The sequence below is a fragment of the Paracoccus sp. 22332 genome (assembly GCF_052045125.1).
Lineage (GTDB): Bacteria > Pseudomonadota > Alphaproteobacteria > Rhodobacterales > Rhodobacteraceae > Paracoccus > Paracoccus haematequi_A.
On the sequence record NZ_JBQEOI010000014.1, the window covers coordinates 1 to 56,666 of the forward strand.

General features: G+C 66.5%; 48 protein-coding genes and 1 pseudogene (1 of these 49 running past the window's edge). 24 read left to right on the forward strand and 25 right to left on the reverse strand.

Going from position 1 to position 56,666, the window contains the following annotated elements; all coding sequences use genetic code 11:
• Positions 1 to 1,599: pseudogene (locus ACTJI6_RS14245) on the forward strand (hypothetical protein); the annotation flags it as partial.
• A gap of 490 nt (positions 1,600 to 2,089) precedes the next feature.
• On the opposite strand, the gene ACTJI6_RS14250 reads toward ACTJI6_RS14245, so the two are convergent.
• On the reverse strand, positions 2,090 to 2,257 hold the full coding sequence (locus ACTJI6_RS14250) for a hypothetical protein (protein WP_440801591.1): 168 nt from the start codon (positions 2,255 to 2,257) through the stop codon (positions 2,090 to 2,092).
• A 233-nt stretch (positions 2,258 to 2,490) separates the two neighbouring features.
• On the opposite strand from ACTJI6_RS14250, the gene ACTJI6_RS14255 reads away from it, so the two are divergent.
• Both ACTJI6_RS14255 and ACTJI6_RS14260 read left to right on the forward strand, forming a co-directional pair.
• Positions 2,491 to 3,963, forward strand: a complete 1,473-nt coding sequence (locus tag ACTJI6_RS14255) for a hypothetical protein (RefSeq protein WP_440801593.1) — start codon at positions 2,491 to 2,493, stop codon at positions 3,961 to 3,963.
• Positions 3,954 to 4,925 carry a glycosyltransferase family 2 protein gene (locus ACTJI6_RS14260; protein ID WP_440801595.1) on the forward strand — a complete coding sequence of 324 codons (972 nt, stop codon included), beginning with the start codon at positions 3,954 to 3,956 and terminating at the stop codon, positions 4,923 to 4,925. Before ACTJI6_RS14255 ends, ACTJI6_RS14260 begins: the two co-directional genes overlap by 10 nt.
• Before the next feature lie 19 nt (positions 4,926 to 4,944).
• On the opposite strand, the gene ACTJI6_RS14265 is transcribed toward ACTJI6_RS14260, so the two are convergent.
• The 3 genes from ACTJI6_RS14265 to ACTJI6_RS14275 are packed head-to-tail and all read right to left on the reverse strand — an operon-like array spanning position 4,945 to position 8,254.
• Positions 4,945 to 5,802 carry a CpsD/CapB family tyrosine-protein kinase gene (locus ACTJI6_RS14265; RefSeq protein WP_440801596.1) on the reverse strand — a complete coding sequence of 286 codons (858 nt, stop codon included), beginning with the start codon at positions 5,800 to 5,802 and terminating at the stop codon, positions 4,945 to 4,947.
• Between the two features lie 20 nt (positions 5,803 to 5,822).
• Positions 5,823 to 7,343, reverse strand: a complete 1,521-nt coding sequence (locus ACTJI6_RS14270; RefSeq protein WP_440801598.1) for a GumC family protein — start codon at positions 7,341 to 7,343, stop codon at positions 5,823 to 5,825.
• On the reverse strand, positions 7,340 to 8,254 hold the full coding sequence (locus ACTJI6_RS14275; protein ID WP_440801599.1) for an ExeA family protein: 915 nt from the start codon (positions 8,252 to 8,254) through the stop codon (positions 7,340 to 7,342). Before ACTJI6_RS14275 ends, ACTJI6_RS14270 begins: the two co-directional genes overlap by 4 nt.
• A 409-nt stretch (positions 8,255 to 8,663) precedes the next feature.
• Here ACTJI6_RS14275 and ACTJI6_RS14280 point away from each other — a divergent pair, with 409 nt between their 5' ends.
• The 4 genes from ACTJI6_RS14280 to ACTJI6_RS14295 all read left to right on the forward strand — a co-directional run bounded on the left by ACTJI6_RS14280 (position 8,664) and on the right by ACTJI6_RS14295 (position 14,107).
• Complete coding sequence (locus tag ACTJI6_RS14280; RefSeq protein ID WP_440801601.1) at positions 8,664 to 9,359, forward strand: sugar transferase; 696 nt, start codon at positions 8,664 to 8,666, stop codon at positions 9,357 to 9,359.
• A 71-nt stretch (positions 9,360 to 9,430) separates the two neighbouring features.
• Complete coding sequence (locus tag ACTJI6_RS14285) at positions 9,431 to 12,016, forward strand: tetratricopeptide repeat protein (RefSeq protein ID WP_440801604.1); 2,586 nt, start codon at positions 9,431 to 9,433, stop codon at positions 12,014 to 12,016.
• A 148-nt stretch (positions 12,017 to 12,164) separates the two neighbouring features.
• Positions 12,165 to 12,767, forward strand: coding sequence for a polysaccharide biosynthesis/export family protein (locus ACTJI6_RS14290; RefSeq protein ID WP_440801605.1), 603 nt, complete (start codon positions 12,165 to 12,167; stop codon positions 12,765 to 12,767).
• A complete protein-coding gene (locus tag ACTJI6_RS14295; protein ID WP_440801608.1) occupies positions 12,764 to 14,107 on the forward strand; it encodes a hypothetical protein in 1,344 nt (447 codons plus the stop codon). Before ACTJI6_RS14290 ends, ACTJI6_RS14295 begins: the two co-directional genes overlap by 4 nt.
• A 23-nt stretch (positions 14,108 to 14,130) precedes the next feature.
• Here the strand turns inward: ACTJI6_RS14295 and ACTJI6_RS14300 are convergent, their stop codons facing one another.
• The 5 genes from ACTJI6_RS14300 to ACTJI6_RS14320 all read right to left on the reverse strand — a co-directional run bounded on the left by ACTJI6_RS14300 (position 14,131) and on the right by ACTJI6_RS14320 (position 20,051).
• On the reverse strand, positions 14,131 to 14,535 hold the full coding sequence (locus tag ACTJI6_RS14300; protein ID WP_440801610.1) for a type II toxin-antitoxin system VapC family toxin: 405 nt from the start codon (positions 14,533 to 14,535) through the stop codon (positions 14,131 to 14,133).
• Positions 14,536 to 14,781: a type II toxin-antitoxin system Phd/YefM family antitoxin gene (locus ACTJI6_RS14305; RefSeq protein ID WP_440801612.1), complete on the reverse strand. Its 246-nt coding sequence runs from the start codon at positions 14,779 to 14,781 to the stop codon at positions 14,536 to 14,538. It abuts the gene before it with no gap.
• Between the two features lie 58 nt (positions 14,782 to 14,839).
• Positions 14,840 to 16,459: an exosortase E/protease, VPEID-CTERM system gene (xrtE, locus tag ACTJI6_RS14310; protein WP_440801614.1), complete on the reverse strand. Its 1,620-nt coding sequence runs from the start codon at positions 16,457 to 16,459 to the stop codon at positions 14,840 to 14,842.
• An 89-nt stretch (positions 16,460 to 16,548) separates the two neighbouring features.
• Positions 16,549 to 16,734 (reverse strand): VPEID-CTERM sorting domain-containing protein, encoded by a 186-nt coding sequence (locus ACTJI6_RS14315; protein ID WP_440801615.1) that lies wholly within the window; start codon positions 16,732 to 16,734, stop codon positions 16,549 to 16,551.
• A 143-nt stretch (positions 16,735 to 16,877) separates the two neighbouring features.
• Positions 16,878 to 20,051 (reverse strand): SdrD B-like domain-containing protein, encoded by a 3,174-nt coding sequence (locus ACTJI6_RS14320; RefSeq protein WP_440801616.1) that lies wholly within the window; start codon positions 20,049 to 20,051, stop codon positions 16,878 to 16,880.
• A 485-nt stretch (positions 20,052 to 20,536) separates the two neighbouring features.
• On the opposite strand from ACTJI6_RS14320, the gene ACTJI6_RS14325 reads away from it, so the two are divergent.
• Entirely contained in the window at positions 20,537 to 20,821 is a 285-nt protein-coding gene (locus ACTJI6_RS14325) for a hypothetical protein (protein WP_440801618.1), read from the forward strand.
• Here the strand turns inward: ACTJI6_RS14325 and ACTJI6_RS14330 are convergent.
• Positions 20,818 to 21,978, reverse strand: coding sequence for an acyltransferase family protein (locus ACTJI6_RS14330; RefSeq protein ID WP_440801621.1), 1,161 nt, complete (start codon positions 21,976 to 21,978; stop codon positions 20,818 to 20,820). The genes ACTJI6_RS14325 and ACTJI6_RS14330 overlap by 4 nt on opposite strands.
• A 146-nt stretch (positions 21,979 to 22,124) precedes the next feature.
• Here ACTJI6_RS14330 and ACTJI6_RS14335 point away from each other — a divergent pair, with 146 nt between their 5' ends.
• The 3 genes from ACTJI6_RS14335 to ACTJI6_RS14345 are packed head-to-tail and all read left to right on the forward strand — an operon-like array spanning position 22,125 to position 24,669.
• A complete protein-coding gene (locus ACTJI6_RS14335) occupies positions 22,125 to 23,186 on the forward strand; it encodes a methionine ABC transporter ATP-binding protein (RefSeq protein WP_440801623.1) in 1,062 nt (353 codons plus the stop codon).
• Positions 23,176 to 23,850 (forward strand): methionine ABC transporter permease, encoded by a 675-nt coding sequence (locus ACTJI6_RS14340; protein ID WP_440801625.1) that lies wholly within the window; start codon positions 23,176 to 23,178, stop codon positions 23,848 to 23,850. Before ACTJI6_RS14335 ends, ACTJI6_RS14340 begins: the two co-directional genes overlap by 11 nt.
• A gap of 33 nt (positions 23,851 to 23,883) precedes the next feature.
• A complete protein-coding gene (locus ACTJI6_RS14345; RefSeq protein ID WP_440801627.1) occupies positions 23,884 to 24,669 on the forward strand; it encodes a MetQ/NlpA family ABC transporter substrate-binding protein in 786 nt (261 codons plus the stop codon).
• A 45-nt stretch (positions 24,670 to 24,714) separates the two neighbouring features.
• Here ACTJI6_RS14345 and ACTJI6_RS14350 read toward each other — a convergent pair whose 3' ends face one another.
• A complete protein-coding gene (locus tag ACTJI6_RS14350; RefSeq protein WP_126156357.1) occupies positions 24,715 to 25,218 on the reverse strand; it encodes a L,D-transpeptidase family protein in 504 nt (167 codons plus the stop codon).
• A gap of 105 nt (positions 25,219 to 25,323) precedes the next feature.
• Positions 25,324 to 25,953: a DsbA family protein gene (locus ACTJI6_RS14355; RefSeq protein WP_440801629.1), complete on the reverse strand. Its 630-nt coding sequence runs from the start codon at positions 25,951 to 25,953 to the stop codon at positions 25,324 to 25,326.
• A 207-nt stretch (positions 25,954 to 26,160) separates the two neighbouring features.
• Between ACTJI6_RS14355 and ACTJI6_RS14360 the strand changes: the two genes are divergently transcribed.
• The 5 genes from ACTJI6_RS14360 (at position 26,161) to ACTJI6_RS14380 (ending at position 32,193) form a co-directional block, all read left to right on the forward strand.
• On the forward strand, positions 26,161 to 26,406 hold the full coding sequence (locus tag ACTJI6_RS14360; protein ID WP_126156359.1) for a type II toxin-antitoxin system Phd/YefM family antitoxin: 246 nt from the start codon (positions 26,161 to 26,163) through the stop codon (positions 26,404 to 26,406).
• Positions 26,403 to 26,789: a type II toxin-antitoxin system VapC family toxin gene (locus ACTJI6_RS14365; RefSeq protein WP_440801633.1), complete on the forward strand. Its 387-nt coding sequence runs from the start codon at positions 26,403 to 26,405 to the stop codon at positions 26,787 to 26,789. The genes ACTJI6_RS14360 and ACTJI6_RS14365 overlap by 4 nt, the downstream gene beginning before the upstream one ends.
• A gap of 111 nt (positions 26,790 to 26,900) precedes the next feature.
• Entirely contained in the window at positions 26,901 to 28,034 is a 1,134-nt protein-coding gene (locus ACTJI6_RS14370) for an efflux RND transporter periplasmic adaptor subunit (protein ID WP_440801634.1), read from the forward strand.
• Positions 28,031 to 31,108, forward strand: a complete 3,078-nt coding sequence (locus ACTJI6_RS14375; RefSeq protein WP_440801636.1) for an efflux RND transporter permease subunit — start codon at positions 28,031 to 28,033, stop codon at positions 31,106 to 31,108. Before ACTJI6_RS14370 ends, ACTJI6_RS14375 begins: the two co-directional genes overlap by 4 nt.
• A gap of 104 nt (positions 31,109 to 31,212) precedes the next feature.
• The gene (locus tag ACTJI6_RS14380; protein ID WP_440801639.1) at positions 31,213 to 32,193 is read left to right on the forward strand and encodes a hypothetical protein; all 981 of its coding nucleotides are present in this window, start codon (positions 31,213 to 31,215) and stop codon (positions 32,191 to 32,193) included.
• 211 nt (positions 32,194 to 32,404) lie between these two features.
• Here the strand turns inward: ACTJI6_RS14380 and ACTJI6_RS14385 are convergent, their stop codons facing one another.
• Positions 32,405 to 33,082 carry an ABC transporter ATP-binding protein gene (locus ACTJI6_RS14385; RefSeq protein WP_440801642.1) on the reverse strand — a complete coding sequence of 226 codons (678 nt, stop codon included), beginning with the start codon at positions 33,080 to 33,082 and terminating at the stop codon, positions 32,405 to 32,407.
• A gap of 3 nt (positions 33,083 to 33,085) precedes the next feature.
• Positions 33,086 to 34,567 carry a capsule biosynthesis protein gene (locus ACTJI6_RS14390; protein ID WP_440801643.1) on the reverse strand — a complete coding sequence of 494 codons (1,482 nt, stop codon included), beginning with the start codon at positions 34,565 to 34,567 and terminating at the stop codon, positions 33,086 to 33,088.
• Positions 34,568 to 34,729: 162 nt separating this feature from the next.
• Here ACTJI6_RS14390 and ACTJI6_RS14395 point away from each other — a divergent pair, with 162 nt between their 5' ends.
• The gene (locus ACTJI6_RS14395; RefSeq protein ID WP_126156318.1) at positions 34,730 to 35,482 is read left to right on the forward strand and encodes an ABC transporter permease; all 753 of its coding nucleotides are present in this window, start codon (positions 34,730 to 34,732) and stop codon (positions 35,480 to 35,482) included.
• 6 nt (positions 35,483 to 35,488) lie between these two features.
• On the opposite strand, the gene ACTJI6_RS14400 is transcribed toward ACTJI6_RS14395, so the two are convergent.
• A complete protein-coding gene (locus tag ACTJI6_RS14400) occupies positions 35,489 to 36,394 on the reverse strand; it encodes a glycosyltransferase family 2 protein (protein ID WP_440801645.1) in 906 nt (301 codons plus the stop codon).
• The gene (locus ACTJI6_RS14405) at positions 36,391 to 37,296 is read right to left on the reverse strand and encodes a DUF4422 domain-containing protein (RefSeq protein WP_440801646.1); all 906 of its coding nucleotides are present in this window, start codon (positions 37,294 to 37,296) and stop codon (positions 36,391 to 36,393) included. The genes ACTJI6_RS14400 and ACTJI6_RS14405 overlap by 4 nt, the downstream gene beginning before the upstream one ends.
• 163 nt (positions 37,297 to 37,459) lie before the next feature.
• On the opposite strand from ACTJI6_RS14405, the gene ACTJI6_RS14410 reads away from it, so the two are divergent.
• The 3 genes from ACTJI6_RS14410 to ACTJI6_RS14420 all read left to right on the forward strand — a co-directional run bounded on the left by ACTJI6_RS14410 (position 37,460) and on the right by ACTJI6_RS14420 (position 40,391).
• A complete protein-coding gene (locus tag ACTJI6_RS14410; RefSeq protein WP_440801648.1) occupies positions 37,460 to 38,605 on the forward strand; it encodes a UDP-galactopyranose/dTDP-fucopyranose mutase family protein in 1,146 nt (381 codons plus the stop codon).
• 32 nt (positions 38,606 to 38,637) lie between these two features.
• A complete protein-coding gene (locus tag ACTJI6_RS14415; RefSeq protein WP_440801650.1) occupies positions 38,638 to 39,882 on the forward strand; it encodes a hypothetical protein in 1,245 nt (414 codons plus the stop codon).
• Positions 39,883 to 39,947: 65 nt separating this feature from the next.
• Positions 39,948 to 40,391 carry an RbsD/FucU domain-containing protein gene (locus ACTJI6_RS14420; protein WP_440801653.1) on the forward strand — a complete coding sequence of 148 codons (444 nt, stop codon included), beginning with the start codon at positions 39,948 to 39,950 and terminating at the stop codon, positions 40,389 to 40,391.
• A 21-nt stretch (positions 40,392 to 40,412) separates the two neighbouring features.
• On the opposite strand, the gene ACTJI6_RS14425 is transcribed toward ACTJI6_RS14420, so the two are convergent.
• From ACTJI6_RS14425 to ACTJI6_RS14455, 7 genes are all read right to left on the reverse strand, one after another.
• Positions 40,413 to 41,147 (reverse strand): CatB-related O-acetyltransferase, encoded by a 735-nt coding sequence (locus ACTJI6_RS14425; RefSeq protein ID WP_440801654.1) that lies wholly within the window; start codon positions 41,145 to 41,147, stop codon positions 40,413 to 40,415.
• Positions 41,148 to 41,197: 50 nt separating this feature from the next.
• Complete coding sequence (locus ACTJI6_RS14430) at positions 41,198 to 41,902, reverse strand: hypothetical protein (protein WP_440801656.1); 705 nt, start codon at positions 41,900 to 41,902, stop codon at positions 41,198 to 41,200.
• A gap of 34 nt (positions 41,903 to 41,936) precedes the next feature.
• A complete protein-coding gene (locus ACTJI6_RS14435) occupies positions 41,937 to 44,609 on the reverse strand; it encodes a glycosyltransferase (RefSeq protein ID WP_440801657.1) in 2,673 nt (890 codons plus the stop codon).
• Between the two features lie 42 nt (positions 44,610 to 44,651).
• On the reverse strand, positions 44,652 to 45,890 hold the full coding sequence (locus ACTJI6_RS14440) for a class I SAM-dependent methyltransferase (RefSeq protein WP_440801659.1): 1,239 nt from the start codon (positions 45,888 to 45,890) through the stop codon (positions 44,652 to 44,654).
• Positions 45,891 to 46,052: 162 nt separating this feature from the next.
• Positions 46,053 to 47,342, reverse strand: a complete 1,290-nt coding sequence (locus ACTJI6_RS14445) for a glycosyltransferase family 2 protein (RefSeq protein WP_440801661.1) — start codon at positions 47,340 to 47,342, stop codon at positions 46,053 to 46,055.
• 8 nt (positions 47,343 to 47,350) lie between these two features.
• Entirely contained in the window at positions 47,351 to 48,328 is a 978-nt protein-coding gene (locus ACTJI6_RS14450; RefSeq protein ID WP_440801662.1) for a glycosyltransferase family 2 protein, read from the reverse strand.
• A 47-nt stretch (positions 48,329 to 48,375) separates the two neighbouring features.
• Positions 48,376 to 48,843, reverse strand: a complete 468-nt coding sequence (locus ACTJI6_RS14455; protein WP_440801665.1) for a hypothetical protein — start codon at positions 48,841 to 48,843, stop codon at positions 48,376 to 48,378.
• 248 nt (positions 48,844 to 49,091) lie between these two features.
• On the opposite strand from ACTJI6_RS14455, the gene ACTJI6_RS14460 reads away from it, so the two are divergent.
• Positions 49,092 to 52,028, forward strand: a complete 2,937-nt coding sequence (locus tag ACTJI6_RS14460) for a right-handed parallel beta-helix repeat-containing protein (protein ID WP_440801668.1) — start codon at positions 49,092 to 49,094, stop codon at positions 52,026 to 52,028.
• A 36-nt stretch (positions 52,029 to 52,064) separates the two neighbouring features.
• On the opposite strand, the gene ACTJI6_RS14465 is transcribed toward ACTJI6_RS14460, so the two are convergent.
• Both ACTJI6_RS14465 and ACTJI6_RS14470 read right to left on the reverse strand, forming a co-directional pair.
• A complete protein-coding gene (locus tag ACTJI6_RS14465; RefSeq protein ID WP_440801670.1) occupies positions 52,065 to 53,033 on the reverse strand; it encodes a ParB/RepB/Spo0J family partition protein in 969 nt (322 codons plus the stop codon).
• Between the two features lie 33 nt (positions 53,034 to 53,066).
• Positions 53,067 to 54,443, reverse strand: a complete 1,377-nt coding sequence (locus tag ACTJI6_RS14470; protein ID WP_440801671.1) for an AAA family ATPase — start codon at positions 54,441 to 54,443, stop codon at positions 53,067 to 53,069.
• Positions 54,444 to 54,885: 442 nt separating this feature from the next.
• Between ACTJI6_RS14470 and ACTJI6_RS14475 the strand changes: the two genes are divergently transcribed.
• The 3 genes in view from ACTJI6_RS14475 to ACTJI6_RS14485 are tightly spaced (at most 42 nt apart) and all read left to right on the forward strand, a layout consistent with a single transcriptional unit that may run on beyond the window.
• Positions 54,886 to 55,890: a replication initiator protein A gene (locus tag ACTJI6_RS14475; protein WP_440801673.1), complete on the forward strand. Its 1,005-nt coding sequence runs from the start codon at positions 54,886 to 54,888 to the stop codon at positions 55,888 to 55,890.
• Positions 55,891 to 56,469 (forward strand): isopropylmalate isomerase, encoded by a 579-nt coding sequence (locus tag ACTJI6_RS14480; RefSeq protein ID WP_440801675.1) that lies wholly within the window; start codon positions 55,891 to 55,893, stop codon positions 56,467 to 56,469.
• 42 nt (positions 56,470 to 56,511) lie between these two features.
• Positions 56,512 to 56,666 carry the 5' portion of a glycosyltransferase family 2 protein gene (locus ACTJI6_RS14485; RefSeq protein ID WP_440801677.1) on the forward strand. The gene runs 808 nt beyond the window's last position, so the window shows 155 of its 963 coding nt (coding positions 1-155); the start codon lies at positions 56,512 to 56,514; its stop codon lies beyond the right edge, outside the window.

Here is a 56,666-nt window from a genome sequence, read left to right on the forward strand (position 1 = left end):
ACCTTCGACATCACGATCCGCAACAACCTGCTGTCGCGGTCGTCTTCCTGCGGGGTGCAGATGCGGTCCGGCCTGCATCTTGAGGGCAACCTGCTGGTCGACAACAACCTGGGCGCCGCGGTCAACAGTACCGGCGGCGTCGGCCAGTTCAACAACGTGATCGACAACGTGATTTATTCGGCGGGCTACAAGCGTGTCGCCTACGAGGAAGGTGCGCTTGACTGGGGCTTTGACGTGAACGGCCCGCTGTCCTCGATGGGCGGAAACATCATCGCCCATGGCAAGAACCCCGACGATCCGGCCGAGGCCTACAAGGCCGTGAACTGGAACGACGGGGTGTCCACCAGCGCCAAGATGACGGATGACACGCAGGTCTGGAAATGGGGCGCGGCCAGCCGCAATGTGGGCGGGCTGGCCCCCGCGATCCTGGACAAGACGACGATCTGGCGCCGCGCCGGTGAGAGGCTGGGCAAGGAGTGGGCCAGCATCCCGGAATATGTCGCCCATGTGGCCGCTGCCCCCAGTATCGGCGACATCGTGCGCGAGGACATCCGCTGGACCAAGAGCCGCTTCGGCTCTCCGATCCCCGCCCGCACGGCGCCTGCGGACCTGGTCTTCTATCCCGACCCGAATTTCGACGGCTTCCGCTGGGACAATCGCCGCAACTGGTCGTCGAAAGACCTGCCCGGCACCCATGTCGCTGACAGCGCCGACCTGGACGGCCATTTCGTGCGGTTCGGGACGGTCAATGCCAGCGTCGCGGCCCTGGCCCTGGGCGGGGGCGTCCTGGAGATGACCTCGGGACGGCTGGATGTAGGGACGATCACCGATGCGGGCACGATCCTCACCCGTCTGGCGGGCCAAATCTGGATCGGCGGCGCCGCGCAGCCGCTGTCGGCCGAGGTGGTCAGCGGGCGCCTGGCGCTGACCGGCGCGGCCGCCGACCTGGACCTGGTGGCCAGGGGGGGACAGGTGCTGCTGGGACCGGATTGCACGGCCCGATCGTTGATCATCGACGGGCTGCGCCCGCAGGTGGGCTGGGACGGGACCGGCGCCGCGGCACTGGCCGTGGCGGGGCGGCTGGAGTTCAAACGGGGCATCGAGATCACCTCCGAAAGCGGGATGGAGCGGATCCGCTATGTCTACGCCCATGTCGGCAAGGCGGTCACTGGGTCCGTCAGCGGCTTCACCGCCCGGATCGCCGGGGTGGAACGGACCCATGACCGCGGCGGCAACTACAGGATCTGGCTGTCCGATGTCGTCGGCACCCCCCAGGCGGGCGAGACCTTCACCGTCGCCCCCAGGCGAGAGGCCAACGGCACCGATACGCCGACCGTGGTCACGATCGCGACCGTGGGCGCATCCGGCATCGCCCCCCTGCAACGCTTCCGCTCGGGCGCCATCGGCACCGGGCTGGTCGAGCCGACCGTAGCCGCCACGCTCACCCTGGCCGCCACCGCGCAGATCGTCCTGCCCACCGGCCTGCCCGCCGGCACCCACGACCTGACCGGGCCGGGCGTCGCCGTCGTCAACAACGGCGCAACCCTGCCCGCAGGCGTCGCCCTGACCAGCGGAAAGCTCGTGATGACCGTCAGCTGAGAAGACGGCGGCGCCTTCGCATCAGCGCGAGGGCGCCGACCCCAAGCGGCAGAAGGGCGGCAGTTGCTGGCAGGGGGACGGGGGCTGGCGTGTCGACAATCTGCACGACGGTGAATTTCGCATCCGTGTACCAGGCGTAATAATCCCAGCGTCCGTCATCGCTTGTCCAACCGCCCGGATAATAATGGCTGTAGGTGAAGGTTGATCCTATCTGCTTGCTGCCGGAAATGACGATGAGATCCGAATAGCGAATATCGAAGGCGTCATGGCTGCCGCCAAGAGAGGCCCATTCCGTGTTTGTGCAGGATGTCTTGCCAATAGAACAGACGGGCGCAAGTCCTCCGTTGCCGTATTGGGTGACGACCTGGTTCGGGTTGTCCGGAGATATGATCGTGGCGATGAACCGGACAATGTCGCCGACGGCCAGGCCCCGGAACTTCTGGTTCGGAACGTCGAGACCCAGCGGATCCTCTAGGGGATAATGGCCCCCTTAATAATCGTCATGATTGTTCCAGCGGTCGTAGAACACATAGTCCGTGAAAACGGTCCCCTCATAGCGCAGGTAAAGGTCGTAACTCCTGGTGGTCGCCGCCTCTGACTGCGCGGCCCCGATCCCTGCTGCCAGGACCAGGCCAAGGCATATGGATTTGATACTCATGAAAGCTCCGAACAATGAACCAGCCGGCAATGTGGCTGCCGTTCGAAAGCATGTCCGTTTCCGTGAGACTTGTCCGGGAGAAAGTTTCCGAAATTCGATCAATCCAGGATAGAATCCATTTATTTATCAGCAGATTGAGCCTAAATAATTTTCAGACCCGCCCGGATCCCGAACGGCCATGGCCGGCGCAGATCCCCGTGGCCTCGCCGGGCGGGTTGTGGCAGGAAGCAGCCATGATCTCGATGATTGCCGTCCTGTCCTGGCCTGTTGTGGTATTCTGGCTTTTCGCCAGCCGGCCGCCTGCGGCGGCGGTGACGGCGGCCATCCTGGGGGCCTATCTGCTGCTGCCCGGGAACTTCTCGATCGAGCTTCCGGCGGTTCCCAGCCTGAACAAGGATTCCATTCCGGCCTTGGCGGCGGTCCTGGCCGCCGCGACGATGGCCAGGCCGATGCCGCACAAGGCCCTTGCGCCGGACATGGTGCTGCCGGGCCTTTGGCCGCGCAGCCGGGTGGTGCGGATCCTGTTCATCATGATGCTGGCCGGGGCAGTGGCCACCGTCCTGACGAATGGCGACGCGCTGCGATACGGGTCGACGATCCTGCCCGCCCTGCGGCCCTATGATGCGGCATCCTTCCTGGGCACCACCCTGTTCACCCTGCTGCCCTTTCTGCTGGCGCGGAAGTACCTGGCCCACCCCGATGCCCAAAGAACCCTGCTGGTCGGGCTGGTCGTGGCGGGGGTGCTTTATTCGCTGCCCGCCCTGTACGAGGTGCGCTTTTCGCCCCAGCTCAGCCGCAACATCTATGGCTATTTCCCCCATGACTGGAAGCAGCACATCCGCGCCGGGGGCTTTCGCCCGGTGGTCTTCCTGCACCACGGGCTGTGGCTGGCGATCTTCTTCTGCGGATCCTTCCTGGCCGCCCTGGCCCTGTGGCGCAGCAGTCCGGGCAAGGACAGGATGCGCTGGCTTGCGGCCTCGGGCTGGCTGTTCATGACGCTGGTCCTGGCCAAGGGGGTCGGCGCCCTGGGCATCGGGCTGCTGCTGGGGGCGATGATCCTGTTCCTGCCGGTCCGCCTTCAGGTCATCGGCGCTGCGGTCCTGGCCGCGACCCTGCTGGTCTTTCCGATGCTGCGGGGGGCGGACCTGGTGCCCACCGACACCGCGCTGACCCTGGCCGAGGGCATTAATTCCGACCGGGCAGCGTCCCTGCGCTATCGCTTCGACAACGAGGACATCCTGCTGGACAAGGCCAATCACCGTCCGGCCTTCGGCTGGGGGGGTTGGGGGCGCAACCGGGTCTTCGACGCCGAGGGCAGGGATCTCAGCGTCACCGACGGCTATTGGGTGATCGTCATCGGCACCCAGGGCTGGATCGGGTACCTGGCCCAGTTCGGCTTGCTGCTGATCCCGATGATCTTCCTGGGGCTGCGCTGGAAGCAGCTGGCCCTGACCCCGGCGACGGCCGGCCTGACCATGGCCTTGACGGCCAACATGATCGACCTGATCCCGAATGCGACCCTGACCCCGGTGACATGGCTTCTGGCCGGAGCCTTGGCAGGACGGCTGGAACTGGGCCGCGTCGCCGACCCGGCGGGCCAGCCCGGCCCGGCGGAGCCGGTCCGCCGCAGCGCCTATACCCGGCAGACGCGCCGCCATCCGGCGCAGGCGGCCGCCTTGCGGCAGGAGGCGGCGGCATGCCCGTGACAGACGATGCCGTGACCGATGCCGTGGCCATCGGCCGCAACGAGGGCCAGCGGCTGGTCCGCTGCCTGGACAGCCTGCTGGCCGCCGGGTTCCGGCAGATCGTCTACGTCGATTCCGGGTCCACCGACGACAGCGTCGCCCAGGCCCGCGCACGGGGCGTGACGGTGGTGCGGCTGGACATGGCCCGCCCCTTCACGGCGGCGCGGGCGCGCAATGCCGGAGTTGCCGCCCTGGCGGGGCCGCCCGCGGACCATATCCAGTTCATCGACGGCGATTGCGTCCTGGATCCCGCTTGGCTACCCTTGGCGTCCCGGTTCCTGACGGACAACCCGCAGGCGGCGGTGGCCTGCGGCCGGCTGCGCGAGATCGCCCCCGAGGCATCGCTCTACAACCGGCTGATCGACCACGAATGGAACACCCCGGTCGGGCAGATCGGCGCCTGCGGCGGCATCGCCCTGATCCGGGCCGGGGCCTTCCACGAGGCCGGCGGCTTCAACCCGGCCCTGATCGCGGGCGAGGAGCCCGAACTGTGCCTGCGCCTGCGCCGGGCGGGCTGGCAGATCTGGCGCCTGGACGCCGAGATGGCGCGCCACGACGCGGCCATGCACCGCTTCGGGCAATGGTGGCGGCGGACCCGGCGGGCGGGCTATTCCTATGCCCTGGGCGCGGCCCTGCACGGGCGGGCGCCGGAACGGCACAATGTCGCGCAGACCCGCCGCGCCCTGGCCTGGGGCCTGGGCATCCCGCTGGCCGCGATCCTGGGGGCGGTGTTCGTCCATCCGCTGCTGCTGGCGCTGCTGCTGGCCTGGCCGCTTCAGGTCGTCCGGCTGTGGCGCCGCGACGGAGATCTGCTGCGGGCGGTCTTTACCACCCTGGGCAAGCTGCCCGAGGCGCTTGGGGTGCTGGAATTCCGGCTGAAGCGGCTGACGGGCCGGCAGGCGGGGCTGATCGAATACAAATAAGGCAGGCCCCGCCTGGCTCTCAGGCGCTCCCCCCCTCGGCATCGGCCATCCCGCCGCCGTGGCGGTAGCCGTTCAGCACCACGCCCAGGACATTGGTGTATTCGCCGACCTCGCGTTCGCAGCTGTCGAAATCGCCATAGCGGGTCTGGTCGGCGCGGGCCAGGATCAGGGCGCAGTCGACATGCTGCAGGAAGGCCCGCGCATCGTCGCCGATCAGGATCGAGGGCAGGTCGAAGATCATGATGTCGGGCGCGTAATCGCCCTGGATCCGGGCCAGTGTGTCACGGGTGGCCTCGGCCATCAAGAGCCGGGTCGGGTCGGTCTGCGCCTCGCCCGACAGGGCCAGGGCCAGGTTCGGGCCGATCCGTTGCCCGTGGTCGGCGAAATCGCGGTCGCCGCGCAGCAGGGGCGCGATCGAGGGCGGCTGCGGCAGGTCCAGCTTGCCGGCGACCGAGGGCCCGCGCAGGTCGAAGTCGAACAGCATCGACCGCAGTTCCGGCTGGCGGCCAAGCGCCAGGGCCAGGTTCACCGCCGTCGTGGTCTTGCCGCATCTCGGCAGGGGCGAGGTGATGGCCAGACGCCGCCAGCCGTTCTGGCGCATCTGGTACAGGATCTTGGTGCGCAGGACGTCGAAGGGCGTCGATTCCTGGGACGCGCTTTGCGACAGGATGCGCGACCGGATCAAGGCGGCGGGATCCAGGCCGATTTCCGGCAGCGCCTGCCAGCGGGCATCGGGATCCAGGACCGGCGCGGGGATCGCGGCATCCGGGGATGCCGCGAAAGACGGGGACAGGGACGAGGCGGGGGACAGGGGCGCCCCGCGTTCGGCCTCGCGCTTCTTGCGGGCGATCTCGATGGCGGCTTGCAGCTTTTCCATGACGGACTTTCCTTCGCGCCTCAGCCCAGGCCCAGCCGGGTGACGATCTTCTGCGCCAGGATGTCCAGCGGCATGTATTGCGTGTGCAGCCCCCACAATCCCAGGGGGATGATGATCACCACCGCCAGGATCGCGGCCAGCAGCAGCGCCTGGCGGTGGCGCCGTTCGCGCCGCCCCTCGATGAAGGGGATGACCGCCAGGGGCGTGACCTGGAAGCGCGACCGCAATTCGGCCGGGCGGCGGATGGTGTTGTTCAACAGCTCCATCAGCACGAAGAACCCGCCCGCCAGGCCCAGGCCCAGGCCGATGCCCGCCAGGGCGATCTTCTTGCGGTTCGGGCCCGAGGGCTGGCTGGGCACGCTGGCCGCCTCGATCACGGTGATGCGCTGCCCCTGGGCCGAGGTTTCGACCCGCTCGACCTGCCGGGCCTGGTCCAGGCTGGCCACCGCGGCGTTGTAGCGGGCCTGGATGTTCTGCTGGTCGCGTTCCAGGGCGCCAAGCGCGATGGCATTGGCGGCGGTGGCGCTGATCGAGGCGGACAGGTCTTCCAGTTCCTGCCCGGCCTGCGCGCGTTCGTTTTCCAGCATGGTCACGCGGCTGTCGATCTGGGACAGGTTCAAGTCCAGAAGCGAATTGCCGGTATTGCCGGTGTCGGCGGGCACCCCCTGCGCCTGGACCGCGCGTTCGGCATTGGCAATGCGGTTCTTCAGCGCACGGACGCGGGGGCTGTCCTCGGCATAGACGCCCAGAACCCCGCTCAGCTCGGCCCGCAGGGCGGCAAGCTGCTGTTCCTCGGGGGTCTGGGGCGTGGCATTCGCGGGCACGTTGCCGGTCTGCTCGAACAGCCGCACCATTTCCGACCGCTGCGCCTGCAACACGGCCAGGTCGCTTTCCAGCCGGGCCACGCGTTCCTGAAGCAGCGACTGGCGATCCTGGCGGTATTGCAGGTTTTCCGGCAGCGCGGCCGAGTTCTCGCGCTTGAATTGCAGGATCCGGGCGTTCTGCGCATCCAGATCCTGGCCCAGCCGGTCGACCTCCTGCTGGAAGAAGGCCAGCCGGTTCTCGGCCAGGCCCACGCGGTTGCGGGTGTTGGTGCCCAGGATCAGGGTGGTGAATTCGGTGACCACGGCGGCGGCCGTGCGCGGATCCTGCGAGGTGAAGCTGACCAGCATCATCGTCGCCTCGTCCCGCCCGCCGGTCCGGGTGATGCGGGTGTTGGCGCGCATCTCGTCCAGCTTTTCGTCCACGCTCAGCGTGCTGTCCTGGCCGAAGACATGCAGCTTGTTGGCCACGTCGATCAGGTTGGCGCGGGTCAGAAGCTGCTGTTCGATCACCTGCAGCATCTCATTGGCGGAATCGGCACTGGTGTCGCGGCTTTCCAGGATGCGCGGGTTTTCCACCAGCAGCCGGGCCGAGGTGGAATAGGTGGACGGCGCGCGGATCGCCCAGACCGCGCCGAAGACCGAACAGATGATCAGCAGCGCCAGCATCACCGGCAGGCGCCGCATCAGAAGGGACCAGTAGAATCGCAGGTCGATCATGTCGCGTCCCGCTTGACCTCTTGCTCATGGGCCAGGACCAGCCGCGCCGGGCGGTCGGCAGGGGCGGGTTCGGGCAGGGTGGGTTCCGGGGCTGCCGTCAGGATCAGCCCGTCGCGGATCAGTTCGTCGACGATGTCGGCGCCGACGGTCTTGCGGTCGGCCGCCGCGCCATAGACCAGGGCCAGGTCGGCGATCTTGTTGATCATCCGGGGCACGCCGCGCGCTTCCGCATGGATGCGGGCCATCGCGGCGGCGTCGATTTCCTGTCCCGTGCCGCCGGCCTTCTGCAGCCGGTGGCGGATATAGGCGGCCGAGGTGTCGGGGTCGAAGCTGCCCAGGTGGAAGGTCGCGCTGACCCGCTGGGCGAACTGGCGCAGTTCGGGGCGGGTGATGATGTCGCGCAGCTCGGGCTGGCCCAGCAGGACCAGTTGCAGCAATTCGTCGGTGCCCGAATTGATGTTGGTCAGCATCCGCAGCTCTTCCAGGGTGTCGGCACCCAGGTTCTGCGCCTCGTCGAAGATCAGCACCACCAGCCGGCCCGCCGCGTATTCGGACAGCACGAAATCCTGGAAGGTCTGGAACATGTCGACGTAATCGGCCCCCGGCGGGGGGGCGATGTCGAAGGCGTTCAGGATCCAGCGCAGCAGGTCGCCGCGGTCGCCCCGCGCGTTCGAGATCAGGCCGATGCGCATGTCGGGGCCGGTGCGCCGCAGCAGGGCCTGGATCAGCGTGGTCTTGCCCGCCCCCACCTCTCCGGTGACGACGGTCAGGGGGGCGCGGGTCATCAACCCGTATTCCAGGACCGCGAAGGCCTTCTTGTGCCGGTCCGACCAGAACAGCATGGCGGGATCCGGCAGGATCGAGAAGGGACGGACCGAAAAGCCGTAATGATCAAGATAGAACTGGCTCAAACGGGCGCGCTCCGGGAAAGATGAGGACGATATACCCGCCCGGACAGGCATTTGCCAGTCCGGCGCCCCGCCGCGCCCGGCCGATTGCCTAAAAGTGAGGACAAATCATCTGAGTCGGGTCGGCCAGGGGCAGAAGCGGCGGGGATTTCAACCCTCGATTGCACTCCCACACGGTCTTGCCATCCAAGATGGCGCAATGCCGCCGAACGTCCGGAGGAGTCGGCAAAAACGCGTCAAAATTTAACTAATTTTTAATCTAAACATTCAGATCGCCGCTGCGGCGTGCTAGCGTGGCCTTGTTCACGGGGATGGCGTTTCCGCAGCGGGTTGGCTGCCAGGGACCGCGCCGAAAGTCCGCCCCGCGCCTCGGGGCATTTTTTTCATGGTTGTTTCCTCGATGGAGGGAATTTTGACGATCAATACGCGTATGACCGACTTCAAACCCGATCTCGTGCTGCCGGATGTAGGCTTTCCCGACAGCGACAGCGACCGGGACCGTGGCCTTTACCGCAACGGCGCCAAGCGGGCCTTCGAAACCCTGCTGATCCTGCTGACCGCCCCCGTCACCGTGCCGCTGATCCTGCTGATGGCGCTGCTGGTGGCCTGCGACGGCGGCAATCCCTTCTTCGTGCAGAAGCGCCTGGGCCGCAGCGGCCGGGTGTTCCGCATCTGGAAGCTGCGCACCATGGTGGTGGACGCCGAAAGCCATCTCAAGGCGCATCTGGACCAGGATCCCGAGGCCCGGCACCAATGGGACAGCACCCAGAAGCTGAAGCGCGATCCGCGCGTCACGCGCGTCGGGCGGCTGCTGCGCAAGACCTCGATGGACGAGCTGCCGCAGCTTCTGAACGTGGTGAACGGCACCATGTCGCTGGTCGGCCCGCGCCCGATGATGGTGGGCCAGCGGCATCTGTATTACGGGCGGGCCTATTACCGCCTGCGGCCGGGAATCACCGGGCTGTGGCAGATCTCGGCGCGCAACGAATCGGAATTCGTGGCCCGCGTCCGCTATGACGAAGAATATCATCGGGATTTGTCCGGCTGGCTTGACCTGAAGATTTTGGTGCGCACAGTGATGGTCGTTCTGCGCGGCACCGGGTACTAAGGTCGCGTGTTCCCCGCGGCGGCCGTCAGAACGCCGCCCGCCGCGCCCAAGCCGCGAGACCGTGTTTCATCATGACTGCCGACGTTTCCTCCAGCCGCCTTTCCCCCCGCCGGGGCGCGCGTTTCCTTTTGTCCACGGCCCTGGCCCTGGGGCTGGGCCTGTCGCTGGCCGGCTGCAAGACATCGGCCGAAAAGGCCGAGGAATATTACCAGTCCGGGTTGCAGCTGCTGGAGCAGGGCGACGTGGACCGCGCCATCGTGCAGTTCCGCAACGTCTTCGACATCGAGGGCACCCATTACGAGGCCCGCAAGACCCTGGCCGACACCTATCGCGCCCAGGGCGACATCGGCCAGGCTTACAGCCAGTACCTGCGGCTGGCCGAGCAATATCCCGACGACCTGGCGACCCGCATCGCCCTGGCGCGGCTGGCCTTCGACAGCCAGCAGGCCGACGAATTCGTCCGCCACGCCACCCGCGCCCAGGAAATCGCGCCCCAGGACCCGGATGTGCAGGTGCTGGACCTGACCCGCCGCTATCGCGAGGCCACCCTGGCCGAGGACGACAAGGCCCGCGCCTCGCTGGGTGAGGAAGCGGCCCGGATGGCCCAGACCCGGCCCGACGATCCGATGCTGATGGGCATCCTGCTGGACCGGGCGGCCAATGCCAGGGATCTGGACGAGGCCGACCGGCTGACCGCGCGCCTGCTGGAACTGCAACCCGACAATCCGCAACGCTATGCGCAGCGGCTGGCGCTTCTGGCGGAACGCCAGGACAAGCCCGCGATCGAGGCGCATCTGCGCGCCACCATCGCGAAATTCCCCGACAACGACCAGGCCAAGGCCGATCTGGTCCGGTTCTACATGTCCGAGAACCAGCCCGACCGCGCCGAGGCCTTCCTGCGCGACCTGGCCGAGGCCGCGCCCGCCGACGATCCCGCGCCGCGCGCCGACCTGGTCCGATTCGTCGAGATGCAGCGCGGCGCGGATGCCGCCCGCGCCGAGCTGGACCGCATCATCGCCGAGGGCGGCGATCCGCTGCTGTTCCGCACCCTGCGCGCGGGCTTCGATTTCCGCGACGGCAAGCAGGCCGAGGCGATCGCCGAGATCCGCTCCGTGCTGGACGGCGTGACCGAACCCACGGAAACCTCGCTGAACGTGAAGGTCCAGCTGGCCCGGATGCTGGTGGAAACCGGCGACGCGGCGGGCGCGCGCGCCCAGGTCGACGAGGTTCTGGCCCAGAACGCCAGTCATCCCGGCGCGCTGAAGATCAAGGCCGCCTGGGACATCCAGGAAGACCGGGCGGACGACGCGGTTCTGTCGCTGCGCTCGGTCCTGGACCAGGCCCCCCAGGACGCCGAGGCGATGAGCCTGATGGCCGACGCCTATGACCGGGCGGGCGAGCCGGATCTGGCGCGCGATTACCTGTCGCAGGCGGCGGCCGCGTCGAACAACGCGCCGGCCGAGACGCTGCGCCTGGCGGACCGGCTGATGTCCGAGGAACGCTGGCGCCCGGCCGAGGACGCGATCCTGCCCGCCCTGCGCCGGACCCCAGACAACCTGGACCTGCTGGGGGCCTTGGGCCGGATCTATCTGTCCATGCCCGACCTGCCGCGCGCCGAAGGCGTGATCACCCGCCTGCGCGAGATCGGCACCGACCAGGCCACGGCCGCCGCCGACCGGCTGGATCTGGCCCGCCTCGCCAACCAGGAGGGCGAGGCCGCCGCGCTTGCCTATCTGGAACAGCAGGCCAATGCGGCCGACGCCGATATCGGCGCCAAGCTGAGCCTGATCCGCGCGCAGCTTGCCTCGGGCCAGGCGCCCGCCGCGCTGAAACTGGCGCAGGACATGGTCGCCGCCGACCCCGAAAGCCGCGCCGCGCGCATGGCCCTGGCGATGACCCAGGCGGCCAACAACGACCTGCCCGCCGCGCGCGAGATCTTCACCGCGCTGATCGCCGAAAAGCCCGACGACCTGCCGCCCCACCTGGCGCTGATCCGGCTGGCGACGCAGGAAGGCAAGCTGGACGAGGCCCGGACCCTGACCGAACAGGGCCTGGCGGCCCTTCCCGACAATCCCGACCTGCTGTGGTCCAAGGCCGGGCTGGCCGAACGCGAGGGCGACATCGACGGCGCCATCGCCATCTATGACCAGCTTTACGCGCGCGATTCGACCTCGATCATCGTGGCCAACAACCTGGCAAGCCTGCTGGCGACCTGGAAATCCGACGATCCGGCGGCGGTGGCGCGCGCCTCGGCCGTGGCGCGGCGGCTGAAGGACACCACCGTGCCGCCCTTCATGGATACCTATGGCTGGATCCAGCATCTGAACGGCGACAGCGCCGCCGCGCTGCCCTATCTGGAAGGCGCCGCCGCCGCCTTGACCCAGGATGCCGTGGTGCAGCTGCACCTGGGCGTGGTCCAGGCCGCCCTGGGCAAGACCGACGCCGCCAAGGCGCAGCTGGAAAAGGGCCTGGAAATGCTGCCCGAAGGCCAGGAAGGCCAGTCGATCACCGCCGCGCGCGAGGCCCTGGCCCGGCTGAACGCCCCCGCCCAGGCGGGGGAGGCGGCCTCCAATGGAACGACCGGAGGGACGGCCGGCGGCACGGCGGGGGAACCCTCAGGCGATGCCGCCCCGGCGGCGGGCCAGGCCACCAACTGACGGGCGGCGGCTGTGATCCCGGGGTGACAGGGGGGCGAATTTTTCTCTCCGTTCACTTTTGGCTCATGGCATTGTGGTAACAAGCAAACCCTGACGGACATGCGCCGCGATGCGCCCCCGACGGGAAACAGTGTTGAAGGACTGACCCATGACGATCCTGCTGCGTTTCATGCTGGCCGCGCTGCTAGCGCTGCCGCTGGCCTTTCCCCGCGCCGCCCTGGCGCAGGAATACCGCATCCAGTCCGGCGACCGCCTGACGGTCGAGGTGCTGGAGGATGAATCGCTGAACCGCACGCTGGTGGTGCTGCCGGGCGGGACCATCGACTTTCCCTATGCGGGCAGCATCCGGGTTGCGGGCCAGTCGCCCGCGGCGGTGGGCAGCCGGATCAGCCAGGCCCTTGCGGGCGTCCTGGCGTCCCCGCCCACGGTCTTCGTGACCGCCACCCCACTGATCGAACCGGCCGCCCCGGTCGAGGACGCGGTGGTCAACATCTATATCATGGGCGAGGCAAGCGCGCCGGGCGCCAAGGCGGTCCCGCCGGGCACCACCTTCCTGCAGGCCCTGTCCCAGGCGGGCGGGCTGACGCCCTTTGCCGCGACCAAGCGCATCCAGCTGCGCCGCGCCTCGATGCCGGGGCAGGTGATCACCGTGAACTATGCCGCGATCATGCGCGGCGCGGGCATGAACATGGATCCCGTGCTGGCCGAAGGCGACGTGATCATCGTCCCCGAACGCGGCCTGTTCGAGTGACGACGATGCGGCGCGGGACGGCAACGACGACTGCGGCGGGCCTCGCGGGGCTTCTGGCCCTGCTGCCGCTTGGCGCGCAGTCCCAGGAAACCGACCCTTCCGCCCCCGAGGCGCGGCTGACCATCGGCCAGCAGATCGCGGTGGAAGACGGCGACCTGATCGGCATCACGCCGCTGGACCTGAACCTGCGCACCGGCAGCCGCGTCCAGACGATCCAGTTCTCGCTGTCCGCGCCCTTCCGGCTGCACGATCCCGACGAGGACAAGTCCTTCGCCCTGGGCGATCCGCAGGCCCGGCTGCTGCTGCGGCGCGGTGCCCGCAATTCCGCCATCGAGGCGGAACTGGGCTATCGCGAGAACGACCTGGACGAGGAAATCCTGTTCGACGATCTCAGCAACGAATTCGTCACCCTGGACGGCGGTCGCGTGGCGCAGACCGATGCCCGCCTGACCTATGTCTTCGGGCGCGAGGCCAAGCTGGGCGGCGAATTCGGCCTTTCCTGGATCAGGCGCGATTACAGCGGCACCACCGATCCCGACCTGGACGACAACGAGACCCGCAGCGGCAACGTGGCCTTCTATCTGGAACCCACGCCGCTGATCCGCGCCCGCATCCTGGCCGAGGCCAGCCGCACCGACGGCGAGGTCAACGACAGCCGGTCCGACCGCTATGGCGTGGGCGCGTCCCTGCAGGTGGACAAGCTGACCAACCTGGATGTCGAACTGGCCCGCACCCATATCCGGCGCGAGGAAGGCGACGGCACGGTGGAACAGGCCGAAGGCCCGTCGCTGCGCCTGGGCCTGACCCGGTCGCGGCCCCTGGGGGACTGGTCGCTGTCCTTCGGATCCGATCCCGGCACCGCCGGGCGGCGCGAGAATTTCAACATCGGCCGGACGCTGGAACTGCGCCGCTTCACCCTGACGGGCCAGGTCGGCGTGACGCGGTTCCAGGACAATTACGACCCGATCTTCCAGATCGCCTACAACCAGAAGCTTACCGAAATGTCGCAGGTGCAGGCGTCGCTGCGCCGGGCGGCCGTCACCGACAACGACGGCGACGAGGCGCTGAACACCGACATCACCGCCAATTACAGCCGCCAGATCTCGGCCGTGTCCAGCATCGCCGCCAATATCCGTTATCGCGAAAGCGAGGTGCAATCGGGCGACAGAGAGGATGCGCGCTCGGTTTCCTTCGGGCTGGATTACAGCCGCGCGCTGCCCAACGACTTTTCCTTGGTCGCGGGCGCCAACGTGATCCGCAGCAAGGACAGCGACGGCACCCGCGACGACGAGGAACGGGTCTATCTGGGCGTGAACCGCAGCTTCAGCTTCCTGCGCTGATCCCCTCCCTGTGCCGATCCCTGTCAGCCGAAGGGATCGTGGATCCGGCAGCCGGTCGGGCGGAAGTCGGCGGCGTTGCCGGTGACGACCGTGGCGCCATGGGCCAGGGCCGTCGCCGCGATCTGCAAATCGGCGCCGTCATGGCCGATCCGCGCCGACAGGGCGCCCCAGATCCGCGCCTCGGCCATGCCGAAGGGCAGCAGGCGGTCCTGAAACAGGGTCTGGGTCCGGTTGGCCCAGGCCCGCAGATCCGCGGCGAAACCGGGATTGCGGACCTCTTGCCGGGCGATGCCGCGCTCGATCTCGCCCAGGGTGATGACGGACAGGAACAGGCTGTCCTCGGGCTGGGCGGCCAGGAAGGCCACGACCTGCGGGCTGCGATCCGGGCGGCGCAGGGCCGAGACCACGTTGGTGTCCAGGATCAGCATTCAGAAATCGACATCCCGCGGGCGCGCCAAGGGACGGGATCCGTCGTCCAGCCCCGGAAAGTCCAGCAGATGTTGCAGAAAGCTGCCGCGCCGGCTTTCCACGGCTTGCCGCATCTGGTCGTATTCGGCCATCGACAGGACCACCACGGCGGGCTTGCCGCGGCGGGACACCTGTTGCGGCTGTCCCGCCAGGGCGGCATCCACCACCGCCGAAAAGCGGTTCTTGGCATCCTGCAAGGTCCACATGATCGTACCTGTCTAGCTTCCTGGCTAGATAGATAGCATCCGGCAGGCCGGAAAACAATCAGATGATCGCCAGGTTCCCGGTCGCCGCCGCCACGGCGAAGACGATCAGGTTCGCGGCCGCATGGGCGGCGATGGCGTCGGCGATGCGGCCGGTGCGGCGGACCAGCAGGGAAAAGACCACGCCCGCCACGAACGCCTCGGCCCAGCGGTCGTGCAGGGCGGCGAACAGGCCCGCCGTCACGGCGATGGCCAGCACATTGCGCCACAGGGGGGCCGGGGCATCGATGGCCGCGCCGCGCAGCCGGGTTTCCAGATAGTCGCGGAAGAACAGTTCCTCGACCAGGGGGACCAGCAGGACGGTGCCGATGCCGCGGAACACGAACCACAGCGCCACCATCGCCCCGGTCAGCGCGCCATAAGGCGGCGCCGCGTCCGAGGGCGCGACCGGGATCGCCACCCACATCAGGCCGATCCCCGCCCCCGCGACCCAGGCCAGCGGAGAGATCCGCCAGGCGATCCCCCGCAGCGCCGGCCAGACCAGGGCCAGGCTTGCCGCCAGCAGGATCACCCGGATCGGATAGAACATCGCCGGATTGGTGCTGATCGCCGGGGCCAGCACGGCGGTCAGCATGAAGACCGCGAAGGGCAGGATGCGCGCCGCCACCGGGTCGCGGCGCAGCGGCGGCAGCGGCGCGGACACGGCGGCCGGGGCCGGGGCGCGGTTGAACCAGGCCACCCGGCGCGCGACGGCGATGATGCCAAGCGCCACGGCCGTGAACATCACCCAGCCCGCATGGCTGTGGAACCCGCCCACGGCCAGCTCGGGCTGCCCCTCGATCCCCAGGACCAGAAGGGCGGCGATGCGCACCACGTTCAGCGCCGCACTGGCGGCGATCCCCAGCGGATACAGCAGCAGCGCGCGGGGAAAGCGCAGTTCCTGGCGGAACAGCCACAGATACAGCGTGACGAAGATCGTCACCAGGGCGATGCCCTCGATCCCGGAACAGACCGGCGCGACCGAGATCATGAATCCGTCCGCGCCGATATGCCTGGCCACCGGATCGGCGATCACGTCGTATCCAAGCGCGCCGACCAGCCAGCGGACGGCGCTGAAGGTCGCCCCGGCGATACCGTCCAGCTGCCACAGGGGTTGCAGCCGCATCGCCAGCACCGGGGCGGCGGCGCCCGCCGCCATCACCACGACCAGCGTGACGCCCGCCTGGGCCGCGAACCGCCGCCACAGGACGCGCGGCGCCAGCCAGCCCAGAATGCCCCCCAGGATCATCGCCATGCCCAGGATCCAGGCGGCAAAGGCCGGGACCAGCATCGCCGCGCCCTGGCCCTGGCGCATGAACAGCGCGGGCAGCATGGCGATGGCGAAGCCCGCCAGGTTCAGGCCCAAGGGCCGCATGTCATGGCCCGCCCGCGCTAGCAGGTCGCGAAACAGCGCCGGGCGCAGCAGGGCGAACAGCCCAACGGCGGCGATCACGCAATACAGCGCGGCCAGCGACCGGCTGGCGGTCTGGCAGGCGCGGGGCGGCCAGTTGTCCAGGCAGCGGAACTCGATCCCGTGCTTGAAGGTCAGGCCGATGATCGTGACCTGGGCCAGGATCAGCAGGGCGGCCAGGGCCAGGGGCGCCACGGGCAGGCGGGACGGAAGGGCGCGGCTGTCGGTCATTTTTCCAGGAAACCAGGGACGGGAACAAAACGGATCAGGCCCGCCAAGGGGCGGGCCTGTCAAGCATCAGGTCGCTAGAATGCAAGCGATCAGTGCGCGCGGCGGCGGCGTTCCCAGGTCAGCAGAACGATGGCGGCCAGGGCGGCAATCGCCGCGGTGCCTTCCAGGGCGCTGATTTCCGGGACGGCGGTCGGGGGGGTACCGCCGGTGAAGTTGGCGAAGGCGGCGCTGCTGGCGGCGACGGTCGACAGAGCGGCAAGAGCAAATTTCTTCATGGTTCGAACTCCGAAAAACGGACGGCGGTCCAAGTCGCCGTCATACTGTGAACAAGACCGTCATCCATCGACGATCCCGATTCCGACGCTTGGACAGCCGGAATGAAGAATGTGCCGCCGCGAAGGCGGCACACCCGGAGAGGTTAGTAGCACAGGCAATCCTGGGCAAGATCTTCCCATTCGACGCCGATGATCAGGGGCTGCTTGTTGCCTGCGGCTTCGGCGGCAGGGGTCGGATCCAGGATCAGGCCGACGATATCGCCTTCCTCTGCAACGAAGCCTTCGCCATTCGCCAGGGCCAGGTTGTAGATTTCCTGCGCATTGGCATTGGTGCCTTGCCCAGCATTGACGAAGACGATGTTGTCGGTCAGGCCCCAGATGGCGCCCTGGATTTCAGCCTCGGTATAGGTCTGGCCCGCGCCGTCGCCGTTGTTCTTCGAACCGAAGTCCTGGTTCAGGATCCAGTTCACCATGTCCAGATTTTCCGGATGTTGGATGGTACCGGTCGGAACCGAGTCTGCGGTTGCCAGATACATGTTGTAAGGAACGCTTACACCTGTTCCGATCGGCAGATAGACCGCTGCGCAATAGGCGATATCGAAGGACTGGCCATCAAAGCGGTCATCGCCGGTGCCCGAAATCGTCACGGTTCCGAAGCTGCCGTCGAACGTGTTGCTGAAGTTCACCACCAGCGTCCCGTCCGTGGGCAGGCTGGCCTTGATCGTGTCCAGCGTGTTCTTGGCGCCGCAGAAGTCCATGTCCAGGTTGGCGGTGTCGAAGCCGCCCTTGCCGTCGGACACGGTATAGCTGATGTCCAGCTGCGCCTTCTGGCCGATCAGCAGGTCGGCATAGGCCGCCGATCCGTCGATCACCAGCTTGCCGCCGACCAGCGACACGGAGACGCCGTCCACGTCGACCGCAGCGCCGCCATCGGTGATGGCATGGCCGTCCACATGGGTGATGGTCAGCGCATCGCCATTGGCGTCGGTATCGTTGGCCAGGACATCCACGGTCTTGGCGACGGTGGCGCAGGTGCCGGCCGCGTCGTCCTTGGCGTCGGGGGCGACGTTCTCGACCACCAGGCCCGCGTCCACGGTCAGGTTCGCCTCGCCCACGGCCAGAACGATCGGCGCGGTGCGGCCGGTCGCGACATTGGCGTCGCTGTCGGTCGCGTCGTTGCCGACATTGGCCGTGGTGAAGTCGTAGCCCGCCTTCTCCGTGAAGCCCACGGTATAGGTGCCCGCCTTCAGCCCGCTGAACAGGTATCCGCCTGCCGCGTTGGTCACGGTGGTGGCGATGGCCAGGCCCGCCGCGTCGTACAGCGTGACGGTGACACCCGCGACGCCCGCCTCGCCCGTGTCCTGCACACCGTCCTTGTCGGCGTCCAGGAAGACGAAGTTGCCGATGCTGGCCGTCGCCGGATCCTTGAGGCCCGCGTCGTTGTCGGCCGAGGTTTCGCCCACATCCACGCTGATCGTGCCGGTGCGGCCCGTGGCGGTGCTGGCGTCGCTGTCGATGGTGTCGTCGCTGCCGACATTGGCGTTGACCAGCACCAGGCCGTTCACGGTCTTGGGGAACTCGACGACATAATCGCCCGCGTTCAGCCCGTCGAACAGATAGGAACCGTCGGCCTGCGTGACGGTCGTGGCGATCACCACGCCCGCCGCGTTCAGCAGCTTGACGGTCACGCCCGCGACGCCCGCCTCGTCATTGTCGACGGCGTTGTCGTTGGCATCCACGAAGATGCGGCCCTCGATCGCGGCGGTGCCGGGATCCTTGATGCCCGCGTCCACGTCCTTGGTGATGTTGCCCGAGGTGACGGCATAGCTGCCGGTCTGGCCGGTGGTCACGTTGGCGTCGCTGTCGATGGCGTCGTTGGTGCCCACGTTGGCGTCGGTCAGGACCTTGCCGTCGACCTCGGTCGGGAAGACCACCGAGTAGTTGCCCTGGGTCAGACCGTCGAAGCGATAGGAACCGTCGGCATTGGTGACGACGGTCGCCACGACCGTGCCCGCCGCGTTCAGCAGCTGGACGGTCACGCCGCCCACGCCCGCTTCGCCGTTGTCGATGCCGTCCTTGTTGGCATCCACGAAGACACGGCCTTCCAGGGCGCCCGGCTTGACCGGCTCGGGTTCGGACGGGCAGATCTTGAGCTTGTCGATGATCGCGGTTTCGCAGCTTTTCCCGTCGCCCTTCAGGGTGATGACATCGCCCTTCTTCAGGTTCAGGTCTTCCAGGGTGATGTCGTGCCAGGCGCTGTCATTGGCGTTCAGGCGCACGGTCCCGGCCAGGGTGCCGTTGACATAGACCTTGATGTTGCCGTCGCCGGTGGTGTCCCAATAGCGCAGCGCCAGGTCGTACTGGCCCGAGGCGCCCGCGAAGGTGGTCGAGGCGCTGCCGCTGGCCCCGAAATACGAGCTTGCCAGCGAGATGTATTCCCCGCCCGAGGCCGAGGTCGCGCATTTCACCGTATAGCAGGACAGCTTCATGTCCTCGGCTTCGATGACCACGCATTTGGGCGCGTCTTCCTTGACGTCGCAGACGTTGACGGTCAGTTCCTTGGCGGTGACGCCACCCTTGCCGTCGGCGACCTGCACGATCACCTTGTAGCTGTTGTTGCCGTCGCTGTCGGTCGGCTTTTCATAGTCGGGCGCGGTCACGAAGGACAGCACGCCGGTCTTGGCGTCGATGGTGAATTTCGAGCCGTCGGCCCCGCCCGCGATGGAAAACGACAGCGCGTCGCAATCCTTGTCGGATGCGTTCAGGTCGATCACCAGCTTGGTGTTCTCGTTGACGCAGAAGATGCCGTTGGCGGGGATGTTGGTGAAGGTCGGGGGCGTGTTCGGGGGGGCGGTCTTGCCTGCGCCCAGGCAGGAATAGTCGATCCACGACCCGTCCACGCTGCAGGTGCCGGTCACGGTCAGGGTGGTGCCGGCCGGGGGCTGAGCGCCGTAATAGGTGAAATAGCCGTTGCCGGCGCCGGCGGAATCATGACCCTCGATCTTGATTTCCAGCAGGTAATAGGTCTTGCCGTCGGACCCTTTCAGGGTGTGGTACTGTTCGGCATACATCTGGCAGCCGACGCGGCAGCCGTTGACATAGCCGTCCTGGCCCGAGCTGTCCTCGGCATAGGTCTGCCACCACCAGCAATCGCCGCCGGACAGCTTGGAATCGTTGTCATAGGTCGACATGGTCGTGGTGGGCGACCCGGCGACGAAGCTGTCGCCCTTGCCGAAGTCGCAGCCGTTCTTGCCGTTCTTCAGCAGGTCGGCCTCGGTGAACGCCGACCATTCGTATTTCTTGTAATAGTAACTCATGACACTTTTCCCGATTTGCCCCGACGGGGACGAACACAAGACACGAGTCGTCAAGGGACAGGGACGCGTGCATCACGCCCTGTCAAATCCGCCTTTCTGGCAAGACCGCCCCCGACCCATAATCTTGCGAAAGTGATACCGATAAAACTTTATCAATTCCACGAAATCTTATGCCGCAAAGCAAAATTTCCGGTGGAAAAACCCGGCGTTAAGGTTAATTCTCGGAAATACACAAGCCAGGGTTGTAAGGCACGGTTAACGCTTTCGTGATCGGATGTGGGGCACTTTACGGGATGTCAACCATTGGTTGCAATGCTGGCTTCATTACCCGAATCACGGGGCCGACCGCCGGTTGATGCCTGGGTGGGCCGTTCCATCCCAGGACGACCGGCGCGAAGGATCGGCCCGACCTCAACTGACAAGGCGCATGTGCCGATGGTTTCCTCCGCGCAAGGCGCAAGACCCCTTTCCCGCCCGGCGGCGCCATGATCGTCGTGGTGCTGATCCTGATTCTGGCCGGATCCGTGACGGGGGCCGCCGTCCAGTGGATGCAGGGCGCGTCCTTCTGGGGGATCGCCCTGGGCTATGCCGGCGGCGGCTGGGCGGGGCTGCTGCTGGGCCTGCTGGCGATCACCCTGCTGCGCGCCGCGACCGGCCTGCTGCTGCGCCTGTCACCGTCCAGGAGGCGATTGCGCCAGCATAACGACGCCCTGTTGCCTGCAGGGGCCTGGGCCCGCGGCAAGACGCGTCGGCGAAGGGACCGGCCCTAGGGGCTTGGGGCGGGCTTGCCCCTGCCGGAACCGTCATGGGATTTCAGCGACAGGAAGAATCCCTCGAACCAGCGGAAGCTGGCTTCGGCCAGCACGACCGAGACCAGCGGATAGACAAGGGTGGCCGCCCATTGCGCCCCCGGCCCGGCCAGGCCCGCGGCGCGCAGGCCTTCGTTGGCGATATGCAGCCCGATCAGGTGATACAGGTAAAGGCCATAGCTGATCTCTCCGACGCGGGCCACGGGGGCCAGGGTCATGACCGGGCGCAGGATGTGATCCTCGCGCACCACAAGCGAGGCGAGGCACAGCGCCATCAGCATGTCCATACCCAGGGTGGGCCAGCCCAGCAGGGATTCGGGCGTCAGTTGAAGATACAGCGCCAGGGCCGCGAACCAGGCCAGCGGCGCCCCCCGCCAGCCGCACAACCGCCACAGCGGGCGGAACCCGGCCCGGTCGTCCAGCAGCAGCGCGGTCAGCGACCCGCACAGGATCGCCATGTAGGACATGCCCGGCAGGACGAAGACGGCATGGCGGGTTTCCAGGCGCGGCAGCCCCAGCCATTCGGCCAGCCCCAGCATCGCCAGCAGGCAGATGCCGATCAGGACGGCCAGCAGGCCCGCCCGCAGCCGGACAAGGGCGGGCAGCAGGACCAGCAGGGCGGGCCAGATCAGGTAATACTGTTCCTCGACCGACAGGGACCAGGTGATCGACAGCAGGGGAATGTCGCCCTTCAGGAAATTGGCCAGGAAGGCGTAGTAATAAGGCACAAGCCCGATCAGATCCTGCTGCCCCTTCACCCCGATCCAATAGGCAGAGATCGCCGTCACCAGAAGAAGATAGACCGGCAGGATGCGCAGCGCGCGGCGCCGATAGAAGCCCGCAAGGGAAATCCGGCCGTTGCGCCGTTCCTCGCGCAGCAACAGGGTGGTGATCAGGAAGCCGCTGAGGACGAAGAAGAAATCCACCCCCACGAAGCCGCGCAGCAGGATCTGCGCGCCATCGACCAGCTCTTTCGCCGGGGCGTGGTGCCACATCACCGCCACGATGCACAGGAACCGCAGCCCGTTCAGCGACAGGAAATAGCGCCGGTCCAGATAGGCCCGGTGGGCAGACGGGATCGCGTCCGGGCGGCCTGAGGCGGGGAAGGAAACACTCATCGACGATCAACCTGCGCAAACATCGTTCCAAATTATCCGAGGGCGGGGCGCAAGGCCATGCGGTTTCGACCCGAAGGCTTGCGTCCTGCCGGTGATTGAGGCAACCCCGGCAAGGACAGGCGCCACAGGCAGGCAAGGACGAATGAATGACCGGCAGCACCGCGACTGACGCGGCGATCCGCTTCGACGGGGTGGGCAAGGCCTTCGCCGGGCTGGGCGGCGTCCCGGTCCATGCGCTTGACGCCGTGACGCTGGCGGTGGAACCCGGCGCGATCTGCGGCATCATCGGCCGGTCGGGGGCGGGGAAGTCGACGCTGCTGCGGATGGTCAACGGGCTGGAGCGCCCGACCACGGGCACCGTCACCGTGGCGGGCCATGACGTGGGCCGGGCGCGCGGCGCGGCGCTGCGCAGGGTCCGGCGCGAGGTCGGGATGATCTTCCAGCATTTCAACCTGCTGGCGTCCCGCACGGTGGCCGGAAACATCGCCCTGCCGCTGGAGATCGCGGGCACGCCCGCCGGGCCGATCCGCGCCCGCGTGGCCGACCTGATCGACCGGGTTGGCCTGCGGGGGCTGGAGGGCCGCTATCCGGCGGAACTGTCGGGCGGGCAGAAGCAGCGCGTGGGCATCGCCCGCGCCCTTGCCACCAGTCCCAAGGTGCTGCTGTCGGACGAGGCGACAAGCGCCTTGGACCCCGAGACCACGCAGACGGTGCTGCGGCTGCTGGCCGACATCAACCGCGACCTGGGCCTGACGATCCTGCTGATCACCCACGAGATGGCCGTGGTCCGCGACATCGCCAGCCACATGGCGGTGATCGAAGGGGGCCGGATCGTCGAAAGCGGCCCGACCTACGACATCTTCACCAACCCCACCCATCCGACCACGCAATCCTTCCTGGGCGGCGTCACCGGGCTGACGCTGCCGGGCTTCATCGCCGGGCGGATGCTGGAACAGCGCCCCGACGGCCCCGCGCAGGAAATCATCCGCGTCACCTTCGCGGGCGCCCACGCCACCGATCCGATGCTGTCCAGGCTGGCGGTCGAACAGGGCATCGCCAGCAACATCCTGGCCGGCGCCATCGAGGAGGTCGGCCCCCATCCCTTCGGCAACCTGCTGATCTCGGTCGATGCGGACCGGGGGGCGCAGGCGCGGGCCTATCTGGAACGCCACGGGCTTCTGACAAAGGTGCTGGGCTATGTCCGCTAACCTGATCGCGCTGCTTTACGAAGCGACCTTGCAGACGCTGTACATGGTCGCGGCCTCGACCGTGCTGGGCACGCTGTTCGGCCTGCCGCTGGGGGTGTTCCTGGCGGTGTCGCAGCGGGGCGAACTGCTGTCGGCGCCCTGGCTGAACAAGGTGCTGGGGCTGGTGGTGAACGCCACCCGGTCGGTGCCGTTCATCATCCTGGTGGTGGCGATCATCCCGCTGACCCGCGCCATCGTCGGCACCTCCATCGGCACCGATGCCGCGATCGTGCCGCTGACGCTGGCGGCGATCCCCTTCATCGCGCGCCTGGTCGAAAACGCCATCCGCGAGGTCGATGCCGGCCTGATCGAGGCCGCCCGCGCCATGGGCGCAACCCCCCTGCAGATCATCGCCAAGGTGCTGATCCGCGAGGCGCGCCCGGCCATCGCCCTGGGCCTGACGCTGGCCGTGGTCAGCCTGATCGGCTATTCCGCCATGGTCGGCGCCGTGGGCGGCGAGGGGTTGGGCGACCTGGGCATCCGATACGGCTACCAACGCTTCATGCCCGAGGTGATGCTGGCGGTCGTCGTCGTGCTGATCGTGCTGGTGCAGCTGGTCCAATCCATCGGCGAATGGATCGCCGCCCGCTTCGACAAGCGCGCGCCCCGCAACCGGGGCCACTGAATCTTCTTCGCAGACAAGAAAGGAACCCCTCCGATGCTGCGCATTCTGACCCTGACTTCCGCCCTGGCCCTGTCGGCCGCCGCGATGGCCCCCGCGATGGCCGAAGACATCAAGGTCGGCGTCTCGCCCGGCGAACATGCCGAGATCATGGAAGAGGTCGCCAAGGTCGCCGAACCGATGGGCCTGACCATCGAGGTGGTGGAGTTCTCGGACTATGTGATCCCGAACACCGCGCTTGCCGACGGCGACATCCAGGCCAACAGCTTCCAGCACCGCCCCTATCTGGAAAACCAGATCAAGGATCGCGGCTTCGACCTGGTCGAGATCGCCACCACCATCACCACGCCGATGGGGATCTATTCCGACAAGCTGAAGGACATCGCCGACCTACCCGAGGGCGCCAGGATCGGCATCCCCAACGATCCCACCAATGGCGGGCGCGCGCTGCTGATCCTGCAGGATCTGGGCCTGATCACCCTGGCCGAGGGCACCGGCCTGGTGCCGACGCCGCTGGACATCACCGAAAACGCCAAGAACCTGCAATTCCTGGAACTGGACGCGGCGCAGCTGCCCCGGTCGCTGGCCGATACCGACGCCTCGGTCATCAACACCAACTATGCGCTGGCGGCGGGCCTGAACCCCAATACCGACACCATCGCCATGGAAAAGGCCGACAGCCCCTATGTGAACATCATCGTGGTGCGCAAGGGCGACGAGACCCAGGACTGGGCGAAGAAGCTGGTCGAAGCCTATCACAGCCCCGAGGTGAAGGCCTTCATCGAGGAAAAATACGACGGCTCGGTCCTGACCAGCTGGTAAGGCGGGCGCAAGCCGAAGGCCGCGGGACAGCCCTGCGGCCTTTTTTCACGGCTTGATGAAGATCGGCGTGCCCGGCGGGACGAGGGCGAAGATCTCGGCCATCTCGTCGTCGGTGACGGCGGCGCAGCCGCGCGTCCAGTCGCGCGGCGGGTTCTGCACGCGGGCGCCGCGGCCGTGGATGAAGATGTCGCCGCCCGGATCGCGGCCCAGGGCGCGCGCCCGCGCCCGGTCCCGGTCGTTGGGATAGGAAATCCCCAGCGACAGGAAGAAGCTCGACCGGGGATTGCGGTGGGTGATGTAGTAAAGCCCCTCGGGCGTGCGGCCGTCGCCCCGGTATTGCTTGTGTCCCGCCGGATTGGCGCCCAGATCGACGCTGTAGGACCGCACCGCCCGCCTGCCCTGCAACAGATAGAGCGTCCGCGACGACTTGTCCAAAAGAAGCTGGGTGATCTTCAGCCCGCCTTCCGGTCCCGCCGGATCGACAGTCGCCGCGGCGGGCGATCCCAGCAAGGCGGTCAGCAGAATGGCTGCGCAAAGCGCCCGTTTCATGATGTCCCTCGTTCCGCTTGTTCGAAACCCGGCCGTTGCCGCCGGTCGAAAGGGATACGAGGGACGGGACGGGGTTATTCCCGCCCGTCAGGGAAAATCGCCGCCTCAGCCCAGGCCCAGCGTCCGCCGCCCGCGCGCGACCAGGGCGGCCAGGTCGGCGCGGGACTGTTCGCCGAAGACCGCCTCGTCGCCCGCGATGAAGGTGGGCGTGCCCATCAGGCCCATATGTTCGGCCAGCTGGAAGGACAGCGCGATATGGCGGGTCACGGGCTCGGCCTCCATCCCCCGGCGCAGCGCGGCCGGATCCAGGCCGGTCTGGCGGGCCACGCGCATCACGCTGGTTTCCTCGGCCCGGCCGCGCATCGCCATCAGGGCGGCGTGGAACCGCCAGTATTTCCCCGTCTCCAGCGAGGCCAGCGAGGCGCGGGCGGCGAAATCCGATCCCTCGCCGAAGACCGGCCATTCGCGGTAAACCACCCGCAGGTTCGGATCCGAGGCGATCAGCGCCTGGATCGGCCCGACCATCTTGCGGCAATGCGGGCAGTTGTAATCGAAGAACACCGACAGGGTGATGTCGCCGTCCGGGTTGCCAAGCACCGGCGCGGTCGGGTCGCGTTCCAGGGCGGCGCGCAGTTCCTCGGGCATCGGGTTGGGGCGGTCGGCCGCACGCAGCGGCAGGGCGGCGGCCATCCCGCAGGCGGCGGCACCGGACAGGACAAGGCGGCGGGGGATCATGGGCAGGGCCTTTCGGAAGGGACGGCCCCACCTAAGCCGGGGCCGGGGCCGAAAGGAACGCCCGGCCGGTCACAATGCCGCAATGTGTAAACATTGCGCATTTCCTGCCATGATTCCCCTGCCATGATTCCCCTGCCATGCGCCCCGCCTTTCTTGACCGAGTTGCCTTGCTTGACTAAGTTCATTGGACCAGGCAAAGGCCGCCCCATGAAGACTGTGAACATCCACGAGGCCAAGACCCACCTGTCCCGCCTGGTCGAGGATGCCGTGCGGGGCGAGCCTTTCGTGATCGCGCGGGCGGGCAAGCCCCTGGTCAAGGTCACGATGATCGAAGCCGAGGCCCCGCGCCGCCTGGGCTTCCTGGCTGGCCAGGCCCAGATCCCCGAGGATTTCGACGACATCGGCGCAGACGGCATCCGCGCCCTGTTCGAAGGCCCCGATCCCGCCGCATGAACCTGCTTCTGGACACGCATCTGCTGCTCTGGGCGGCGTTCAGGCCGGACCGGCTGTCCCAGGATGCGGCGGCAATGATCGCCGATCCCGCCAACAGCCTGTGGTTTTCGGCCGCCTCGATCTGGGAGGTGGCGATCAAGCGCGCCCTGGATCGGCCGGATTTCCGCGTCGATCCGGGCGTGCTGCGGGCGGGGCTTCTGGCCAACGATTACGCCGAACTGCCGATCGCCGGGCGGCACTGCCTGGGGCTGGGGGGCCTGCCTGCCATCCATGCCGATCCCTTCGACCGCATTCTGGTCGCGCAGGCCCTGGCCGAGGGGATGCTGCTGCTAACCGCCGATGCCCGCGTCGCACGCTATCCCGGCCCGATCCGCGCCGTCTGAAACATTCGTTTACGAACTTCACATATCCGGGACCGGGCCGATATGGGTTGTCCCTTTGGGCCTGATCGGTTGTTCTGGAATCAGGCGCCTGGCTGGGGTGAAGGAGCGAAGATGCGCGCGGTGAAGGCCGTCTTGGGACTGGTCGTGATCGGGGCCGCCGCCTTGGGGGGGCTGTATCTGACCGAACGGTTGCTGGCCGCCCCCGAACCCGCCCAGGCCGTCCAGGGCGGCACCGCCCCCCTGCGGGTGGAAACCATCGCCCCCCGGATCGTCACCTTCGCCGATGCCGTCACCGCCGTGGGCACCGCCCGCGCCCGCCAGGCCGTGGATCTGCTGGCCGAATCCAGCGGCCGGATCAGCCGCATCGCCTTCCGGCCCGGCGACCGGGTCGAGGCGGGCGCGGTGCTGCTGGAACTGGACGACCGCGCGGAGCAGGCCGATCTCAAGGCCGCCGACGCCACCCTGGCCGAGGCGCAGGCCGCCTTCGACCGTCAGCAAAGCCTGAACCGCTCGGGCAGCGCGTCCGACGCCGCCTATCAGACCGCCCGCGCCGCCCTGCTGCGCGCCGAGGCCGAACGCGACCGCGCCCGGATCGCGCTTGAGGACCGCAGCCTGCGCGCGCCCTTCGCGGGCGTGGTGGGTCTGTCCGACCTGGTCGAAGGCCAGGTGATCGACACCGCCACGCCCATCGCCAGCCTGGACGACCTGTCGGTAATCGAGGTCGATTTCAGCGTGTCCGAGACCCTGCTGCCCCGCCTGGCATCCGGCCAGCGGGTCGAGCTGACATCCGCCGCCTGGCCGGGGCGGGTCTTCCAGGGTCGGATCAGCCGCATCGACAGCCGCGTCGACGCGGCGACCCGCAGCCTGGCCTTGCGCGCGGAAATCCCCAATGACGACCGGGCGCTTGCGGGCGGCATGTTCCTGCAGGCCCGGCTGGTGCTGGACGAACGGCAGCGCCCGGCGATCCCGGAAAACGCCCAGACGGTCGAAGGCGACCGGGTGCTGGTCATGCTGGCCGAAGGCGGCGCCGCGCGCCAGGTCGAGATCGTCACCGGCCAGCAGCAGGACGGGCTGGTCGAGGTGGTGTCGGGACTGGACCCCTCGGCGCGGGTGATCGTGACGAACCTGCACCGCCTGTCCGACGGCACCGCCATCGAACCCGTGGCCCAGGAACGCCGGGTGGATGCCGCGCCCGTGCCCGCGCCTGTCCAAGCCCCCGCCCCGGCATCGGGAAGCGGCGGATGAGCCTGCCCGACCTGTCCCTGCGCCGCCCGGTGACGGCCACGGTCCTGAACCTGCTGATCGTGCTGATCGGCGCGGTCGCCATGTCGCGCCTGCCGGTGCGCGAGCTGCCCCGGATCGAGGCCGCCGAGGTGACGGTCCGCGTCGATTACACCGGCGCCGCCCCCGACGTGGTGGACAGCCAGGTCGCATCCGTGATCGAGGGCGCGCTTGCGGGCGTCAGCGGCGTCACCGCCATGGCCACGGAATCCGAGCGCGGCCGGATGCGCACGGTGCTGACCTTCTCATCCGGCCGCGACATCGATTCTGCGGCCAATGACGTGCGCAACGCCGTCGAACGCGTGGTGGGCCGCCTGCCCGACGAGGCCGAACGGCCGCGCGTGGACAAGAACGACAGCGAGGGCGACCCGGTGGTGCGGCTGTCGCTGTCCAGCCCGGCGATGACGCCGCTGGAACTGTCGGACTACGCCACCCGCTTCCTGGTGGACCGCTTCGCCCGGCTGCCGGGGGTGGCCAACACCGCGACCTTCGGCGCCCGGTCGCCCGCCATGCGGATCTGGCTGGACCAGTCGCGCATGGCCGCCCTGGGCATCACCACGGGCGACATCATCGCGGCGCTTCAGGCCAACAACATCGAACTGCCCGCAGGCGAGATCGAGACCGGCGCCCGGCAGTTGCAGGTCCTGGCCCAGACCCGGTTTTCCAGCCCCGAAACCTTCCGCCAGGTGGTGATCCGCGACGGAGGAGGCCAGAACGGCACCGGCCGCCCGCTGCGCCTGGGCGACGTGGCCCGCATCGAGGAAGGCCCCGAACAGCGGGAATCCATCTTTCGCGCCAAAGGGGTGATTTCGCTGGGCATGGGCATCCAGCCGCAGGCCCAGGCCAATACCGTCGCCATCTCTCAGGCGGTCCGGGCCGAGCTGGAGCGGATCCGCCCGACCCTGCCGCCGGGCATGGCCCTGGACATCACCGCCGACGAGGCCGTGTTCATCGAAAGCTCGATCAGCCAGGTGCTGAAGGTCTTCGCCGAGGCGGTGGGCCTGGTGATCGCGGTGATCTTCCTGTTCCTAGGATCGCTGCGGCTGTCGATGATCCCGGTGGTGACGATCCCGATTTCCGCGCTTGGCGCCGGGCTGGCGATGGGCGCCTTGGGCTTTTCCATCAACATCCTGACGCTGTTCGCGCTGATCCTGGCCATCGGCCTGGTCGTGGACGACGCCATCGTGGTCCTGGAAAACATCCAGCGGCACCGCGCCATGGGCAAGTCGCGCCTGGACGCCGCCCGCGACGGATCGGCCCAGGTCAGCTTCGCCGTCATTGCCACCACCGCCGTACTGATCGCGGTCTTCGTGCCGGTCAGCTTCATGGAGGGCGAGATCGGCAAGCTGTTCGCCGAATTCGGCATCGTGCTGGCGGTGGCGGTGGCGGTATCCGCTCTGGTGGCCTTGACCCTGTCGCCGGTGCTGGCCGCGAAGATCATGCCGCGCGAGGAACGCCCGAATCTGCTGACGCGTGGGGTGAACCGCATGATCGGCGGGCTGGAGCGGGCCTATGGCGCCGTCCTGGACCGGCTGATCGCCCGGCCGGTGCCGATCCTGGCGGTGACCGCCTTCCTGATGGCGGGGGCCTTCGCGCTCTATCAGCACCTGCCCCGCGAACTGACCCCGCCCGAGGATCGCGGCCAGATCCGCATCACCGTGACCGCGCCGCAGGGATCGAACCTGGCCTATACCGACGCGGCCGCCCGCCAGGTCGAGGCGCTGCTGGAACCCCTGCGCGCCGACGGCACCGTCACCAACGTGACCACCATCGTCGGCACCTGGGGCGAATTGCGCCGGTCGCTGCTGTTCGTGAACCTGGCCGACTGGAAGGATCGCGAGGTCAGCGTGGACGAGGTCATCGACACGCTGCGCCCGCAGCTGGCCCGCATCACCCAAGCGGAAACCTTCATCCGCGCGGCGGGGGGGCTGGGCCTGGGCAGCGGGCAGGGCAATATCCGCTGGATGCTGGGCGGGCCGGATCTGGCGCGCACCGCCGCATGGTCGGACGACCTGGCCGCCCGGCTGGCGGAAGACCCGCGCCTGGCCTCGGTCGAGGTCGGCTATTCCGCCAACCAGCCGGGCGCCAGCCTGTCGATCGACCGCGACCGCGCCCAGGATCTGGGCCTGTCGGCCGAGACCATCGCCCAGACCCTGCAAGTGCTGTTCGCATCCCGCAGCGTCGGCGAATACACCCGCGACGGGCGGCAATATCCGGTGATCCTGCAAGCCTCGCCCGAGGATCGCGATTCCGTCCAGGACATGCTGGCGGTGTTCCTGCGCAACGACCGGGGCGACCTGATCCCGCTGTCGGCCTTTGCCAGCGTCGCCACCGGGGCCACCGCGCCGGCGGTCAACCGCTACGACCGGCTGATCTCGGTCGAGATGGAGGCCGACATCGCCCCCGGCACCGACCTTGCGGGCGCCATGGAGGCGGTGGACGCGGCGATGGCCGACATGCCCGCCGGGGCGGTGCTGGCCTGGGAAGGCCAGGCGCGGGATTACCTGGAAAGCGCGGGCGGCATCGCCACGGTCTTCGCCATGTCGCTGCTGATCGTCTTCCTGGTGCTGGCCGCGCAGTTCGAAAGCTTCCGCACGCCGCTGACGATCATGCTGACGGTGCCGCTGGGCCTGGCCGGGGCGGCGCTGACGCTGTGGCTGACGGGCGGGACGGTGAACATCTTTTCCCAGGTGGGGATGATCCTGCTGATCGGCATCATGGCCAAGAACGGCATCCTGATCGTGGAATTCGCCAACCAGCTGCGCGAGGAGGGCAGGCCCCTGGTCGTCGCCGCGCGCGACGGCGCCGTCACTCGCCTGCGCCCGGTGATGATGACCACCATCGCCACCGTGCTGGGCGCGGTGCCGCTGGCCGCAGCCACCGGCGCGGGATCGGAAAGCCGCAGGGCCATCGGCGCGGTGATCGTCGGCGGGCTGTCGCTGGCCTTCGTGCTGACGCTGCTGATCACCCCGGTGATCTATGTCCTGATCGAGGGGCTGCGCCGCAACCCTCAGGCAGAGCCGGTGGCGGCCGAGTAGGCTTGCGTCCCGCGAAGGCCGGGGGCCAGCCCCCGGACCCCCGGGATATTTGAGGTCCAATGCAGGAGCTTGGTTGTCCGGCAGAACTTCGCTAGGGTGCGGATATGCGTGAATCCGGTCTTTCCTGGCAGGGGCTTGATGAGGGAGATCCCGCCCTGCCCCGTCCCGGCGACTGGCTGGCCGCGCAATCGGCCCTGGCCGTGGATCTGGCCCATGCCGCCCTGGCCGTCGGCCGGCTGGAGGCGCGGCTGGCCCTGATGGACGACAGGACCCGCGCGGGCGCCACCCGCCGCCTGGCCCTGATCGAGATCGAGGAGATGCTGCGCGCCCAGGCCACCCCGCTGTCGCGGGACGAGATCGGCCTGGACGCCATGGCCGCCCGCGCGGGCACCGATCTGGCCGCGATGGCCCAGGCCCGCTGGGCCTTGCGGCGCCTGGAAGGCCAGTCCGATCCGGCCCGGCTGCGCGATTTCCTGGCCCTGCACCGCAACCCGGACGGAGAGGATGCCACCTGGTCGGAACGCCCGTCAGGCGCGGCCTTCGACGCGGCGGCGGCGGATTTCCTGGCGGCGATGGCGGCGCTGTCGGGCCTGCACCCCCTGGCCCGCGCCCCCGCCGCCCGGATGCTGTGGCGGCTGGCGGATCTGTCCCCCGAGGCCGCCGCGATCGAGGGCGCGGTCTGGGCCGCCCGCGACATGGCCCGCGCAGCACCCGGTCTGGCCTTCCTGCCGCTGGGCCGCCACGGCCGGGCGGTCTGGGCCGATGGCGGCCCGCCGGAACGCCGCCTGTCGCGGCACCTGGCGGCGGTGGCCCAGGGCGCCGAGGACGCGGCCCGGACGCTGGACCGCCTGTCCGCCTGGGCGCAGGCCGCGCAGGATGCCACCGCCGCGATCAAGGGCCGGAACCCCGCCCGCATCATCGCCGCCCTGGCCGCCCATCCGGTCCTGCATACCGCAGGGGTCGAGGATCTGGCAGGCATCAGCCGCGACACCGCCGAGCGCCTGCTGTCGCGGATGCGGACCATGGGGCTGGTGCGGGAAATCACCGGCGCGCGGCGGTTCCGGCTGTGGGCGGCGAAGGTGTAGAGGAAAGGGCAGTAGTGTCGATACAGCCGCAGCGTGGCCGCCAAGTGCGGATCACCGGCCGACAGCCGCAGGCTGTAAAATATCCCCGATAAGGACACCTTATCGAGATTGAAGATTCCTGCCCGGAAACATGCCCGACTGTGGCCCCGTGCCCCAAGATCGAGGCTCAATCGACCCATCATATAATGGTTGCCGGGATCGGGCCTCGATCCTAATCCCCCGGCGTGTTGACCGGGGCGCGCATGATCGACTCGTGATGGGCGATGGCGTCTTCCAGATTATCGTAGACCGACAGGTGCCCGTGTTCCAGCACCGCGCCCATGGTGCACATCTGCCGCACCATCGGCATCGAGTGGCTGACCACCACCGCGCTTGACTTGCTCATCCGGTCCTGGAAGACGCGTTGCGACTTGGCGCGGAAATCAGCGTCGCCCACGCTGGTCACCTCGTCCACCAGATAGGTGTCGAAATGGATGCCCATGCTGGTGCCCATCGCCAGCCGGGACCGCATCCCGGACGAATAGCTCATGAAGGGCTGGTGGTAATGGTGGCCCAGTTCGGCGAAATCGGCGACGTAATCGACCAGTTCGTCGGTATCGACGCCATAGATCCGGGCCACGAAGCGCACGTTCTGCGCCCCCGTCAGTTCGCCATGGAAACTGCCTGCGAAACCCACGGGCCAAGAAATCGTCCCGCTTGACAGCACCCGCCCCCGCGTGGGCGAGACGGTACCCGCGATCATCTTCAGCAGTGTGGACTTGCCTGCGCCGTTGCGCCCCAGCAGCGCCACCGACGAGCCGGTCGGAAAGACCGCGTTCAGGTTGTCGGCGACGACCGTGCGGCGGCCCTTCAGCCGATAGATCTTGGTCAGGTTCTCCAGCCGGATCATGGCCTAGCCGCGGTCGCGGATGCTGTAATAGACTAGGACAAGGATCGACCAGCCGGTCAGCAGCAGGCCCGCCACCACGAACATCAGCCAGGGCCGGTGCGGTTCGGTCGAGCTTTGGGCCACCTTGGGCTGGATATGGACGGCCAGATAGCGCGACTGGCGCCGCGCCTCGGCCAGGGCGGTTTCATAGGCGATGCGGGCCGAGCGATAGGCGCCTTCGGCGAATTCGCGGTCCACGGCCAGCCTTTCGTATTCGGCCATCATCTGCGAATAGCTTTCGCCTTCCGGTCCCGCGCCGGCGGCCCCGAACTTGCCCCGTTCGCTGTCGATCAGGCGGCGCAGGGCGTCGATCTTCTGCTGGGACTGGATCACCCGGTGATCGGTCAGGGGGGCGTTCTCGATCAGCAGGTCATGGGCCACAAGCGCCTCGGCCAGTTCGCCCTGCAAGCCGGTCAGCACACCCATCTGGCTGGTCAGGTCGGCCTGCGGATCGACGATCTGGGTCCGCATCCTGAAATCCGTCATCGCCTGGCGGGTTGCGGTCAGCTCGGCGCGGATCTTGTCCAGCTCCTGTTGCGCCAGCCGGGTGGCGTCGTCGCGGGCGATGGCCGATAGCTCGTTGATCTTGGTGGAGCTTTCCTGCAGGACCGCGGCAGCGATGGCTTGGGCATCCTCGGGGGTGAAGGCGCTGACATTCAGCGTGATCAGCCCCGAACTGCCGTCATACAGAACCTTGACCTGGCGCTGCCAGTATTTGGTCAGATCCTCGACAGGATCGTCCGGGTTCAGCGCGAAAATGAAATCATCCGGCCAGCTGCGGGAAAAGCGGCTGCGCAGATCCAGCTGGTCGTCGATCTTCTCGACCATGTCCTGGCTGCGGATGTATTCGTAAAGGATGTCCGTGTCCGAGGCGCCGCCGCCGCCCGCAAAGGGCATCAGCCCGCCCAGAAGATCGATCGAGGGGGTGATCTGTTCCTGGCGGACCGAAAATCCGACGCTGGACACATACTGGTCATCCGCGCGGGTCCACAGATACCAGGCCCAGGCCAGGCTTGGCAGGACCACCATCAGCAGGAAGGATGCCAGCATCAGCCAGTGCCGCCGCCGGGGCTGGGCCATCGCGGCGGGGGCGCGAAGCGGCGGAGGCGCGGGCGGTTCCGGGCGGGCCGGAAGGCTGGGAGCGGGCCTTGTGGCCGGCTGCGTGGGCAGGGTCCGCGTCGGAAGCTGGGTCAGGTTGCGGGGGGCGGCCGCAGCCGTGGCGGCAGGCCGGGCCACCGGGTCGGCCTTGACCGTGGCCAGCCGGGTCAGCGGCCTGGCCGACTTGGCGGTCTGGACCTGGCTTGCCAGTCCCGGCCCCTGGAACGGCCTGCGCAGGACCGTGTCCGGGGTTTCGGGGGCGGCGGCCTGCGCCGGATCGGGCTGTTCCGGGGTCCGGGCCGCCTGCTGATCGGCCTTGCCTCCGGTCGCGGTGGGTGGGGTGTTCACAGCCGGAATGCTTTCGCTGGTTTGCCTTTTGGCGGCAGTTGTTACATAGTGTCGGCCGCACAGACCAGCATCTGCATTCACATGTCCGGCATTTCTTCCAAGATTCACCCTCCCCAGGGGCCGGCCCCCCAGCGGCCGTCCCGCCCCGGACCCCGCTTCCAGATGCCGCGCATCATCATGGCGCTGATGCTGCGCGAGATGGCCACCACCTATGGCCGGTCGGCGGGCGGCTATCTGTGGGCGATCCTAGAGCCGATCCTGGGGATCGCGCTGCTGTCGGTGATCTTCAGCCTGACCCTGGCCCGGCCTGGCCTGGGCACGAACTTTCCGCTGTTCTATGCCAGCGGGCTGCTGCCTTTCCTGATGTTCAACGACATCTCGGGCAAGGTCGCAAGCGCGATCCGCTTCTCGCGGCCGTTCCTGGCCTATCCCAGCGTCACCTTCGTCGACATCCTGATCGCCCGGATCCTTCTGAACGCCCTGACCCATACGGCGATCATGGCGATCGTGCTGACCTCGATCGTGACGATCTATCAACTGCCGGTGGTCTTCGACCTGTCCGCCATCTTCAAGACCCTGCTGTGCGTCACCATCCTGGCCACGGGGGTGGGCACGCTGAACTGCTATCTGTCCACGGCCTTTCCGGTCTGGGAACGGATCTGGTCGATCCTGACCCGGCCGCTGTTCCTGATGTCGGGGATCTTCTTTCTGTACGGGATGATGCCCCCGCAGGCCCAGAACATCCTGTGGTACAACCCGCTGATCCATTGCATCGGCATGATGCGCCAGGGGATGTATCCGACCTATCAGGGCGACTATCTCAGCCCCGGTTACGTGATCGGCGTGTCGGTGGTGCTGTTCGTCCTGGGGCTGATGCTGCTGGAACGCAATTACAAGCGGCTGCTGGAACGCTGATCCCGGTCACAGCCGCCCGGCCAGCGCGGCCAAGGCGGGGGCAAGGCGCCCGCCCGGTCCCTGGCGGCACAGACCTTCGCGCCAGCAGGCCGCCGCGAATGCCGCCCGGCCCGCCGCCCGCGCCGCGCAAAGCCGGTCCAGAAGCGCGCGGCGATCCGGGGCCAGCAGGTCGGCGGCCTGCGCCAAGGCCGCCAGGTTGGCGGTCATCCAATGCGCCTGCCGCCGCAGGATCAGGGGACGCAGGCGCGCGCCAAGGCCCTGGCTAGCGCCCACGGCATTGCCGCCATGCTGGCGGTAAAGGACGTGGCTTTCGCCGTCGAAGACGATCCGCCCACCCGCGCCCGTGACGACCTGATAGGCCCACCAGTCGTGCATCACCACATCCGGCCCGCGCGCCGCTGCCTGCCGCAGCAGCGCGGTGGCCGCGCGGTTCATGACGATGCTGTGGCCGTGCAGGATGTTCTGGACCAGGGCATTGCGAAAGCCCGGCGGGCGGTCCGGGGCGGGCGACAGGCGCAGGGGCCGCAGCGACCGGTCGCAGACCGTCACCCGGCTGGCGTAAAGCGCGGGCCGGTCCCCCGGAACCCGCCCCAGCATCGCCACGGCACGGGCGATCTTGCCCGGCAGCCACAGGTCGTCCTGATCGGAAAAGGCGGTGTGGTCGGCATCGGGCGCGGCCCGGATCAGCGACAGGAAATTCGCCGCCGCCCCCGTCCCCGGACCCTGGGTCAGGGTGACGCGGCCGGGATGGTCGCGGCGGAACCGCTCGAGGATGGCGGGGGTGGCATCGCGCGATCCGTCGTCGCTTGCCAGCAGCCTCCAGTCCGGCAGCGTCTGGCCCAGATAGCTGTCGAGCTGGCCGGGCAGGAAGGCGGCGCCGTCGCGGGTCGCAAGCAGGATCGTCACGGTCATGGCCGGTCAGCCCCGCGCCCCGAGGATTTCAGCCGCAGCGCGTCCCGGATGCCGATGCGGCCCTCCAGGCACAGCCGCGCCAGGCGCAGCCAGCCCGCCCCCGTCGGGACGGTCGTGTCGATGTTGAGAATCCCCCGGTGCTGCACGCGCAGATCCGGGAAAGCCGCCCGGGCGTAGCCGCCCAGCACATAGGCGGTCAGGATCCGTTCGGCCAGGAACCCCGGATAGCGCGCCTGATAGCCGGGCGGCCCGTCCCGCCCGGCCAGCCGGTCCCCGGTCGCGCGCAGGATGTCGAACAGAAGCGGGCTGTAATGGTCCAGGACCGGGCGCGGCATGATGAACATGTTGCCCAGAAGCAGCCGGTTTCCCTGCAAGGCCCGGTCCAGGGCGGGCCGGAAATCCGGATGGCGGTCGGCCACCGCATCCCGCATGGCGCGCAATTCGTCGGGGCGGTGGCATCGCTCGTATTGCCGGGCCAGGCTGCGGCGCAGGCGGATCGGGCGCGGCACGACCAGTTCCACCCCTGCCGTGGCGAAATGGCGGGCGACGTCCGCGGCATAGATCCGGGCATCGAACCCGGCGACATGGCGTTCGGGATGGCTGCGGGCCGGCAGGCGGCAGCCCAGGTCGAACAGCCGCCGGTAATGCATCAAGCCGATGGGGCCGCCCGAGGGATCGTTCCGCCAGGCCCAGTAATGGGCCGTCAACTCGCAATAGGCGGGATTCAGGCGGGATATGCTGTCGCCCGTATCGTCGCCCAGCACTCCTGGCAGAAGCATTCCCGACAGGGCCCGGCCGACCTGGATCGGCACCAGGTGACGGCCTTCCAGGACCGGGCGGGCATCGTGATAGGCGACATAGACGCGGGCATCCGGCAGGGATTGCAAAGGGGGGAATGTCATCGCGTCCGGGATCCTGCCTGCGCTGCCGTTTGCAGCGTTAGCAAACCCCCGCCCGCAAAGTCGAGAGGCCGCGGGCGATTGCCCTGCCCGCCCGGAACGGCGTAAATCCCCCGCAGGATGGCCGGACAGGCGGGGCGGGGCCGGAAAGGCAAGGACAGTTCGCATGAGGATACTTCTGGTCGGCGCGGGTCTGTCCGGCGCAGTCATCGGCAGAACCCTGGCCCAGGCGGGCCACGACTGCCATGTCATCGACAGCCGCGATCATGCGGGCGGCAACTGCCATACCGAACGCGACGCCGCGACCGGCGTGATGATGCATGTCTATGGTCCCCACATCTTCCACACCGACGATGCCGAGGTCTGGGACTATGTGAACCGCTTCGCCGATTTCCTGCCCTTCCAGAACCGCGTGAAGACGACATCCCGGGGCGCGGTCTATTCGCTGCCCATCAACCTGTTGACCATCAACCAGTTCTTCCGCCGGACCCTGCGACCGGACGAGGCGCGGGCCTTCCTGGAATGCCAGGCCGACACCAGCATCGCCGATCCCCAAAATTTCGAGGAACAGGCCCTGCGCTTCGTGGGGCCGGACCTGTATGAGGCCTTCTTCAAGGGCTATACCGAAAAGCAGTGGGGCTGCGACCCGCGCGACCTGCCCGCCAGCATCCTGCGGCGGCTGCCGGTGCGGTTCAACTATGACGACAACTATTTCTTCCACCGTTTCCAGGGGATGCCGCGCGAGGGCTATACCGCGATGATCCGGGCGATCCTGGACCATCCCGGCATCGCGACCGACCTGAGCACCCCCTACGACCCGGCGATGGCCGGGCAATACGACCATGTCTTCTGGTCCGGGCCGCTGGACGGATTCTTCGGCTATCGCCTGGGGCGGCTGGGATACCGCACCCTGGACTTCGAACGATTCGATTACGACGGCGACTATCAGGGCTGCGCGGTCATGAACTATGGCGACCGCGAGGTGCCTTACACCCGCATCACCGAACACAAGCATTTCTCGCCCTGGGAAACGCATGAGCGCAGCGTCTGCTATCGCGAGTTCAGCCGCGCGGCGGGGCCGGACGACATCCCCTATTACCCGATCCGCCTGGTCCGGGAAAAAGCCCTGCTGGAGGATTACGTCCGCCTGGCCCAGGCGACGCCGGGCGTCACCTTCGTGGGGCGTCTGGGCACCTATCGCTATCTGGACATGGACGTGACCATCCGCGAGGCCCTGGACACGGGCCGCGACTTCCTGGCCCGCGCGGCGCAGGGCCGCAGCCCCGCGGCCTTCGTCCATGCCCCGCTGTGACGGCCTGACGGATGACGACCCAGGGCCGCGCCATGAAGACGACGCTGTTCGCCAGCCCCACCCACGAGGCCTTTGTCTGCCATCGCAAGGCGAACACGGTGGTGGTGTCCTTCGCCGAACGCAAGGAACCGCCCCCGGCGGGATTCTCGGGCGAGGCGATGCTGGCCAAGTCCCCCCACGCCTTCTGCTGCATCCGGTCGCTGACGAACGACTGGTATGTGGGAGGGGATTTCGCGGCCTGCCTGGACGCGGTGGCGGATGCGATCCGGCCCTATGCCCATGTGATCCTCTACGGCTTCTCGATGGGATCCTATGGGGCGCTGATCTCGGCCGCGGCCCTGGACGCGGACCGGCTGGTGCTGATGGCGCCGGTGGCCAATATCCATCCCGACAAGGACCGCCGCTGGATCGCCGACTACCAGGGGCTGATCGGGGGCAGATCCGCAGCCGACCTGGCACCCCGGATTCCCGCAAAGACCAGGGTGATCTGCGTCTATGACCCGAAGGGGCCGGACCGGGGCCATGTCGCGGACCTGAAGGCGGCTTGTCCCGTCCAGGTCATCCTGACCCCGCGTGCGGGCCACATGGTGTTCCGGTTCCTGAACAATGGCGGGATCCTAGGCAGCGTCACCCGGATGCTGTTCGAACCCCAGGTCGATATCGCCGGGGTCCAGGCCCTTGTCCGGTCGTCCATGAGGCAGAACAGCTATTACATCGCCGAGCTGGCCCGCGCGATGTCGCGCCACAAGTTGCTGCGGCGGCTGGTGCTGCGATACGGCCTCTACAGGTTTCCGGGCGACCTGCCCCTGCGGCTGGATTACGCCGGCGCCATCGCCGAGGCCGGCCGGTTTGACCGGGCGGCCGCGATGATCCGCGCCGTGGTGGCGGAAAAGCCGACGGCGGCGGTCAGCGTGGCGGTGATCCGCGCGCTTGCGCAATACGCCGAACAGGGCGGCAGCCCTGACGCCGTGGCCGACCTGATCGCGCCCTATGCCTCGGACCGGCCCCGTTCTCGCGAGATACAGCTTCTGTATGCGCGTTTCCTGCGCCACACGCGGCAGTTCGACCAGGCGATCCGCGCCCATGAATCCTTCATGAAGGGCGGTCCCTTTTCCGCCCAGGGCTTTTTCGAACGCGGCCTGATCTTCGAGGAACTGGGCCAGCCCATCCAAGCCGAGGCGAATTACCGCGCCGCCCTGGCCGAGGCGCCGGATTTCCGCCGCGCGGCCCAGCAGCTTGCGCGGCTAAAAGGCCATAGCGCCAGGAATAATCAATAAATATCAGCTGATTGACCTGTTGTGGACAAGCCCTTGCGGCGGGTCTATGACAGGATTTCTGGAAAATGGCGGGACGCGACGTGCTCAAGGGTATTCACAACCGGATCGAACCCGATCTCCTTCATGCCATGGCCATGATGGGCGAAGGCGAATCCATCGCCATTGTCGAACGGGCCTTTCCAGCCTATACGGTCGCGGCGCAGCTTCCCTATAAACGGGTCATCACGATTTCCGCGCGCACGGGCGACACGTTGCGCGCGATCCTCAGCCTGTTGCCGCTGGACAAGCGGGTCGATTGCGCGGCGACGATCATGCAGGTCGACGACGAGCCGGATTTCATTCCCGAAGCCCTGGAAGAAACCATCCCGATCATCGAGGCGGCGGGCACCGCCATCCAGTCGGCCGACCGCGACACCTTCATGGCGATGGCGCTGCAAAGCCATGTCATCGTGCAGACCCAGGACAACCGGCCGCATGGCAACGTGATCCTGGTCAAGGGCACGGTCTAAGGCGGCACCGCCGCCCCGCCGTCATCCCGTGCAGCGGAAGGTTTCATAGCTGTCATCGCCCGGCGGCCCCAGTTGGGCCAGCCTGTCCAGGCAGGCAAGGATGTTGCCCAAGGGCAGGGCCTTCAGCACGTCCTGGGGATGATCCCACCACCGCGTCGCCAGCAGGGCCTCGATCAAGGGATCGGGAAAGCGCAATTTCAGCACCCTGGCCGGAACCCCTCCGACGATGGCATAGGGGGGCACGTCGCGGGTGACGACGGCATTGGCGCCGATCACCGCGCCATCGCCCACGGTCACATCCGGCATGACGACGGCGCCGTCGCCGATCCAGACATCGCAGCCGATCCGGGTGACCGGAGCCTTGCGGGGCGGATCGCCCAGGCCCAGCCGCGCCCGCTCATCCGCCGAATAGCAGTCGAGCGCATGGCCCCCCGACAGGGCCGGGCTGGTGGAAAGCCCGGTGGTGGCATGGATTCCCGCCCCGATGGTCACGCGCCGCCCGATGCTGCAAAACCGGCCGACAAAGACCCGATGCCGCAGATAGCCCCCGTTGTTCATATAGCTGAAGGCCCCGAAGAAGCCCCTCGCCCGCGCCGGCAGCGCCGGAGACTGGACGCTTGCGCCCGTCTCGAACAGGATGTTCTTCAGGAAGGCCGCCTGCCCCACCCCGACGGCGGGCAGATCCGCGGCGGCAAGAGCGCGGTCGGCGACAAGCGCCCCGGCAAGGAAAAGGTCGCGCTTGTCCTGAAGGTTCATGGCCTGGCCCCGTGTCAGGATGCCCGTGGTAAAGACAGGCCGTCGCCATGTCAAAGCAGCAGTCCCGCCTGCGTCAGGACGTTGCTGCGCATCACGTCATAGGACGGCGCGTCGTGCCCGTGGGTCGAGACGGGATAGGTCATCCTGGTGCAAAGCTCGTTCAGAAGGGCATGGATCCAGACCGGCCATTGCTGGGGGCCGATCACGAATCGGGCCATGCGGCCGACCGTTTCCACGGGCTTCGCCAGGGTTTCCACGATGTGATAGCTGGGGCGGTCCGCATAATCGTCGAACAGCACCGTCACCGGTTTCTGGATGTGCAGGCAGGTCGCCACGAAGCAGGCAGGCCGCAGGCGCCCGTCGATCAGGACCACATCGGGGTGGCGAAAGAACGGCTCGAGCCAGATCGACAGGGGGTAGCGATGGAAATTCTTCCATTTGCGGTCGTCGAGCGGACGGCCCCAGCGGCCGGTTTCGCCGATATCGACATGATACAGGATCGGCGGCGCGGCAACGTCCGAACGGTCGAACAGGCGTTGCAGGTTTCTGGCCCAGGTCCGGTCGCTTTCCACGCTGAATGTCAGCGTGCCCGGCTGGTGCGCGGCAAGAACGGTCGATCCCCCGGATCCGTATTCCAGAATGACCCGCGCTGTGGAATACGTCCTTTCCAGCAGCTTCCTTTCATCCGGGGGAAGCGTGACCTTCGGCCAGTTTATCGTTTCCGCCGCCAAGATTCCCCCCCCGGCATTCGTCATGAAAAGGAACGCGTGTCCTTGTTCCCGGAATTTTTCAATTCCGTTGATCCTGCCGCGGATTGAGGCGGGGCTTTTTCGGCTTTGCCTTCAACCATGCAAGCCTTTCGACCTTATGCGGCTTGCCGAACCGCGCAAGGGTGCCGGTGCTGTGCTGCCGATTGTATCGATAGATCGGTTCGGAAATGAATTCGACCTCGTTCGACCAGCATTGGTCAAGCAGGGGATACATCAGCGCGACATCGGTGCAGGTCTCGATCCATTTTCCGTGCTGGTCCAGCAGATCCTCGGGGGTGATCGCGTCATAGAGGACGCGCCGGAAGGTGCGCAGATGGGTCGCATTGAAAAGCTCGACATCGCGCAATGTCTGACCGTCGATTTCCGGGGCGCTGTAGAAATCCTGGGGATTTCTCTTGCCGTTCTGGTCGTGCCAGTTTCCGATGGTCATCAGGCAGGCGGGATTGGCCGCATAGCGTTCGGCGACGACCCGCAGGGCCTGCGGTTCCAGAGAATCGTCCATGTCGACCAGGACGACGACGGTGTTAGGATCGGGGATGTCGACGATGCCGACATGCCGTGCATGGGCCGGCCCCATGTTGGCGCGGACCCGGATCAGCCGGGCATCGGGCAGGATCGCCGAGGCCGCCAGCCGTTCATAGGTGCCGTCATCCGATCCGTCGTCGACCAGGGTCGTTTCATAGGTATAGTTCCCCGGCTGCTGGGTCGCGATGGATCTGAGGCAGGCGGGGACATAATCGCGGCAGTTCCAGCCGTTGACGACGATGTGGAAATGCACCGAACCGTCCGCCCGGACATCCGGGCGCGGGTCGGGCAGGCCCTTGAAGGCCACCTGGCGGCGTGTCGTCAGCGGAACAGGGGTGTTTCCGGTCTTGATCGACACCAGGTCGATGCCTGCGGCGGCAAGGGTGTCGGCATCGAAGCCGCGCGCAAGATGGGCTTCCATCCGGCAGCGGACCAGCCCCTTTTCCAGTTCCGGGCCCAGGTGCGCGTGATAGGTGCCGAAATATTTTTCGGGCCGTTTCCGCGCCTCGTTCCACAGACTGACTTCAAATCTTGCGTTTTCCTTCAGCCACTGGTCCTCGCGCGGCAGCGAATAGAATGGAACGCCCGCCCGCGCCGCGGCGACCGCGAACCACAGGTCGCAGACCCCCTTGGTCTGGAAATCCTTCAACCCGACCTTCAGGGTCGAACTGTGCCAGGCCGTCGTTCCCGTCCCCAGAAGATCGACGAAATGGCCGTTCGCTTTCCGGTAGAAGGTAAAGACGGTTCTCTGGGCAAGATCGTTGAATTCCCCTTCCGGGAAGATCACCCCATGGACGCCCACCACCGAGGACCTGCCCAGCATCTCGATGGCATGCACCATCCTGGCCACATAATCGGGCGGATAGATCAGATCGTCGTCCAGGGTGAAGATATAGGCATCGTCGCCTTGGGGGAGGTCATGAAACTTGCCGTTGTCCCGCAGATCCCCGGCGGCGTCCTGGCTGCGGGTGACGCGGATCTTCGGATGGCGGGCAAAGTCCGGCACATCGTCATAGTCGTTCAGGTACAGAACCAGTTCGTCCAGCTGCGGCAGAATGGATGCGATGCTGGATTGCAGAACCTCGCGACGGGCCGGAAAACTGGCCATGGCGCCCACCATGCGCTGTCCCAGTGACGGAGAGGCGTTCTGCTGCGGCTCGCCCAAGGCGAAGGGGCGTTTCGAAAGCGGAAAGCCGATATGGATGTCGCCCTTCATCCCGTCCTTCGGAGGCTTGTTCTGCTTTTGCCAGGCGGTGAAATTGTCGTCGTAAAGGCGGCGCGGGGCGGAAATCCGCGTCTCCAGGACGCCGTCCTGGAAAGCATAGACCCCGCTTTTCTTGTTCGTGGTCAGCGAATCGCCAAGGGTGCGGGTGTAATACAGTTCGTCCGGCATGGTGATGATCGCATCCAGGCCGAAGTTCCTTTGGATCCTGTATCGGAATTCGATATCCCCGCTGTAGCGGACGGTATCGTACCAGCCCTTGCCCACCAGGACCTCGCGCTTCCACAGCAGGCTGTTCTCGCCCGGTTTCAGTTCCGAGAGGGCTTCACGATAGTCGGCGGACCAGCGGCGCTGCTGCCCCCGGCAGGCCATGGCCTGGGGGTTTTTCTTCAGCGCATCCATCTGCCGCAGGATGCGGTCCGGTGGCATGATGTCGTCGCTGTCGATGATGGTCAGGTAATCGCCCTTCGCATTCATCAATCCGATGTTGCGCGCATAATAGCAACCGAAATTGCGCAGCAGCGATATGACCTGGACCTGGGACCAGGTTTCCGAAATCCGCCGGGCGACCGAAACCGATCCATCGGTGGATCCGTCGTCGATCACCAGGATTTCGACATCCACGCCGTCCTGGGACAGGGCGGAATGGATGGCGCGGGCAATCAGCCCTTCATTGTTATAGCTGGGGATGATGATCGAAACCAATTCCTCGTGGACGGCCGGGCTGTCGCTTTCGATGGGTCCGATCGCATAGAGCCTGTCCAGGAAGGCCGGGTCGTCATGCGATATGCTTTCGACAGGCTGCCCCGACACCGGCCGCGGCGCGGGATCGCGGCCCAGAAGCCTGCCATAGCGTTCGTAATGAGCCCGCGGGGAAAGCCCGCTGAGCGCGACATCGGGATAATGCCGGGCATAGAGATTGGCGTTGAACACTTTGTTTTTCATGGTTCTACCGATGAAGATGTCTTTAGCGACGGCGGCGGGATTTCACTTGCCGGTCAGCTTCGATTTTATTTTCCGTATGGGGGCGGTAATGCGCCAGGACGTGCTGGATAAAAGGGCGGCATTATGGTCGGACAGCTGCTTGACCTGCCTGCGCAGCATCGCCAGTTCGCCCTGCCCGCCATCGCCCTTCTGTTCCAGAAGCTTGGTCAGAATTCCGGTTTCGCGGTAGTGGCTGTCCTTTTCCTGCCTCAGCCTTTCCGTCAGGACTTCGGCAACGCTGTCCTTTTCCTTCTGGATCGTCTCCAGGGCCGACCTGAGGGCGGACACGGAATCGCTCAAGACCTGCTGGTGTTTCTGAAGGTTCCTGTTTTCGTTTTCTCGATCGAAATTCGTCGCCTGAAGTTCCCAGATCTTCCGGTTTCGTGCCTCATAGGCGTCGTTCAATGCCACCAGGTCCTGTTCCGCCTTGTCATGGCGGGTCTGCACTGCGGCATATTCTTTCTGAACCGCGTCAAGCCGCCGGGCGATATTCCCGTTTCGGGCCATGGCAGCCAGACCCTGCCCCAGGCGCCGCAACAACAGGCTGTCCGCCCTGCGAGGGCTGCCGTTCCCGCCCAGAGCAAGGAAATCCCGAGCCGCATCGGTGATGATGTCGTTCTTCAGAATAACCGCAAGGCCCGCCCCGAAATCGAAGAAGAGCAGGGAATGACCGGGAAAATCCTCGACTTTCCTTTTCAGGAACAGCATGGCCTCGTCGGCTTCGCCCAGGCCATGGACGACCAGGCACCCCCCAGGCGCAAGTTTTTCCGTCCAGTCCGCCGGATCGGATCCCTTGTCCCGTGCCAGTTCGCAAAGATCGACAAATAAAAGATCCAGGCTTCCCGGCTGAATATTTGACAGCGCCTCCTCCAGCGTCGCATGAACCCGCAGATCCGCTATGCCTTCATACAGCGTTTCGGCATCATTATCGAATGTCTTCGGTACAGGATTTGGCGTGTTTTCCGAATTGTCCCCAAAGCCGAAGCCGCTGCAACGGCCCTGAATCGAAAACTCCTCGATTGCCTGGCAGATTGCCAGATAGGCCACGCCCTTGCCGATGCCGACGACCGTGCTTTTAGCCGGGCGCACATTCGCCATCAGCCAGAACAGGAAAGGGACATGAAGAAGAAGATCGGATTCTTCCAGGAAACGCGGGCGCACCAGCATCGGCTTGATCACCGAAGACAGAAAAGCCCTGTCCTCTGGGGCCGGCGGAGTCATGGTCGCCTGTGTGATTTTCATGAATCAGATCCTGATATCCTGTGGCCACATGGGCGCGCTGGGTAGTAGCAATGCGGGGTGGCATGTTCAATTAGCTGCCTTTTCTCCCCGAGCTGCATCGGATTATTAGCTAAGGAAAACAGTAACTAACCAAATCCTGCTTCTTGATGCAGGCCGTCGTCTTCAGGCCCGGTCGTCATCCTTGGGGCTGTCTTGGCGCAACTGGCGCAATTCCTGCTCCAGCGAATCCAGGCGGCGTTGCAGGATCGCCAGGGAGAACTGGATGTCCGACAGCTTCGTCGTCAGCCGTCCCTTCGGAACCGGCAGGGAATAGGCGGCCATGGCCGCGCGGCCGCGCGACAGGCGGCTGCGCAGGAAGCGGGCGGTGATCCCGGCGGTGTGGCGCAGGCCCGTATGGCGCAGATGATGAAGACCCAGGCCGATCAGCGACTTTTCCGCCAGGCGATAGCCCGCCGCCCGCGAAAACGTGGCAAAGTCCTTGCGCCGCAGGGCGTGCAGCATGGTCACGGCACGGTTCCCCCGGACATGGCCCTGCGCCACGCCGTCCACGACGCCGTCCGAATAGCCCTGCACGATCGGGACCAGCTTGTCGAACAGCCTGCGCTGCATCTCTCCCTCGGCGCGCAGGCTGACCCAGGACAGTTGCGCCAGCACCCAGGTCAGCAGGGCGGGCGCATAGACATCGTCGCGGCCATGCGATTTCAGCCAGGCGCGGATCGTCGCTTCGTGGTCGAAGATCTTCAGCAGGCGGTCGTCGACCGTGGCCATGGTCTGACCGACCCGCGCCACCCGGTGATGGCACAGCGCCTGCGGAACAAGCGCCACCCGGTTGGCCGACAGGACCGCGAACCAGTGGAAGGGATTATCCTCATAGAAGTAGTCGCCGACCGGAAAACGGATCGCCTCGCGCTCCAGCATGGCGCGGCGATAGATCTTGCGCCAGGGCACCGCGACGAATTCCAGAAGCCACTTGCGGTTCGCGCCTTCGGGGTCGCCTTCCAGATCCCGGATGGCGGTCGCCCCGATGTCGGCCCAGCGGTGGCTGTCGGCAGGTTCCGCCAAGACCCCGGTCTGTTCGTCGAGCAGCCGGTATTGGCACATCGCCAGATCCGCGTCCGCCGCGACCGCTGCCTGATAAAGCCTGCGGAACATGTCGGTGTCGCAGATGTCGTCGCCATCGGCGAATCCCACATAATCGCCGGTCGCCGCATCCAGCCCCGCATTCGCCGCCGAGGCGACGCCGCCGATGGTGTTCCTTTCAAACAGGATCGGCCGGATCCGGTCGTCGCGCCCGGCATAATCGCGGATGATCTGAGCCGTGCTGTCGGTCGATCCGTCATCGACCACGATGATCTCGATATCGGTCATGGTCTGGCCGATCACGCTGTCCAAGCACTGCGCGATATAGCTTTCGATGTTGTAGGCGGTGACGATGACCGAAAGTTTGGGCAAGGGGAATTCTACCTGTTCAGCAGGATGTCGGACAGTTCGGATGCGACCCCTGGGGCGCGGCCATTGCGCATCCTGGCGAAGTCCACCAGGTCGATGCGGGCAATCAGGTCGTCCATGCGCCGGTTATAACGGCTGCGCGCCTCGGGGGCGATCTTGTCGCGCGCCCATTTGTACAGGGTCAGCACGAAGCCCCAGAAGAAATGCGCATACTGGCGGCGCAGGTCCGGTTCCGACAGCAGCAGGTCGTAAAGCTCGTCCAGGGCATCGAACATCTGCAATCGCAGGACGCCCTGCTGGTTGGTCAGGTTCGAACCGCCGGGGTGAACGACATGGGTGCAGATCTCGGCCCGCGACAGCAGGATCCGGCGCGGATACATCAGCGCATGCCAGTGGCCCAGGATGTCGTTGTTCACGCGCGTCGCGCCAAAGCGCAGGCCTGTCTGCCGATAACGGGCGGTGCGCATGATCTTGTTCCAGGGATAGTTGGTAATGACCAGCAATCGGGCGAAATCCTCGGGCGACCCGCAGGCATCCGGCGCGCCCTTCAGCAACGCCTCGAACGCAGCAGAGTCCTTGGGAAGCATGCCGGTGGAATGGGCGATGTCCTGGCGTTCGCTGCGATAGGCCAGGACAGCCACGTCAAGATCGGGTTCGGCGTCCATGCGCGCGATCGTGGGGGCGATGACGTCGCCGTGCAGCCGGTCATCGGCATCGAAGAACAGCACATAGCGGCCCCGCGCATGGTTCCAGCCCAGATTGCGCGCCTGCCCTGCCCCGGCATTCACCGGCTGGAACAGCGCCAGGGTATCGGCACAGTCCAGGGCAAGATTCCGGATCCAGGCATCGCTGCCATCCGTGGACCCGTCATCGACATAGATCGCCTGGATTCGCAGGCCGGGAATGGACCGGATGGTCTCGTTCAGGTCATCCAGATGAGCGACCGCGTTGAAGACCGGAATGACGATGGTCAGGTCGGTGTCTGTCATGGTGCCACGGCCCGAAAGCAGCCCGATGCGGGCCGGATTGCGCCGCATCACTGGCCCAAAAGCCCGACCGATACAACCGCTGTCTTGATGGCGGGCAGGGCATGCAACCCATCTTGCAGGATCAGGGATTTCGCGCGCTTTTCACCCGCCCACCAGACGATGTCCAACGCAGCCTGGCGGCGGAAAATGAAGCACGCGCCAGGATTCGGGCCGGATTTCCGGCTTGCAAAGTTGTGACCCGCATAGCCAGTCAACCGAAAGTTGCAAATCGGCTGAAAACGTCCGACAGCTTCATACTGCCTGAAAATCGCGCTTTTTCCCCAGTGTTCGCGCAATCGGGACAATCGGTCCCGCAGGTCTGTCCCAGACTTTCCAAGCATCCCAGAAGCCGACCTCGCCCGCCTTTCAGGCTCCTTGAAGTCTTCATCTAAGCTATTGTTACAAAGATTCTTTACTTTAACCAGAAAAAGAGCTGGCCCTTCCGTGGCCAACAGGTTTTCTTCACGGGCGATCATGTTCCATTCATGCCAAGAACGATCCCGTCCTGCAAGAAACCCGTTTCCGCCAAGGGGCGATCCGCAATCGTCCCGAAGCCGTTTCAGGATGGCCAAGATGGAAAGTGACGCAACGGCAAGGGCAGGAATTCGCCGACGTTAACTTTTTCTCTACCTGTGCGTGTGAATCCTTTCTACACACCGGCAGCCATCGTGAACTGTACCGATTAGTTCGCTTTCTCCATGCCGCTACCAAAGGAATTCATCGAATGCTGCTGCGCGATCTGCTTGTTGCCCTGCCCGGACTGATCGGATCCACCGGCACTGCGTCCCGTGTCCAGGAACTAGAGGTCCAGGACGCCTCGCAGATCGTCGTGCCGACCGCGGTGACCAGCACCAAGGCCATCGCCCTGCCGGATATCACCGCCTCGTCGGGCTTTCTGGGTCAGGCGATGAGTGACTATTACAAGCAGACCGGTTTTCAACCGCCTGCAACGCCGGAACCCGAGCCGCCCGTCGTCCCGACGCCGGATCCCGATCCCACGCCCCTGCCCTCGCGCACCGAAAACCTGACCGCCGAGGCAGGCCGCGTCCTGACGATCGAACCGACGGACAGCGGGATCGCCAGCATCAAGATCCTGTCCCAGACCAGCCATGGCCATGTCAGCGTCAATCCCGACAAGACCCTGTCCCTGGTCCTGAGCGAGGATCCGGACAATCAGTCCGATACCGCCTTCAGCTATGAGATCACCTATCAGAACGGCAAGACCCAGCAGGTCCAGGCCAAGGTCGACGTGGTCGCGGGCCAGGAATCGGACGGCTGGGGCAAGGGCGATTTCTACATGCTGGAAACCGGCGCGGATGGCCGCGCCGTGGTCGAGCATGGCGAGAACCACCGCAAGGTCTATGTGACCGAAGGTGCCCACGGCCTGACGGCTGCGGAAATCGCGAAGGCCGAAGGCATCGCTGTCAGCAAGGTCACGGGGAAGTGGCTGCTGGAGCATCCCGAATACGGCGCCACGCCCGACAAGGCCCTGGATACCAAGATCGGCATGGAATTGTGGTATGCCTCGACCGGGCGCTCGGTCGGCCCGAATTCGAACTGGCTGCTGTTCGAGCGCGGTTATGACTATGGGGATGTCAACCAGGTCGTGGCCCGCGGCGCCTCGGGCGAGAGCGCGCTGAACCCGATGTATATCGGCGCCTATGGCCAGGGGGACGATCCGCTGATCAGGGGGACGATCAAGATCTTTCAGAGCCCGGTGAGCCACGTCGTCATCCAGAATATCGACACGACGAATGTCAATGCGCTGCTGGGCGAGAACCTGCTGTTCGACAATATCAGCGTCACCCTGGACGGGATGTCCGTGGAGAACGTCAAGAACTTCTCGCTGGTCGATTCCGATATCATCGACGTGGCACGCCTGAAGCCGCTCAACGGTGGAAAGGTCTGGGATGCGGGCGCGAACAAGATCGCCGGCGTCTATGTAGCGAATAGCGACGGCGTTTTCCTGGACGGCAACTTCTTCGACCACAACGGCTGGGCCGACGGATACAACCCGTCCATGTCCATCTCGGGTGCGATGCCGCCCAGCAAGTTCAACCACAACCTCTATGTCCAGAACGACAACCTTGACGTGACGGTGCGCGACAACATCTTCATGCGCGGCTCTTCCTTCGGCGCCCAGATCCGTCCGGGCGGCGTCATCGAGAACAATGCCTTCATCGACAACAATGCCGGCCTGAACTTCTTTGATGGCAAAAACTATACCCTGGCTTTGGGCAATATCGTCACCTCGGCCGGATACAGGCAGCTTTCGATCCTGGATGGCGCACTGTCGATGGGCATCGACAATGTCGGCAAGCAGAGTTCGCTGATCGGCAACATTGTTGCCCACCTGGCCGACCCCAACAACAAAGCCGAACAGGCGATCAAGAAGATCGTCCATACGGCCTTGGCCAGTACCGATGGCTTCGTGAACGACACCATCGTCTATAACTGGACCAGCGGCGGAAAGGCCGGGACGGTGCTGAACACGGCCGGGCTTTCCAAGACGGTTCTGGACCAGACGACCATCCAGAACTTCACCGCCGACCTGCTGGGCAAGAAGACCGCCACGATTTCCGACCTGGCAAACTATCTGCGCGCCCAGGCCGACGGCAAGCTGGACAAGGTCGTCGATGCCGATGTGATCAATGCCTTCTTCCGCAAGGGTTTCGGCCTGGACACCACCCTGCGCGACACCGCCGAGGTCGTGCGCTTCACGCCCGACGACCGGGCCGACGGCTTCCGCTGGGACAACCGGCTGAACTGGTCGACCGAGGATCTGCCGGGCACCCAGGACGGCGACAGCGTCGATCTGGGCGGCAACCGCGTCCTGTTCGGGGCCGAGACCGTGACCGTCGACGACTTCATCTTCGGCAATTTCGGCCAGTTGAAGGCGACCTCGGGCAAGCTGGAGATCACCGGCGACATCTCGACCGGCAAGACCGGCAACCTGCTGCAGATCGACAATGCGGGCCAGGTCTGGATCGACGGCTATCGCGACACCGACCTGCTGTCGGTCGAGCTTGCGGGCGGGCGGCTTGCCAATACCGGCACTTTCGCGGGCAAGACCGCGATCGAGGCGACCCAGGATGCGCAACTTCTGCTGGCCACGTCCGGCGCGCGCTTCGACCTGGCAGCCGGCAGCAGCCTGAAGATCACCGGCGGCAAGGCCAAGGTCGGTTTCGATGGCGGCGACGGCAAGACGGCCACCCTGCAACTGCATGACGACGCGACCCTGTCCTTTGTCGCCAACGCGACCGGGCTGGGCAAGATCTCGGAATTCTATTCCGGCGCCTTCGACACCTCGAAGGTCACCTCGGGCATCCGCCTGGATGGGGATCTGAAGATCGACCTGGCAGGTCTGAACACCCAGAAGGGCGGCACCTGGACGCTGATCGACGCCGACCAGATCATCGGATCCTTCGACGACATCGCCGTCACCGGCCTTGCCAAGAACCAGGACGCCCTGATCCGGGTCGATTATGTCAGGGACGAAGTGGTCCTGGTGGTCGGCGACGCAGGCAAGGGCAGCGGGCAGATCCGCTCCGGCAGTTCCGGCGACGCCGATTTCATCGACTATACCCAGGATGCGGTCCTGAAAACCTTGTGGTCCAATCTTCAGGCTGCCATGCCGCAGGTGACGGACGATCCCATCTGATAAGCTTTCGCGCGCGAAACTTTCGCGTGCGAAACTCTACCGCGCCTGAAGCCAATCATGCAGGTCGCGCAGGAACGCTTCGGTTACGCCCCGTCCGGTCAGAACAGCCCGGCCGGGGCTTGTCTTTAACCGGATTCCTGCGACGACATCCTGGAAGGCGTTTTCCGGCTGAGGCTGGGTTTTTTCCGCGCTATCGGGCCGCAGCGCGGCTTCCAGGACATGCCGTTCCAGGGCGGCGCTGTCAGGCGCGGCGGCCTTCAGGCGATCCCGCAACCGGCCGGCCAGATGGGGATCACCCTGCATGGCCTTGACCAGGGCCAGTCCCAGCTTTTCGGGAATCGCCTCGGGAAAGCGCAACGCGTCGCCCAAGGCCTCGTGCAGGGCCACGAAGGACAGGATCTTTGACCGCTTCGGGGCGGGGGCATGCTGGAACAGCATCCGTACCGCGGCGGCCGGACTGTCGAACACGCCCAGCCGCGCGGCCTCGTGGGCCAGCCTGCCGCGTTCATAAAAGGACAGGTCGGCGCGGATCTCGTTTTCCTCGACCATGGCCAGATAGGCTTCGGGCGCGGCCTCGAAGGGACGCAGCAAGGCCTTGACCGAGGCGAAGCGGCTGTCCCCGGTTTCGCCATGCAGCGCCGTCAAGGCCGCCAGCCGCCGGGCGCCGGAAATCAGCCCATATTGCCCTTCGGACAGGGCCACGACCTCGACCGGCACCTGCTGGCCCCGGTCGCGGATGCTGGCCTTCAGGGAAGCCATGTCCTCGGGGTCCATATGCATCCGGTCGCGCTGAAGATGCGTGGCCTTGACCGAAGGCAACGGCAGATCCAGCACCAGCCGGCCGCTGTCGCGGGCCTGGCGCAATTCGGATGCCAGTTCCTCCAGGGCGGCCTGGGTGGCGGTTTCGGCCGCGATGCGCGCCACGGGGGGAACGGGGGCCGAATGGCCGTCCGTCTCGTGCCCGGCCACCATACCAAAGGCGCTCAGCCGCTTGCGTTTGGCCATCAGTCTTTCCCCTCATTGTTTCGCGTGCGAAACTCAGTCATGCCGGTTCGCCAGTTCCTCGCGCCGCCAGATGCCCAGCAGCAGCGACTTGAAGGCCGCATAGGTGCGGTCGAAGGTCTCGCGGCCGCGGGCATAGGTCTCGCGGTTGAAGTCGCGGTAATCGGCCTCGTAGATGCCATGGACCTGTTCGCCGGCCTGGCCGATCAGCGCGGTGAAGTCCTGCCGGTGCGGCGACAGGGTTGATCCCAGATAGGACTGGATCAGCCCGGCCAGTTCCGCCTGCTGGCCCGCATCGTATCGCGTCATCACCGCGCGCACCGCATCCCATTCGAAATGCAGCTCGTCCCGGCCCAAGGCGCGGGCGGCGACGTTCTCGCTGTCCTCGATGCTGGCGAAGGTCGAATGCAGCATGTCGAAGAAGCGTCCGGTGGATTCGAATTCCAGGAAGGACGCCCCGAAGGGCACCAGGACGATATCCGCCGCAGCCAGCCCGTTGATGGTCAGATAGCCAAGCGCCGGCGGCGTATCCAGGAAGATCAGGTCGTAGCGGTCCAGCACCCCGTCGGCGGCCAGCGTCTCGGTCAGCGCGTCCCACAGCTTCCACCCGCGCGAGGCCATGCGCCAGACGGGAATCTGGAATTCCGCCCAATACAGGTTCAACTGCGCGCCGATCAGGTCGATATTCGGCCAATGGGTCGACCGGATCAGGTCGCTTGCCGTGATCTTCAGCGCATCCGACAGGCTGTCGTCCAGGGCCACCGGCGGGTCGCCCCGGTCGATGCGGCGCTGATTGTCGATGCGCAGCGTTTCGGCGTAATGGCGCGCCAGCAGCGGAAAGACGGTCTGCCATTCATCCTCGACCTGCGCCCCGAAGATCGAGGACAGCGATCCCTGGCTGTCCAGGTCGATCATCAGCACCTTGTAGCCGTCAAGCGCCGCCGACATCGCCAGATGCGCGCAGGTGCTTGTCTTGCCGACGCCGCCCTTGAAATTCGCTATCGCCACGATCTTGGCGGGGAGGCCCTTGGGCCGATAGGGCAGGTATTCCTTGGACTTCGACCCTTCGGCGCCGAAATGGGCGCGCAGCCGCTGCACCTCGTCCAGCGTGAACCACTTGGCGCCGCCCTCGGTCTCGGACCGGCCCTGCGGCAGGTCGTGGTTCTGGCGCAGCACGCGCCGGAAATGCTGCGGCGCGACCGGGATCAGATAGCGCGTGATCTCCCAGGTGGAGAACAGCCGCAGCTTGCGGGTGCCGTTTTCCTCCAGGCCGCGGCCGACCAGATCCTGGCGACCGCGGCGATAATTGGCAGCGATCCGGGCCAGGCCTTCGGTGCCGGTCGGCTCGTCCAGCATCGACAGGGCGCGATCGGGCGAGATGTTGAAATAGGGGGGAACGTCTTGGCCGCTCATCGCAGATCCGCCTCATGTGCCGGTTTTTTGGTATCATACCCGTAAAGTCGATACATGCACGGATTTTCGTAATCTCTTTGCTGTTTTCCCGGAAAAATCCCGCATCTTCCTGCGGCCCTGTTGCAATTTCACCAGCCCTGACATGTTAGAATCCAGTTATTATTAAGTTAAGCCTCGGGAAACCCTGTCCCGATCCTGTGCATCCTGCTGATTTGATGGACGGTTTTCGAGGCTCTTTCGGTCTTGGGTGAATCCGATCCCACGATAAGGCGACTCTGATCCCACGTCGCGGCGAATCCGATCCCCCGAAACAATCGCCGCCCTGGGGATGGCACTCGCTGGACGGGCCGCTTGTGGATAACTAGGATGGCGTCAATGAAACGACGAAGCCGGTCGGGCCGGGGGCCTTGGCCGCGGAATGGGACAGGAAGGGCAAGGAGGCATGGCCGGATCATCCCAGGCGTCGGCACTGGCCGGGACGGGCCTTGTCCAGGATTTCTTCGTCTGCGATTTCTTTGCCGCAGTGCCCAAGCACGACCTTGCCTCGATGGAACATCCGATCTTTTCGCTGTCCACGCGGCCCGACCGTCGGGTGGTGAGCTATGAACACAACGGCGCCACCCTGACCGTGACCCCCAGCGTCAAGGGCCGGGCGACGATCTTCGATGCCGATATCCTGATCTTCTGCATCAGCCAGCTGATGGCCGCGCTGAACCAGGGCCGGGCCGTGTCGCGCCGGCTGTCGCTGACCGCCCATGACCTGTTGCAGGCCACCCAACGCGAAACCTCGGGCGATGGCTACAAGCGGCTGCGCGATGCCTTCGAACGGCTGGCGGGCACCCGCATCACCACCAACATCGTCACCGGCGGTCAGGACATCACCCATGGCTTCGGCCTGATCGAGGCCTGGGAGATCGTCCGCAAGACCCGCGCGGGCCGGATGATCTCGGTTACCATCACCCTGTCGGAATGGCTGTTCAATGCGGTCCTGTCCCGGTCTGTCCTGACGCTGAGCCGCGATTATTTTCGCATGCGAAAACCGCTCGAGCGGCGGATCTACGAGCTGGCGCGCAAGCATTGCGGGCGCCAGGCGGAATGGTCCGTATCGGTCGCCACCCTGGCCAAGAAGACCGGCTCGACCAGCCCGACCCGCGTTTTCCGCGCCATGCTGCGAGAGATGATCCGCGAGAACCGCCTGCCGGACTATGTCCTGTCCGAAGAGCCGGGCGACATCCTGCGCGTCGTCCCCCGCGCCTCGGTGATCGAGCCGGGCAAAGGCCCGCATCTGCGCCCCGAGACCCTGGACCAGGTCCGCGCCCTGATGCCCGGCGCCGATGTCCATGCGCTTCAGGCGGAATGGCGCGGTTGGTGGGCGGCGACCGGCAGGCCCCGGCTGCGCAGTGCCGACCGGGCGTTCCTGGGCTGGGTCAGGACGAAGGGCGCCTGAATGCTGGATTGCGTCTTCGCGCGGTGGCAGCCGACGATCGGCGATCCGACCTGGCAGGGCTGGGCGACGGTGCTGGTTTACCTGGCCACCGCCGCCCTGGCCTTCCGGGCCGGCCGCGCAAGCTTTCCCCCCGCCACGCGGGCGCGGGAACGGGCCTTCTGGGGCCTGACCCTGCTGCTGTTGCTGGCGCTTGCCGTCAACAAGCAGCTTGACCTGCAATCGGCCGTGACGGCGGCCGGGCGCTGCCTGGCCCTGGCGCAGGGCTGGTACGGGCAGCGGCGCCTGCTGCAACTGGGCTTCCTGATCGTGCTGGCCCTGCTGGCGGCGGTCTTCCTGGCGGTCCTCTTGCGGATGCTTCGCGGCAGTTGGTCGCGCAGCGCCCTGCCGGTGATCGGCATGGTTTTCGTCTGCACCTTCGTGCTGATGCGCGCCGTGGGCTTTCACCATATCGACCGGCTTCTGGGCCTGACCATGGGCCTGCCGGTCCTGAGCCTGCGCGCCAACACCGCCCTGGAATGGTCCGGCCCGGCGCTGATTTCCCTGGGAGCCGTGCGGATTTTTCGGCTATCAGGGCGCTAAGTCCTCCGCCCGTTCCTTGCCCTTGTTCCGATAGCCGTCATCATGCCTTCTTCCGTCGCCGTCATCGTCGTCAACTATGGAACCGCCGATCTAGCCATCGCCGCCGTGGACAGCGTCCTGGCGCGCGATCACGGCGCCCATCCGGTCCAGGTTCATCTGCTGGACAACGCCTCGCCCGGCGGGGACGGCGCAGTGCT

Bases quoted from the DNA above. Each gene is read 5' to 3' on its own strand.
- ACTJI6_RS14330 (WP_440801621.1), bottom strand. From the start codon at position 21,978: ATGAGTGTTTCCTTCCCCGCCTCAGGCCGCCCGGACGCGATCCCGTCT.
- ACTJI6_RS14410 (WP_440801648.1), top strand. From the start codon at position 37,460: ATGAGGATACTTCTGGTCGGCGCGGGTCTGTCCGGCGCAGTCATCGGC.
- ACTJI6_RS14370 (WP_440801634.1), top strand. From the start codon at position 26,901: ATGCGCGCGGTGAAGGCCGTCTTGGGACTGGTCGTGATCGGGGCCGCC.
- ACTJI6_RS14420 (WP_440801653.1), top strand. From the start codon at position 39,948: ATGGCGGGACGCGACGTGCTCAAGGGTATTCACAACCGGATCGAACCC.
- ACTJI6_RS14380 (WP_440801639.1), top strand. From the start codon at position 31,213: ATGCGTGAATCCGGTCTTTCCTGGCAGGGGCTTGATGAGGGAGATCCC.
- ACTJI6_RS14435 (WP_440801657.1), bottom strand. From the start codon at position 44,609: ATGAAAAACAAAGTGTTCAACGCCAATCTCTATGCCCGGCATTATCCC.
- ACTJI6_RS14315 (WP_440801615.1), bottom strand. From the start codon at position 16,734: ATGAAGAAATTTGCTCTTGCCGCTCTGTCGACCGTCGCCGCCAGCAGC.
- ACTJI6_RS14450 (WP_440801662.1), bottom strand. From the start codon at position 48,328: ATGACAGACACCGACCTGACCATCGTCATTCCGGTCTTCAACGCGGTC.
- ACTJI6_RS14255 (WP_440801593.1), top strand. From the start codon at position 2,491: ATGATCTCGATGATTGCCGTCCTGTCCTGGCCTGTTGTGGTATTCTGG.
- ACTJI6_RS14335 (WP_440801623.1), top strand. From the start codon at position 22,125: ATGACCGGCAGCACCGCGACTGACGCGGCGATCCGCTTCGACGGGGTG.
- ACTJI6_RS14260 (WP_440801595.1), top strand. From the start codon at position 3,954: ATGCCCGTGACAGACGATGCCGTGACCGATGCCGTGGCCATCGGCCGC.
- ACTJI6_RS14405 (WP_440801646.1), bottom strand. From the start codon at position 37,296: ATGACATTCCCCCCTTTGCAATCCCTGCCGGATGCCCGCGTCTATGTC.
- ACTJI6_RS14455 (WP_440801665.1), bottom strand. From the start codon at position 48,843: ATGATCGCCCGTGAAGAAAACCTGTTGGCCACGGAAGGGCCAGCTCTT.
- ACTJI6_RS14300 (WP_440801610.1), bottom strand. From the start codon at position 14,535: ATGCTGATCCTGGACACCAACGTGGTCTCGGCCCTGCGCCGCCCGGAT.
- ACTJI6_RS14375 (WP_440801636.1), top strand. From the start codon at position 28,031: ATGAGCCTGCCCGACCTGTCCCTGCGCCGCCCGGTGACGGCCACGGTC.
- ACTJI6_RS14270 (WP_440801598.1), bottom strand. From the start codon at position 7,343: ATGATCGACCTGCGATTCTACTGGTCCCTTCTGATGCGGCGCCTGCCG.
- ACTJI6_RS14425 (WP_440801654.1), bottom strand. From the start codon at position 41,147: ATGAACCTTCAGGACAAGCGCGACCTTTTCCTTGCCGGGGCGCTTGTC.
- ACTJI6_RS14365 (WP_440801633.1), top strand. From the start codon at position 26,403: ATGAACCTGCTTCTGGACACGCATCTGCTGCTCTGGGCGGCGTTCAGG.
- ACTJI6_RS14460 (WP_440801668.1), top strand. From the start codon at position 49,092: ATGCTGCTGCGCGATCTGCTTGTTGCCCTGCCCGGACTGATCGGATCC.
- ACTJI6_RS14465 (WP_440801670.1), bottom strand. From the start codon at position 53,033: ATGGCCAAACGCAAGCGGCTGAGCGCCTTTGGTATGGTGGCCGGGCAC.
- ACTJI6_RS14320 (WP_440801616.1), bottom strand. From the start codon at position 20,051: ATGAGTTACTATTACAAGAAATACGAATGGTCGGCGTTCACCGAGGCC.
- ACTJI6_RS14360 (WP_126156359.1), top strand. From the start codon at position 26,161: ATGAAGACTGTGAACATCCACGAGGCCAAGACCCACCTGTCCCGCCTG.
- ACTJI6_RS14350 (WP_126156357.1), bottom strand. From the start codon at position 25,218: ATGAAACGGGCGCTTTGCGCAGCCATTCTGCTGACCGCCTTGCTGGGA.
- ACTJI6_RS14395 (WP_126156318.1), top strand. From the start codon at position 34,730: ATGCCGCGCATCATCATGGCGCTGATGCTGCGCGAGATGGCCACCACC.
- ACTJI6_RS14325 (WP_440801618.1), top strand. From the start codon at position 20,537: ATGATCGTCGTGGTGCTGATCCTGATTCTGGCCGGATCCGTGACGGGG.
- xrtE (WP_440801614.1), bottom strand. From the start codon at position 16,459: ATGACCGACAGCCGCGCCCTTCCGTCCCGCCTGCCCGTGGCGCCCCTG.
- ACTJI6_RS14305 (WP_440801612.1), bottom strand. From the start codon at position 14,781: ATGTGGACCTTGCAGGATGCCAAGAACCGCTTTTCGGCGGTGGTGGAT.
- ACTJI6_RS14470 (WP_440801671.1), bottom strand. From the start codon at position 54,443: ATGAGCGGCCAAGACGTTCCCCCCTATTTCAACATCTCGCCCGATCGC.
- ACTJI6_RS14355 (WP_440801629.1), bottom strand. From the start codon at position 25,953: ATGATCCCCCGCCGCCTTGTCCTGTCCGGTGCCGCCGCCTGCGGGATG.
- ACTJI6_RS14290 (WP_440801605.1), top strand. From the start codon at position 12,165: ATGACGATCCTGCTGCGTTTCATGCTGGCCGCGCTGCTAGCGCTGCCG.
- ACTJI6_RS14385 (WP_440801642.1), bottom strand. From the start codon at position 33,082: ATGATCCGGCTGGAGAACCTGACCAAGATCTATCGGCTGAAGGGCCGC.
- ACTJI6_RS14400 (WP_440801645.1), bottom strand. From the start codon at position 36,394: ATGACCGTGACGATCCTGCTTGCGACCCGCGACGGCGCCGCCTTCCTG.
- ACTJI6_RS14415 (WP_440801650.1), top strand. From the start codon at position 38,638: ATGAAGACGACGCTGTTCGCCAGCCCCACCCACGAGGCCTTTGTCTGC.
- ACTJI6_RS14250 (WP_440801591.1), bottom strand. From the start codon at position 2,257: ATGAGTATCAAATCCATATGCCTTGGCCTGGTCCTGGCAGCAGGGATC.
- ACTJI6_RS14480 (WP_440801675.1), top strand. From the start codon at position 55,891: ATGCTGGATTGCGTCTTCGCGCGGTGGCAGCCGACGATCGGCGATCCG.
- ACTJI6_RS14345 (WP_440801627.1), top strand. From the start codon at position 23,884: ATGCTGCGCATTCTGACCCTGACTTCCGCCCTGGCCCTGTCGGCCGCC.
- ACTJI6_RS14285 (WP_440801604.1), top strand. From the start codon at position 9,431: ATGACTGCCGACGTTTCCTCCAGCCGCCTTTCCCCCCGCCGGGGCGCG.
- ACTJI6_RS14340 (WP_440801625.1), top strand. From the start codon at position 23,176: ATGTCCGCTAACCTGATCGCGCTGCTTTACGAAGCGACCTTGCAGACG.
- ACTJI6_RS14430 (WP_440801656.1), bottom strand. From the start codon at position 41,902: ATGACGAATGCCGGGGGGGGAATCTTGGCGGCGGAAACGATAAACTGG.
- ACTJI6_RS14265 (WP_440801596.1), bottom strand. From the start codon at position 5,802: ATGGAAAAGCTGCAAGCCGCCATCGAGATCGCCCGCAAGAAGCGCGAG.
- ACTJI6_RS14475 (WP_440801673.1), top strand. From the start codon at position 54,886: ATGGCCGGATCATCCCAGGCGTCGGCACTGGCCGGGACGGGCCTTGTC.
- ACTJI6_RS14440 (WP_440801659.1), bottom strand. From the start codon at position 45,890: ATGAAAATCACACAGGCGACCATGACTCCGCCGGCCCCAGAGGACAGG.